Below are 57671 nucleotides of genomic sequence, written 5' to 3'. Positions count from 1 at the left end.
GAGGCGTTACGCCAGAGCCAGCAAAACCTGTTCTAGACGAATATCCGTTCAATCCCCTGCGGTGTTCGAGACGGCCCATAATTCCTTTGTACCAATGCGTTCGCTTTTGGTTGTCAGCATGAGTAGCAGGTGTGTCGCGTCCCTTTGCGGATGTGCCCGAAGCTACTGGCCGGCGACCCCCCCTGGAAACAGGGTACAAGCGAATTCGGCCCGATCGACTCTCGCGGGGGACTCCCCCTTCCGCCCATGATCCCCTCTGCTGCCGCTGACAAGGCGCGTTTGCGCCGCGAGATTCGCCTGGCGCGCAAAGCCGTTCCTTCCGCATACCGCCATCGCGCCGAAAAGGCGATCAGCCGTCATGCCCGCCGTTTTTTCCGCCACGGCCGCCGCATCGGCGCCTATGTCGCCACCGGCTCGGAGCTGGGGCTGGACGCGCTGATGGCGCGCGCACTGGCGCACGGCTGCCGCGTGGCGCTGCCGGCGCTGCCGCTGCGCGGGCGCAAGATGCTGTTTTCGGTGCTGGATGCGCGCGGGCGCTGGTATCACAACCGCTACGGCATTCCGGAATTCGACGGCGCCAACTGGCGCGCCCGTGATCTGGAGATCCTGTTCGTGCCGCTGCTGGCGGTGGACGAGCAGGGCTACCGCATGGGGCAGGGCGGCGGTTTTTACGACACCACGCTGGCCTACCTCAACGGCTTCCGCCGCTGGCGTCGGCCGTTGCTGGTCGGCGTCGCCTTCGACTGCCAGCGGGTGGCGGCGGTGCCGAAAGAGGCGTGGGACGTGCAGCTGGATTACCTGCTGACCGAGTCCGGCCTCATCCGTTACCGGCGCCTGGCGGCGCCGGCGTAGGCGGGCAGGCGCGGCTTAGTAGCAGTTGCCTTTCTTGGCCTGGCCCGGCGGGCAGAAGGAACCGCTGCTGCGATGGCCGTCGCCGATCTCGATTTCCAGCGGCTTGATCTCGATCGGCTTCACCGACACGCGCGGGCCGCTGATGGTACAGGCGCCAAGCAGCAGCGCCAGGCTGGCAAGCAGGACTGTTTTCATGACATTGTCTCTTGTGGAGGGTAGGAGGGAATGTCGCATTATATGGCATCGCGCCCGGTGGCGAGCACCGGCGCCGGAGGATGGACATGGCGTACTGGTTGATGAAGTCGGAGCCGGACGAGGTGGGCATCGACCACCTTGCGGCCAACCCTGACAAGCTGTTCGAGTGGACCGGGGTGCGCAATTACCAGGCGCGCAATTTCATGCGCGACCGGATGCAGCCGGGCGACCAGCTGCTGTTCTGGCATTCGTCCTGCCCCGAGCCGGGCATCGCCGGCATCGCCGAGGTGGCCAGCGCCGCGCACGCCGATTCCAGCCAGTTCGATCCCGCCAGCCCGTATTTCGATCCCAGGTCCGACCCGGCCAATCCGCGCTGGCAGTGCGTCGACGTGCGCTTCGTGCGCAAGACCGCGCTGCTGTCGCCGGCCGTCTTGCGCCAGCATCCGGCGCTGCTGGAGATGACGGTGTTGCAGCGCGGCAACCGGCTGTCGATCACGCCGGTCGCGCCGCAACAATGGGATTACCTGATGGAGAACCTGCTCTGATGCTGTCGTTGACGCTGATTGCGGTATTGCTCGCCTGCGGCGTGGTCGCCGGTTTTCTCGCCGGTCTGCTCGGGGTCGGTGGCGGGCTGGTGATCGTGCCGGTGGTGGTCGGCGTGCTGGAGGCGGCCGGCCTCGGCGGCCACTACGTGCAGCATCTGGCGGTAGGCACCTCGCTGGCGGTGATGGTGTTCACCAGCTTTGCCAGCGTGCGCGCGCACCACAAGAAGGGCGCAGTGAACTGGGCCATCGTGCGCGGCATGGCGCCGGCGATGATGCTCGGCACCTTCGCCGGCAGCCTGCTGGCCGGCTGGATTCCCGGCAACGCACTGCGCTGGTTCTTCGTGATCTACGCCTACGTGATCGGCGCGCAGATGTTCTTCGGCGCGGCGCCGGCCGCCAGCCGCGACATGCCGGGCTTCGCCGGGCAGAGCGCCGCCGGCGGCGTGATCGGCATGGTGTCGAGCTGGGTCGGCATCGGCGGCGGCTCGATGAGCGTGCCGTTCATGGGCTGGTGCAATGTGCCGATGCACAGCGCCATCGCCACCAGCGCCGCGCTGGGCTGGCCGATCGCGGTGTCCGGCGCGCTGGGCTACCTGACCGCCGGCTGGCAGACGCCGGGGCTGCCGTGGGGCGCGTTCGGCTTCATCTACCTGCCGGCGATGCTGACGCTGATGCTGATGACGGTGCTGTGCGCGCCGCTGGGCGCCCGCGCCGCCCACGCGTTGCCGGTGGCGAAGCTGAAAAAGGGCTTTGCGCTGCTGATGGCGGTGATGGCCAGCGAGATGCTGCTCGGCCTGCTGCGCCAGGGTTAACAGGTCCTGGGCCGCGTTGCGGCCAACCTTTTCCGCGCAGCGCTTCGCGGCGATGGCAACTCGCCGCTATAATGTTGCGATTGAATTTTCACGCTTTTTTGCGCCTAGAGATCCCCATGCAAGAACAATACAGCCCGCGCGAGCTTGAAGCCGCCGCCCAGCAGAAGTGGCAGGCGACCGCCGCCTTCAAAGCCGTCGAAGACACCACCCGCCCGAAATACTACGCCTTGTCGATGTTCCCCTATCCGTCCGGCAAGCTGCACATGGGCCACGTGCGCAACTACACCATCACCGACGTGCTGGCCCGCTTCAAGCGCGCGCAGGGTTTCAACGTGCTGCAACCGATGGGCTGGGACGCCTTCGGCCTGCCGGCCGAAAACGCGGCGATGAAGAACGGCGGCGCGCCGGCGGCGTGGACCTACGCCAACATCGAGTACATGAAGAAGCAGCTGGACAGCCTCGGCTTCGCGCTGGACTGGGACCGCGAGCTGGCCACCTGCAAGCCCGACTACTACCGCTGGGAGCAGTGGCTGTTCACCCGCCTGTTCGAGAAGGGCATCATCTACAAGAAGAACGGCGTGGTGAACTGGGACCCGGTGGACCAGACCGTGCTGGCCAACGAGCAGGTGGTCGACGGCCGCGGCTGGCGCTCCGGCGCGCTGGTGGAAAAGCGTGAAATCCCGATGTACTACTTCGCCATCACCCAGTACGCGGACGAGCTGCTGAACGACCTGGACAAGCTGGACGGCTGGCCGGAGCAGGTGAAGACCATGCAGCGCAACTGGATCGGCAAGAGCTTCGGCTCCGACGTGTCCTTTGCCTACGACACGGACAGCATCGGCCATGACGGCGTGATGAAGGTGTACACCACCCGTCCGGACACGCTGATGGGCGCCACCTACGTCGCCGTCGCCGCCGAGCACCCGCTGGCCACCCAGGCCGCTGCGGCCAAGCCTGAATTGCAGGCCTTCATCGCCGAGTGCAAGGCCGGCTCGGTGGCCGAGGCCGACGTGGCCAAGATGGAGAAGAAGGGCGTCGATACCGGCCTGTTCGTCATCCACCCGCTGACCGGCGCCAAGCTGCCGGTGTGGATCGCCAACTACGTGCTGTGGGGCTACGGCGAAGGCGCGGTGATGGCGGTGCCGGCGCACGACGAGCGCGACTTCGAGTTCGCCAACAAGTACCAGCTGACTATCACGCAGGTGTACGCCCCGGCCGCCGGCGAGGACAACTTCGACGCCAGCCAGTGGCAAGACTGGTACGGCGCCAAGGAAGGCCTGACCACCATCAACAGCGGCAAGTACGACGGCCTGGACTTCGCCGGTGCGTTTGACGCCATCGTCGCCGACCTGGAAGCCAAGTCCGCCGGTGCCAAGAAGACCCAGTACCGCCTGCGCGACTGGGGCATCAGCCGCCAGCGCTACTGGGGCTGCCCGATCCCGATCATCCACTGCCCGTGCTGCGGCGACGTGCCGGTACCGGCCGAGCAGCTGCCGGTGGTACTGCCGGAAAACGTGATTCCCGATGGCGCCGGTTCGCCGCTCGCCAAAATGCCGGAATTCTACGAGACCAGCTGCCCGAAATGCGGTGGCGCGGCCCGCCGCGAAACCGACACCATGGACACCTTCGTGGAGTCCAGCTGGTACTACGCGCGCTACGCCAGCCCGAAGTGCGACACCGCGATGCTGGACAAGCATGCGGCCAACTACTGGCTGCAGGTGGACCAGTACGTGGGCGGCATCGAACACGCGATCCTGCACCTGTTGTACGCGCGTTTCTTCCACAAGCTGATGCGTGACGAAGGCCTGGTGGACAGCGACGAGCCGTTCAAGAGCCTGCTGACGCAGGGCATGGTGATCTGCGAGACCTTCTACCGCGACCTGCCGAATGGTTCGAAAGACTGGATCGCGCCGCAGGACGTGGTGCTGGAGCGCGACGCCAAGGGCAAAATCACCGGTGCCACCCACCGCGTCGACGGCCTGCCGGTGATCGTGGGCGGCGTGGAGAAGATGTCCAAGTCCAAGAACAACGGCGTCGATCCGCAGGAGTTCATCGAGAACTACGGCGCCGACACCGCGCGCCTGTTCATGATGTTCGCCGCACCGCCGGAGCAGTCGCTGGAATGGTCGGACGCCGGCGTGGAAGGTGCGTTCCGCTTCCTGAAGCGCCTGTGGAAGCTCAGCCGCGAGCACGTGGCCGCCGGCATCACCACCGCTTATGCCGGTGGCGAGCTGAACGCCAGCCAGAAGGAGCTGCGCTTCAAGCTGCACAGCACCATCCAGAAAGTGGCCGACGACTACGGCCGCCGCCTGCAGTTCAACACCGCCATCGCCGCGGTGATGGAGCTGCTGAACACCTACGACAAGGCCGATACCGGCGGTGACGTTGGCCGCGCCGTGGCGCAGGAAGTGCTGGAGGCGGTCACCATCCTGCTGTCGCCGATTGTGCCGCACATCACCGAGGCGATCTGGAGCGCGCTGCGCCCGGGCAGCGAGCTGCTGGCGCAGGCCTGGCCGCAAGTGGACGAGAGCGCGCTGGTGAAGAGCGAGATCGAGCTGATGGTGCAGGTGTGCGGCAAGCTGCGCGGCAGCGTCACCGTCGCCGCCGACGCCGGCAAGGACGTGATCGAAGCCGCCGCGCTGGCGCACGACAACGTGATCAAGTTCATGGAAGGCAAGCCGGCCAAGAAGATCATCGTGGTGCCGGGCCGCCTGGTGAACATCGTCGTTTAATCCCGCTAGCCACGCGCCGCAAGGAAACAGGGCGGCTGACGGGCATCCCCGTCAGCCGCGTTTTCACAACGGCGCCCACCGGAGTGTCACATGAACCGACTGATCAAGAGCACGCTGCTGGCCGGCGCCCTGCTGGCGCTGAGCGCCTGCGGCTTTCACCTGCGCGGGCTGTCGGCACCGCTGACGCCGCTGCCGTTTGCCAGCATCGCCATCCAGCAGGCGGGCAACCTGGCCGAGCCGCTGCAAAGCGCGCTGCAGCGCGACGGCCGCGTGCAGCTGCAAAGCCGCGCCGCCGACGCCGAGGTGGTACTGACCATCGACAGCACCGCCAACGCCAAGGACATCCTGACCATCAACCGCGGCGGCAAGGTCAACGAGTACCTGCTCACCTACCGCGTCGAGGCCAGCGTGCAGCGCAAGGGCGACGAGCAGCCGCTGCCGCTGACGGTGGTGGTGCGCCGCGAGCTGACGTACAGCGACAGCGCGGTGCTGGGCAAGGAGCGCGAGGAAGCGCTGCTGCTGGAAGACATGCGCCGCGATGCCGCCGAGCAGCTGATGCACCGTCTCGCCTACCTGCCGAAGCCGGGCCATGCCAGCACTAAGCCCTGACGCCTTTGTCACGCAGCTGGCGCGCGGTCTGGCGCCGCTGTACGTGATCCACGGCGAGGAGGCGCTGCTGGCGCTGGAGGCGGCCGACGCGCTGCGCAGCCGCGCCCGGCAGGCCGGCTATGCCGAGCGCGAGGTGCTGACGGTGGAGGGCGCGCACTTCGACTGGTCGCAGCTGAACGACGCGATGAGCAGCGTGTCGCTGTTTGCCAGCCTCAAGCTGCTGGAAATCCGCATTCCCGGCGGCAAGCCGGGGCTGGAGGGCGGCGAGGCGCTGCAAAGGTTGGCCGCAAGCCCGCCGCCGGATACCATCACCCTGCTGCAACTGCCCAAGCTGGACCGCAGCCAGCAGAAGAGCAAGTGGTTTGCCGCGCTGGAAAAGAGCGCGGTGATCACCGAGGCGAAACCGGTGGCGCGCGGCGAGCTGCCGGCGTGGATCGCGCGGCGGCTGCAGCGCCAGGGCCAGAGCCTGAACCACGACGCGGCCAGCTTCTTTGCCGACCGCGTCGAGGGCAACCTGCTGGCGGCGAAACAGGAGATCGACAAGCTGGCGCTGCTGTACCCGCAGGGCGAGCTGAGCCTGGCCGACATCCGCGACGCGGTGGCCAACGTGGCGCGCTTCGACGTCTTTCATTTGTCCGAGAGCTGGCTGGCCGGCGACGTGGCGCGCGCCGCGCGCATGCTGGACGGGCTGGAGGCGGAAGGCGAGGCACCGGTGCTGGTGTTGTGGTCGTTCACCGAGGACGTGCGCATGCTGATCAAGCTCGGCCGCGGCCTGAAGGACGGCCGCAGCGTGCGCGACATGGCGGGCGAGTTGCGGCTGTGGGGCGACAAGCAGCGGCTGGCGGAGCCGGCGCTGAAGCGCATCGGCGGCGCGCGGCTGATGCAGGCGCTGACCGAGTGCGCGCACATCGACCGCCAGATCAAGGGCGTGGCGCAGGGTGACGCCTGGCACAGCCTGAAACGGCTGGCCGCCAGCCTCGCCGCACGCTGAGTCGCGGCATGCCCGGCAAACAAAAGCCCCTGTCCGCGGACAGGGGCTTTTGCATGGGTCGGTCACCTTACAGCGGGTAGCGCGGTGGCGGCAGGATCAGCTGGAAGCGCGGCTGGCGCGAGGGCACCAGCGGCTGGCCGGCGCGCGACTCGTAGGACGCCAGCACCTTGGCCACGTAGTCGCGGGTCTCGCGATACGGCGGGACGGTGTTGCGGTACTTGCCGACCGCGCCCTCGCCGGCGTTGTAGGCGGCGATCACCAGCGTCATGTCCTGCTTGAAGTAGCCCTGCAGGAAGCGCAGGTAGCGCGCGCCGCCGCGCAGGCTCTGCAGCGGATCGGCCCGGTTGCGCACGCCGAAGCGGGCGGCGGTATCCGGCATCAGCTGCATCAGGCCCTGCGCGCCCTTGGGCGAGGTGGCCCCCGGGTTGTAGCCGGATTCGACGGTGACGATGGCGTGCAGCAGCTGCGGGTCCAGCTGGTGTTCACGCGCGACCTGGTGGATCAGCTTGTTGAACAGCGCCGCCTGCTGCCGGTTGTAGCCCGGCGCCTTGACGTCCGGCACCGTGTCGCCGCGCGACTCGGGCGCCGGCGGTGGTTCCGGCAGGGTATCGAAGCTGAGGGTGGCGCCGAGACCGGGGCGCACCGCGTCGGCGAGGAAATCATCGGCGGGGAGGGGACCGAGTGCCAAAGCCGGGCTTGTGGCCAGCAGCAGCACGATGGTCGGTAGCAGGCGGTTGATCATGATGTAAAGAACTCGGGCTCAGGTTAAAGGAGCGATAACTTCATGTTAATGATCGGAGTGGCCGTTTTCCAGTCAAGAGTTGGCTGGCGGAATGGTCTTTTTTATGCAATTGGCGTATGTCGAGCAGGGGCAAGGCACTGAGCGGAATCGGCGCCTCTTCGATTTGTTGTAAAAGTGTTTAAATTGAATGCGACAAATGCTGCGACAGTGCAGCAGCACTGTCGCTGTTGTCACGTGGTGGGGTGTGTGCGGCGTCGCCGCGACTGACACGGTGTCGGCGTCGCCCGGCACTTGACGGCGGTGGTGACGTTGCAAAAAATAACGGCCAACTTTTTTGCCATGCCGGTCTCGCAGCCTGTTACACCATGTCGGTCTCTCATTCTGCCTGTCAAGATTGCGGCGCCTGCTGCGCCAGTTTCCGGGTGTCGTTCTACTGGGCGGAGGCCGATGACGGCGGCGGTACGGTGCCGGTCGCGCTCACCGAACGGCGCGATGCCTTCCATCGCTGCATGCGCGGCACCTGGTCGGCCACGCCGCGCTGTATCGCGCTGCAGGGCGAGGTCGGGCGCCAGGTCGGCTGCAGCATCTACCCGCTGCGCAGCAGTGCCTGCCGCGATCTGCACGAGGGCAGCCCCCAGTGCCACCGCGCCCGCCAGTGCTGGGCATTACCGCCACTGGCGATGGCCGCCGGCTCGCAGGCAGCGTGAGCCTGCGGCCAGGGTTGGCCGCAACGGCGGGGCCTATTCGCGGTGGTAGGGGTGGTTGTTGAGGATGGAGTAGGCGCGGTACAGCTGCTCGGCCAGGAGTACGCGCACCATGCCGTGCGGCAGCGTCATCGCCGACAGCTGCAACATGATGTCGGCGCGTGCCTTCAGTTCCTGTGACAGGCCGTCGGCGCCGCCGATGACGATGCAGATGTCGTCGCCGCCGGCCATCCACTCCTTCATCGCGCCGGCCAGCTGAACCGAGGTCCAGTTGCGGCCGCGCTCGTCGAGGATGAGCAGCTTGCTGCGCGGCGGGATGGCGGCCACGATGCGCTCGTGCTCGGCGGCGATGCCCTTCTCGGCGGTGACGCCGCCGCCGCGTTTCTCCGGCTTGATCTCTTTCAGCTCGAAGCTGATATCGCGGCCGAAGCGCTTGGCGTAGTCGTTGAACGCTTCGTCCACCCAGCGCGGCATCTTGGTGCCGACGGCCAGCAGGGTAATTTTCATGGCAGGGCTACAGGGGCAAAAGGTTGGCCGCAAAGCACAACGCACCGCCTGGGCGGTGCGCTTGCGGTCACGGCAGGGCGGGGCTTACTCCGCGGTGGCGTCCCACGGACGGCCGCCGACCGGCACGAACGACGGCTTCTGGCCGCCCCACAGTGCCTCGATGTCGTAGTAGTCGCGCACCGCCGGCAGCATCACGTGGATGACCACGTCGCCGGCGTCGACCAGTACCCACTCGCCGCTTTCGTGGCCTTCGGTGCCGACGATGTCGACGCCGGCGGCCTTCAGGTCCACCGCCACGTTATTGGCCAGTGCCTTCACCTGACGGTTGGAGTCGCCGGTGGCGACGATCAGGTGCGAGAACAGCGAGGTCAGCTTGCTGGTGTCCAGCGACACGATGTTTTTGCCTTTAACGTCTTCCAGCGCGTTGATGGCCAGTTTGACGATTTCTTGAACTTCCATGTGCATCCTTGATATTCGGTGTCAGGGGACGTGGCGACGCGTCAGCGCCCGGCGTGGCCAGAGGTTCCGCAAAAGAGCAAACGGCCGGCAACCGCCGGCCAGTGCAAATCCTGCTTGCCGCCGCGTGTTGCGCGGCGTTAGCGGTACAGCCGGTGCTGGCGGATATAGGCCAGCACCGCCGCAGGCAGCAGCGCGCTGCAGTCCTGCCCCGTCGCCAGTTGCTGGCGGATGGCGGTGGCAGAGAGGGTGATGGGCGGCAAGTCCAAGGCGCGGATTGTACCGGAAGGCGTTCGATTTGAAAAATCAGATACTTGCCGCGCCTGCCACAGGGCGGCGACGGCCGGATCGAGGTCGGCCGCGACAAAGCCGGGGCGGATGGCGACCGCCAGGTTGGCCAGCCGCAGCAGCTGCGGCCAACGTTGCCAGGTGTGCAGCTGTTGCAGCGAATCGCCGCCGATCAGGAACCACAGCTCGGCCTCTGCGCCCAGCTCGTCGCGCAGCTCCTGCAGCGTGTCGACGGTGTAGGCGGGACGCGCGCGGCGCACCTCGCGGTCGTCGCTGACCAGGCCGGGCGCCTCGGTCGCCAGCGCCGCGTCCAGCATCGCCAGCCGCTGTGCGGCGCTGGCGTGCGGGGCGTGCTCGCGGTGGTAGGGCTGGCCGGCCGGGATCAGCCTGACCTCGTCCAGCGCCAGCTGGTCGCGGAAGGCGCGCGCCAGGCGCAGGTGGGCGGCGTGCAGCGGGTCGAAGGTGCCGCCGAACACGCCGACGCGCGGCGGGCGCTCAGCCGGGCTGGTTGCCATCGATGACCACATCCAGCTTGCCGGTGGCCGGGTGGATGACCAGGCCGTGCACCGGGATGTCTTTCGGCATCAGCGGATGGCTGCGGATGGTGGCCACGGTGTGGCGCACGCTGTCCTGCACGTTGTCGAAGCCCTTCAGCCAGCTGTCCAGGTCGATGCCGGCGCCGCGCAGGGTGGCGATGGTTTCCGCCGACACGCCGCGTTCCTGCGCATGGTCCAGGATGCGGCTCGGGTCGATGGCGCGCATGCCGCAGTCGTGGTGGGCGACGATGCAGATTTCCTCGGCGCGCAGCTCGTACACCGCCACCAGCAGCGAGCGCATCACCGAGCCCCACTGGTGGGTGACCAGCGCGCCGGCGTTCTTGATCAGCTTGAAGTCGCCGTTCTTCAGCCCCATCGCCTTGGGCAGCAGCTCCACCAGCCGCGCGTCCATGCAGGACAGCACGACCAGGTTCTTGTCCGGGAATTTGTCGGTACTGAATTGCTCGTATTCGCGCGCTGCGACGAAGGCGCGGTTGTGTTCCAGCAAGCTGTTAAGCAGGCCCATGGTGTTCTCCTGTCTTGAAGTGTGCCCGCGGGTAGCGGGCAGGGTCACGGGATTGGTGTGTTTGCTCTATCGGGGTCGGGCGCCATGCTACCACGGGTTCTGGCGACGGTCTCGTGCCGCGCGGGGGCCGGCCCGACCGCGTCACGGCCGGGGTTTGGCGCGGCGGGCGGCCGTGCCGTTGCGGGCGGCGCGCTCATCCCGGCGCGCCCTGGCGGCGGTCGGCCAGCCACTGTTCCAGATAGTGGATGCTGGTGCGGCCGGCGATGAAGCCGGGGTCGCTGAACAGCAGCTGGTGCAGCGCGATATTGGTGTCGATGCCGCTGATCGACAGCTCGCGCAGCGCCCCGCGCATGCGCGCCATCGCCTGCTCGCGGTCGTCGCCGTAGGCGATCAGCTTGCCGATCATCGAATCATAGTGCGGCGGCACCTGGTAGCCCTGGTAGATGTGCGAATCGATGCGGATGCCGGGGCCGCCGGCGGGGTGGTAGTGCGCGATGCGCCCCGGCGACGGGATGAAGCTGAACGCGTCCTCGGCGTTGAGACGGCACTCCATCGCGTGGCCGCGCAGCACCACCTGTTCCTGCGTGTAGCGCAGCGGCAGGCCGGCGGCGACGCGGATCTGCTCCTGCACGATGTCGATGCCGCTGATCATCTCGGTCACCGGGTGCTCCACCTGCACGCGGGTGTTCATCTCGATGAAGTAGAACTCGCCGTCCTGGTACAGGAACTCGAAGGTGCCGGCGCCGCGGTAGCCGATGCGGCGGCAGGCGTCGGCACAGGCCGCGCCGATTTTCTTGCGCTGGGCGGCGCTGATGCCGGGCGCCGGCGCCTCCTCGATCACCTTCTGGTGGCGGCGCTGCATCGAGCCGTCGCGCTCGCCCAGGTGGATGGCGTTGCCGTGCTCGTCGGCCAGGACCTGGAACTCGATATGGCGCGGCGCCGTCAGGTACTGCTCCAGGTACACGCTGGCGTTGCCGAAGGCGGCGTCGGCCTCGCGCTGCGTGATCCGGATCGCGTCCAGCAGCTCGCCGGCCTGCCGCACCACGCGCATGCCGCGGCCGCCACCGCCGGCGGCGGCCTTGATCAGCAGCGGGTAGCCGATCTTGCCCGCGATCCTCAGCACCGCCTTGTCGTTGTCCGGCAGCGCGCCGTCGGAGCCGGGCACGCAGGGCACGCCGGCGGCCTGCATCGCCTGCCTGGCCGACACCTTGTCGCCCATCAGGCGGATGGTGTCGGCGCGCGGGCCGATGAACACGAAGCCGGACTCCTCCACGCACTGCGAGAAGCCGGCGTTTTCCGACAGGAAGCCGTAGCCGGGGTGGATGGCCTGCGCGCGGGTGACCTCGGCGGCGGCGATGATGGCCGGGATGTGCAGGTAGCTGTGCGCCGGCGGCGGCGGGCCGATGCACACCGACTCGTCGGACAGCTTCACGTACTTGGTGTCGCGGTCGGCCTCGGAGTGCGCCACCACCGTCTTGATGCCCAGCTCGTGGCAGGCGCGCAGCACGCGCAGCGCGATTTCACCACGGTTGGCGATCAGGATCTTGTCGAACATGGTTGGCCGCACTCCAGGCAAGGCACCGCGGCGGGACGCCCGCGGCCGGCAGCCGGTGGACGGCCGCTCCCTGCATCATGAGACAGGCGGCGGCGGACAGCGTTCGGCTTGCGGCCAACGTTGGCCGCAATTACCAGCGCGAGTGGTGGTCTTCGGTGACGCCGAGCAGCTGCGACACCTCGTGCGCGACGCCGGTGTGCGGGTGGAGGATGCGGCCGCTGAAGCGGCCGATCGGCTGCAGGTAGCGGCTGGCGGCGATCAGCAGTTCCTGCTCCTGCCGGCGCACGCCCTCCGGGGTGAAGGTCAGCGCCACCGCGCCGTCGTCGGTGCGGATCTGCCACGGCGCCAGCGGCTGCGCGGCGTCGAAGTCGAAGCGGGCGGCGCCGACACGGTGCGGCACGCCGTCCAGCCACACCGCGTTTTCCGCGTCGCCCATATAGCCCTGCTGCAGGTTGAAGCCGATGTGGTGGTCGTGGGCGCTGGCCCAGCGCCACGCAGTGTCGCGCGCCAGCAGGCCGTTGGAGGCGTCGAGGCTGGCGATGGCGTCGTCCAGCGCCAGGCGCCGGCCGCCGCAGTCGGCAAAGCCGCTGATCGGCAACGCGCTGCTCTTGTGGGTGGCGTGCGCCAGCCAGTTGCCGGGGGCGATGGCGGCGAGCACGCTGTGCGGCGCCGGCAGCGCGATGTGCGCCGCCAGCCGCAGCGCCGGGGTGTTGACGGTCAGCTCCAGGCGGCCGTCGGCGCGACGGAAGGCGATGCAGTCCTTGCCCTGACGGAAGGTGGCGTCGCCGAAGCTGCGGTTTTCGATGCGGGTGGAGATCAGCGGCAGGCCGTTGCTGCTGAAGCTGGCGACCAGCTCGCGGCGGCGGCGGTCGAACAGGTAGGCAAAGGCGCTGCCGCACCAGCCGGTATCGACCACCGCCACGCCGATGAAGAAGTCGGCGTGGCCGATGGCGGCGTATTGCCAGCGCTTGTGGTGCAGCTGGCGCGTCAGTTGCTTGGCCAGCGGCGCCTTCAGCGCGCGCCAGGACAGTTGTTCGACGGTGCCGCGGTACATGCCGAAGGCCGGCACGCCGCGCTCGTGCACCAGTCGCGCCGGCGCCGGGGGCAGGGGATGGGGGTCCATTAGGGTACGGGTCGCCGCGCGCCCGATGTCGTCACGATGGCTGCAGTTTACAGCAGGTTCAGCGGGATTTTTAAGTAGGCGGTGCCATTGTCCTCGGCCGGCGGCAGCTGGCCGGCGCGGATATTGACCTGGATCGCCGGCAGGATCAGCACCGGCATCGCCAGCGTCGCGTCGCGTGCCTCGCGCAGCCGTACGAAGTCGGCCTCGCTGATGCCGTCGTGGACGTGGATGTTGTGCGCGCGCTGCTCGGCCACCGTGCACTGCCACTGCGGTGCGCGCCCCTCCGGCGGGTAGTCGTGGCACATGAACAGCCGGGTGTGGTCGGGATACGACAGCAGCCGGCGGATGGAGCGGTACAGGGTCGCCGCGTCGCCGCCGGGGAAGTCGCAGCGCGCGGTGCCGACGTCGGGCAGGAACAGGGTGTCGCCGACAAAGATCGCGTCGCCGATGTGGTAGGCCATGTCGGCCGGGGTGTGGCCGGGCACCGCGATGGCCTGTGCCTGCAGCTGGCCGATGGCAAAGGTGTCGCCGTCGGCAAAAAGGTGGTCAAATTGCCGGCCGTCGGTGGCGAAGCCGGGTTCGAGATTGAAAATGCCCTTGAACACGCGCTGCACGCCGTCGATCCGGTCGCCGATGGCGATGCGGCCGCCCAGCTGCCGTTGCAGGTAGGCGGCGGCGGACAGGTGGTCGGCGTGGGCGTGGGTCTCGATGATCCAGTCCAGCGTCAGCCGCTGCTCGCGCACGAAGGCCAGCAGCCGGTCGGCGGCGGCGGTGGCGGTGCGCCCGGACTTGGGGTCGTAGTCCAGCACCGGGTCGATGATCGCCGCGTGGCCGCCCGGCTGGTCGTACACCACATAGCTGATGGTCCAGGTGACGGGGTCGAAACTGGCGTGGACTTGGGGATTCATCGTGACTCCTCGGTATGGAACGGTAGTGCTATCAATATATTGCGTTACATTATATTTGTAAATATAATAAAGACGTGCTGCGACATTCAAAAAGAACAAGACAGACAGGAGGAAGTAATGACCATGGATCTGAGCATCCTGCATGACAACGCGTCCCGTGCCACCAGCCTGCTGAAAAGCCTGGCCAACGAAGACCGGCTGCTGCTGCTGTGCCAGCTGGTGGACGGCGAGAAGAGCGTGTCCGAGCTGGAACGGCTGACCGGCATCCGGCAGCCGACGCTGTCGCAGCAGCTGGGCGTGCTGCGCAACGAGGCGCTGGTCAACACCCGGCGCGAGGGCAAGTGGATCTACTACAGTGTAGCCAGCCAGGAGGCGATGGCCATCCTCGGCACCTTGCATAGCCTGTTTTGTGGCGACGAGGCGGGACCGCAACCGCCGTCGCCCTGACCAAGGAGACACATCATGACCATCATCTGGGATCCGGCGGCGCTGTTGGCCGCACTGGCCGGCGGCGTGCTGATCGGGCTGGCCGCGGCGTGGATGGCGCTGGGGCTGGGACGCATCGCCGGCATCAGCGGCCTGCTGGGCGGCCTGGTAGACGGCGCGCCGGACCGCGACGTGCGCGCCGCCTTTATCGGCGGCCTGCTGCTGGCGCCGGCGCTGTACCTGCTGCTGCGCGGCGAGCTGCCGGCGGTCAGGATGATGGCCGATACCCCGCAGCTGCTGCTGGCCGGGCTGCTGGTCGGCGTCGGCACCCGCTTTGCCTCCGGCTGCACCAGCGGGCACGGCGTCTGCGGCCTGTCGCGGCTGTCGCCGCGCTCGCTGGTGGCGACGCTGTCGTTCATGGGCGCCGGCTTTGCCGCGGTCTACCTGCTGCGCCACCTGCTGGCGTGAGGAGAACAAGATGAAACATCGTGCACAAGCGGGACAGGCGTTCGCCATCGGCCTGCTGTTCGGCATCGGCCTGCTGCTGTCGGGAATGAGCAATCCGCAGAAGGTGATCGGTTTTCTCGATCTGGCCGGGGCCTGGGATCCGTCGCTGGCGCTGGTGATGGGCGGCGCCATCGCCGTCGGCCTGCCGCTGTTCCGCCTCGCCGAGTCGCGCAGCCAGCGCCAGCTGCCGGCGTGGTCGGGCGCGCCCATCCACCTGCCGGGCAAGACCGGCATCACGCCGCGGCTGGTGCTGGGCAGCGTGCTGTTCGGCATCGGCTGGGGCATCGCCGGCATCTGTCCCGGCCCGGGCTTGGTGCTGCTGGGCAGCCTGCAATGGCCGGGGCTGGTGTTCGTGCTGGCGATGGTGGCGGGCATGTTGCTGTTCCGGCCGCTGGACAAAGCGCTGTCGCGATGAGCTGGTTGCCGCGCTGGCTGCGCCACTACCGCCGTGCCGACCTGCCCGGCGACGTCAGCGCCGGGGTGATCGTCACCCTGCTGCTGGTGCCGCAGGGGCTGGCCTATGCGCTGGTGGCCGGCCTGCCGCCGGAAGCCGGCCTCTACGCCAGCCTGCTGCCGCTGCTGCTGTACGCGTTCAGCGGAGGCAGCCACGCGCAGTCGGTGGGACCGATGGCGGTGACCTCGCTGCTGGTGGCGGCGACGCTGTCAAGGTTGGCCGCAGCCGGCAGCGACGACTACCTGCTGGCGGCCATCTGGCTGGCGCTGCTGTCCGGCGCCATGCTGTTCCTGTTCGGCCTGCTGCGCCTCGGCTTCCTCGCCGACGCGCTGTCGCAGCCGGTGCTGGCCGGTTTCACCGCCGCCTCGGCGCTGTTGATCGTGCTGTCGCAGCTGGCACCGCTGGCCGGCTTCCGCGCCGGCGGCGCCAGCCTGCCGGACATCGCGCAGGCCTTCTTCGCCCATGTCGCGGCCTTCAATCCGCTGGCGCTGTTGCTGGGGCTGGTCGCGTTGCTGGGGCTGGTGCTGGCGCGGCGCTATCTGGCCGGCCTGCTGCACGCGCTGGGGCTGGCATCCGGCGTGGCGCGCCCGCTGTCGCGCACCGCGCCGATGCTGGTGGTGCTGGGCGGCCTGCTGGCGGTGACGCTGGCCGGCTGGCAGTCGCGGCTGCCGGTGGTCGGCGTGGTGCCCGGCGGGCTGCCGTCGCTGCGGCTGGCGGCGCTGCCGTCGCTGGGCCTCGCGCCGCTGGTGATGCCGGCCTTCTTCATCGCGCTGATCAACTACGTGCAGAGCCTGTCGGTGGCGCAGATGCTGGCCGCGCCGCGGCGCGAAACCATCGACCCCGACCGCGAGCTGCTGGCGCTGGGCTTGTGCAATCTCGGCGCCGGTCTCTGCGGCGGCTTTCCGGTCACCGGCGGCCTGACCCGCTCGGTGGTCAATGCCGACGCTGGCGCCAATACCCAGCTCGCGTCGCTGATCACCGCCGCGCTGATGGTGTTGCTGCTGAGCACCGCCACCGCGCTGCTGGCCAATCTGCCGCTGGCGGTGCTGGCCGCCACCATCATCGCCTCGGTGGCGGTGATGATCGATTTTTCCGCGCTGCGCGCCGCGTGGCGCACCGAACGCGCCGACGCGGTGGCGTTTGCCGTCACCTTCCTGCTGGTGCTGGCGCTGGGCGTCGACGCCGGCATCGTCGCCGGGGTGGTGATCTCGCTGTCGGTGTGGCTGATGCGCAGCAGCCGGCCGCACATCGCGGTGCTGGGGCGGGTGCCGGGCACCGAGCACTTCCGCAACGTGCTGCGCTACCACACCGAGCCGCTGCCCGGCGTGCTGCTGCTGCGCGTCGACGAGAGCCTGTTCTTCGGCAATGCCCGCCACGTCGGCAACGCCATCCAGCAGCTGGCCGCCGCCAGTCCGGACAGCCACAGCCTGCTGCTGGTGATGAGCGCGGTCAACCGCCTCGACATGACCGCGCTTTCGATGCTGGAGCGGCTGGACGACGGCCTCGCCGAGCGCGGCATCCGCCTGCACCTGGCCGAGGTCAAGGGCCCGGTGCTGGACGTGTGCAAGCGCGCCGGGCTGGCCGCGCGCTTCGACGGCCGCCTGCACCTGTCCACCCACATCGCCATCCAGCAGCTGTGCCCCGGCAGCGACTACCAGATCTGAAAAGTACGCACCGCGTGCAACTTCCTGCCGCCGCTCGTTATCATACCGGCATGAAACGACACTCCCGCCGTGCCCTGTTCGTCGCCAGCCTGCTCGCCACCCTGGCCGCGCCGCCGCTGTTCGCCGCCAACGACCTGCCCAGCCTGGGCACGGTGGCCGAGTCCGCCCTGCCGCAGGCGGAGGAAAACCGCATCGGCCGCGACATCCTGCGTTCGCTGCGCGGCGACGGCGACGTGATCGACGACGCCGAGGTCAACGCCTACCTCGCCGACCTCGGCGGGCGGCTGGCCGCCGGTGCACAGCTGCCGGGGATGCGCTTTGCTTTCTTCGTCGTCAACGACCGCAGCATCAACGCCTTCGCGCTGCCCGGCGGCGTGATCGGCGTGCACAGCGGCCTGCTGCTGGCGACGCAGAGCGAGGGCGAACTGGCCTCGGTGCTGGCGCACGAGATCGCCCACGTCAGCCAGCGCCATCTGGCGCGGATGCAGGAGGGCGAGGGCAACCGCCACCTGCTGATGCTGGCGGCGATCCTGGCCGGGGTGCTGGCGTCCAACGCGTCCAACGGCGAAGTCAGCGCCGGCATGGTCAACGCCGGCGTCGGCCTCGCCGCCAGCCGCCAGCTGGCCTACTCGCGCGATTTCGAACGCGAGGCCGACCGCATCGGCATGCAGTACCTGACCGCCGCCGGCTTCGACGCGCGCAGCATGGCCGGCTTTTTCGACCGCCTGCAGCAGACCCACCGCCACAACGACAACAACGCCTTCGGCTTCCTGCGCACCCACCCGCTGACCGGCGAGCGCGTCAGCGAGGCGCAGAACCGCGCGCAGGGCTACCCGCTGCGCATGCGCGCCGACAGCCAGGATTTCCTGCTGATGCGCGAGAAGCTGCGTCTGGCCACCCTCAGCGCCGCCGAGGCCGAGCGCCACTACCGCACCGCGCTGGCCGCCGGCCGCTTCCTGCAGCCGGGGGCGACGTATTACGGCCTCGCGCGCGCGCTGTTGCAGCTGGGCCGCCACGACGAGGCGCAGCAGGCGCTGGCCAGCGCGCAGCGGCAACTGCCGCCGCATCCGGCGCTGCTGCTGCTGGGCGGCGACATCCAGCGCGCTGCGGCCAACCTTGACGGCGCGCTGGCACGCTACCAGCAGGCGCTGCAGCAATTCCCGTCCAACGACGCGCTGTGGCTGGCGCGCATCGACACCCTGCTGCAGGCGCGGCGCAGCGCCGAGGCGCGGCAGCAGATCGAGCTGGCGCTCAAGCGCGCGCCCGACAACGCCGCGCTGTGGCGGCTGGCGGCGCGCAGCTACGGCGAGGCCGACGCGCTGCGCTACCACGCCGCGCTGGGCCACGCGTTCTATATCGAACAGGAGTTTGAATCGGCGCGCATCCAGTACCAGCTCGCCAGCCGCGCCGGCGGCGACGACTTCTACCTGCGCTCCACCGTCGAGGCGCGTTTGCGCGAAATCGACAAGCAGCGTCCGGCCAAGCCGCGCTGACGCCTGCCCCGTCCGGCCGCGGTCCGCACCGCGCGCCGGCGCTTTCTGCCCCGCCCGCCGCCGTTTCGCCAATAATCGCAAAAAAACAACATATTGCAGTGCAATATCGCTGCCGAAAAAGCCGATTTTAAGTGATATCCCCAATTGCCCACTTCGCGTGGAAATCGGCACGATTTACACTCTGCGCTATGTAAGAAACTTTTCACTTCCGCAAATTTTTTTTGCGAAATTGTTCGATTATAATCCGACGCAGTTCTGTAACGCCTTTACCAAGGCACCCAATGTCATGACAGCAGACGCTGCCCACGCGGGTGGTGAACTGAAAATAAAAGTGAGGATGTGAGATGGCAGCAATCTACCCTGACGATATCGATCCGGTTGAAACGCACGAATGGACCGATGCGCTGGAGTCTGTACTGGACAGTGACGGCGCCGAGCGTGCCCACTTCCTGCTGGAGAAAATGGTCGAGCGCACCCGCCGTCGCGGCGCGCACCTGCCGTTCGAGGCCACGACCGCCTATCAGAACACCATCCCGGTGGGCAAAGAGCAGAAGTCCCCCGGCAATCACGAGATGGAGCACCGCATCCGCTCCATCAACCGCTGGAACGCGATGGCCCTGGTGCTGCGCGCCGGCAAGAAAGACCTGGAGCTGGGTGGCCACATCGCCTCCTTCCAGTCCTCCGCCACCCTGTACGACGTGGGCTTCAACCACTTCTGGCGCGCCCACAACGACGAGCAGGAAGGCGATCTGGTTTACTTCCAGGGCCACATCTCCCCTGGCGTGTACGCGCGTGCCTACCTCGAAGGCCGCCTGAACGAAGAGCAGCTGGACAGCTTCCGCCAGGAAGTGGACGGCGGCGGTCTGTCCTCCTATCCGCACCCGTGGCTGATGGAAGACTTCTGGCAGTTCCCGACCGTGTCCATGGGCCTGGGCCCGCTGATGGCCATCTACCAGGCACGCTTCCTCAAGTACCTGGAAAGCCGTGGCCTGGCCAAGACCCCGGGTCGCAAGGTGTGGTGCTTCTGCGGCGACGGCGAGATGGACGAGCCGGAATCCCTGGGCGCGATCGCGCTGGCGGCGCGCGAAGGCCTCGACAACCTGGTGTTCGTGATCAACTGCAACCTGCAGCGTCTGGACGGCCCGGTACGCGGTAACGGCAAGATCATCCAGGAACTGGAAGGCGACTTCCGCGGTTCCGGCTGGAACGTGCTGAAAGTGATCTGGGGCTCGCGCTGGGACCCGCTGCTGGCCATGGACACCAAGGGCCTGCTGAAGAAGCGCATGGACGAGTGCGTGGACGGCGACTACCAGACCTTCAAGTCCAAGGACGGCGCCTACGTGCGCGAGCACTTCTTCGGCAAGTACCCGGAGCTGCGCGAGATGGTGGCCAACATGTCCGACGACGAGATCTGGGCGCTGAACCGCGGCGGCCACGATCCGCACAAGGTGTACGCCGCCTACCACGAGGCCACCACCAACGCCAACGGCCGTCCGACCGTGATCCTGGCCAAGACCATCAAGGGTTACGGCATGGGTTCTTCCGGCGAGGCGCAGAACGTGGCGCACCAGGCCAAGAAGATGGCGCTGGAAAACCTGCGCAAGTTCCGCGACCGCTTCGGCATCCCGGTGTCCGACGCCGATCTGGAAAAGGTACCGTACTACAAGCCGGCGGAAGACAGCCCGGAAATGCAGTACATGCGCGAGCGCCGTGCCGCGCTGGGCGGCTACCTGCCGGCCCGCAAACCGGTGAAAACCCCGCTGGCGGTGCCGGGCCTGCATGTGTTCGACAGCCAGTTCAATGATTCCGGCGAGCGCGAGTTCTCCACCACCATGGCCTTCGTGCGCCAGCTGGGCATCCTGCTGAAGGACAAGAACATCGGCAAGCAGATCGTGCCCATCGTGCCGGACGAGTCCCGCACCTTCGGCATGGAAGGCATGTTCCGCCAGTACGGCATCTGGTCCACCCAGGGTCAGAACTACGTGCCGCAGGACGCCGATCAGCTGATGTTCTACAAGGAATCCAAGGACGGCCAGATGCTGCAGGAAGGCATCAACGAGCCGGGCGCGATGTCCTCGTGGATTGCGGCAGCGACCAGCTACGCCAACCACGGCATCCCGATGATTCCGTTCTACATCTACTACTCGATGTTCGGCTTCCAGCGTATCGGCGACCTGGCTTGGGCCGCAGGCGACATGCGCGCCCGCGGCTTCATGCTCGGTGGCACCGCCGGTCGCACCACGCTGAACGGTGAAGGCCTGCAGCACGAAGACGGCCACAGCCACATCCAGGCCGGCCTGATCCCGAACTGCATCAGCTACGACCCGACCTTCGCCTACGAACTGGCGGTGATCCTGCAGGACGGTCTGCGCCGCATGTATGTCGAGCAGCAGGACGTGTTCTACTACATCACCCTGATGAACGAGAACTACACCCACCCGGCGATGCCGCAGGGCGCCGAAGACGGCATCCTGAAGGGCATGTACCTGTTCAAGGACGGTGGCGACGCCGCGGTGAAGGTGCAGCTGATGGGCTCCGGCACCATCCTGCGCGAAGTGATTGCCGCCGCCGACCTGCTGCGCAACGACTTCGGCATCGCCTCCGACATCTGGAGCGTGACCTCCTTCAACGAGCTGCGCCGCGACGGCATGGAAGCGTCCCGCCACAACCTGCTGCACCCGGTGGGCGAGCAACGCCTGTCCTACGTCGAGCAGCAGCTGGCCGGCCGTTCCGGCCCGGTGATCGCCGCCACCGACTACATCCGCAACTACGCCGACCAGATCCGTGAATACGTGCCTGGCCGTTACGTGGTGCTGGGGACCGACGGTTACGGCCGCTCCGACAGCCGCGCCAAGCTGCGCGAGTTCTTCGAAGTGGATCGCCGCTACGTCGCCGTGGCCGCGCTGTCGGCACTGGCACGCGAAGGCAAGATCGACGCCGCCCGCGTCCAGGAAGCCATCACCAAGTACGGTATCAACGTCGCCAAGCTGCCTAGCTGGAAGGTCTAAGGCGCGGCCGTTGCGGCCAACCCTGATACCGGCGGAAGTCACCCGCGTGGCTTTCGCCGCTCCTGCAGCAGCGCGATCCGGCCACCGCCAGACGGCAGCCGGGATACCAAGCCGAATGTTGGCGGAGCCCGCCGCAGGCAAGGCGCCACGCCTTGCCCGTCACGTGGGCCGCCGCCCTACGATGTGGATAGAGCCATGAGCAATCTGATCGAACTGAAAGTGCCCGATATCGGTGGGCACAACAACGTAGACGTCATCGAAGTCTTCATCCAGCCGGGCCAGACCGTCGCCATCGACGACAGCCTAATCACGCTGGAAACCGACAAAGCCACCATGGAAGTACCGGCCGAAGCCGCCGGTGTGGTGAAAGAAGTGCGCGCCGTACTCGGCGGCAAGATTTCCGAAGGCGACGTGATCGCCATCATCGAAGTGGGCGCCAGCGCCGCCGCACCGGCTCCGGCTGCTGCAGCCCCGGCGCCGGCGCCTGCCGCTGCTGCACCTGCAGCCGCCCCGGCCCCTGTTGCGGCTGCGGCACCGGCCGCTGCGGCCAACGTTGGCCGCAGCGAGATCCGCATCCCGGACATCGGCGGCCACAGCGGCGTCGACGTGATCGAGGTATCGGTCAAGGTCGGCGACGAGATCAAGGTCGACGACAGCCTGATCACGCTGGAAACCGACAAGGCGACCATGGAAGTGCCGGCCACCGCCGCCGGTAAAGTGGTGGAAGTGAAAGTCAAAGTCGGCGACAAGGCCAGCGAAGGCGACCTGATCGTGGTGGTCGAGGGTGCCGGCGCGGCCGCCGCACCAGCCGCCGCGGCGGCACCGGCTCCTGCCGCTGCCGCGCCAGTTGCTGCCGCTCCGGCTGCCGCCGCTGCACCGGTAGCAACACCGGTTGCCGCCGCCGTCGCTGCCGCCTTCAACGAAGCCGGCTTCGCCAAGTCGCACGCCGGCCCGTCGGTACGCAAGCTGGCGCGCGAACTGGGCGTGGACCTGTCCAAGGTCAAGGGTACCGGCCGCAAGGGCCGCATCGTCGAGGACGACGTGAAGGGCTTCGTGAAAGCCGTGCTGCAGAACCCGGCGGCACTGGCCCCGGCTGCGGCACCGGCTGCTTCCGGCACCGGTCTCGACCTGCTGCCGTGGCCGAAGGTGGACTTCGCCAAGTTCGGCCCGATCGAAACCAAGCCGCTGACCCGCATCCAGAAGCTGTCCGGCGCCAACCTGTCGCGCAACTGGGTGATGATCCCGCACGTCACGTTCAACGACGACTGCGACATCACCGAGCTGGAAGACTTCCGCAAGACCATCGGCAAGGAGTGGGAAAAGTCCGGCCTGAAGATCAGCCCGCTGGCCTTCATCATCAAGGCCGCCGCCGAGGCGTTGAAAGCCTTCCCGAACTTCAACAGCTCGCTGGACGGCGACAACCTGGTGCTGAAGCAGTACTACCACATCGGCTTCGCCGCCGACACGCCGAACGGCCTGGTAGTACCGGTGATCAAGAACGTGGACCAGAAAGGCATCAAGCAGATCGCCAAGGAGCTGACCGAGCTGTCCGCGCTGGCGCGTGACGGCAAGCTCAAGCCGACCGACATGCAGGGCGCGACCTTCACCATCTCCAGCCTGGGTGGCATCGGCGGTACCGGCTTCACGCCTATCGTCAACGCGCCGGAAGTGGCCATCCTCGGCGTGTGCAAGTCGCAGATCAAGCCGGTCTGGAACGGCAAGGAATTCGCGCCGCGCCTGATGTGCCCGCTGTCGCTGTCCTTCGACCACCGCGTGATCGACGGCGCCGCTGCCGCCCGCTTCACCGTGTACCTGGGCAAGCTGCTGTCCGACGTGCGCCGCCTGATCCTGTAATGGTCGCAGCCTGAAGGTTGGCCGCGGCCAACCTTCGGCTGCCAGCAAGCCATCGTGCCGAATACCGGCGGCGTGCCCTGCGCGCCGCCACCACATGGATGTAAACCATGAGCAATCTGATTGAACTGAAAGTGCCGGACATCGGCGGCCACAGCAATGTGGACGTGATCGAAGTGTTCGTGAAAGTCGGCGACACCGTTGCCAAGGACGACAGCCTGATCACGCTGGAAACCGACAAGGCCACCATGGAAGTGCCGGCGGAACAAGCCGGTGTGGTGAAGGAAGTGCGCACCGCCGTCGGCGGCAAGATCTCCGAAGGCGACGTGATCGTGGTGATCGAGGCCGCCGGCGCTGCCGCTGCGGCCAACCCTGCGCCTGCTGCGGCACCCGCTGCCGCCCCGGCTGCAGCTGCTCCGCAAGCGGCACCGGTCGCGGCCCCGGTTGCGGCCACGCACAGCGGCACCGCCGACATCGACTGCGACGTGCTGGTACTGGGCGCCGGCCCCGGCGGCTACTCCGCCGCCTTCCGCGCCGCCGACCTGGGCCTGAAAGTGGTGCTGGTTGAGCGCTACGCCACCCTGGGCGGCGTGTGCCTGAACGTGGGCTGCATCCCGTCGAAAGCCTTGCTGCATAACGCGGCGGTGATCGACGAGGTGAAGCACCTCGCCGCCAACGGCATCAAGTTTGCCGCGCCGGAAATCGACATCGACATGCTGCGTGGCTACAAGGAAAAGGTCATCGGCAAGCTGACCGGAGGCCTGGCCGGCATGGCCAAGGCGCGCAAGGTGCAAGTGGTGCGCGGTGTCGGCTCTTTCCTCGACCCCTACCACCTGCAGGTGGAGACCACCGAAGGCACGGGTCAGGACAAGACCGGCGCCAAGCAGACCATCAAGTTCAAGAACGCCATCATCGCCGCCGGTAGCCGCGTGGTGAACCTGCCGTTCATCCCGCAAGACCCGCGCATCGTGGACTCCACCGGCGCGCTGGAGCTGAAAACCGTCCCCGGCAAGATGCTGGTGATCGGCGGCGGCATCATCGGTCTGGAAATGGGTACCGTGTACTCCACACTGGGCGCGCGCCTGGACGTGGTGGAAATGATGGACGGCCTGATGCAGGGCCCGGACCGTGATCTGGTCAAGGTATGGGAAAAGTACAACGCCCATCGCTTCGACAACATCATGACCGGCACCAAGACCGTGGCCGTCGACGCCCGCGAAGACGGCATCTACGTCACCTTTGAAGGCGCCAAGGCCCCGGCCGAGCCGCAGCGTTACGACCTGGTACTGGTTGCAGCCGGCCGCGCGCCGAACGGCAAGCTGATCGGCGCGGAGAACGCCGGCATCGCCGTGACCGACCGCGGCTTCATCGAAGTGGACAAGCAGCAGCGCACCAACGTGCCGCACATCTACGCCATCGGCGACATCGTTGGCCAGCCGATGCTGGCGCACAAGGCGGTGCACGAGGCGCACGTGGCGGCAGAAAACTGCGCCGGCGGCAAATCCTACTTCGACGCGCGCGTGATTCCGGGCGTGGCCTACACCGATCCGGAAGTGGCGTGGGTCGGCGTGACCGAGGAATCGGCCAAGCGTGACGGCATCAAGATCGAAAAAGCGGTGTTCCCGTGGGCTGCCTCCGGCCGCGCCATCGCCAACGGTCGCGACGAAGGCTTCACCAAGCTGATTTTCGACGCCGAGACCCACCAGGTGATCGGCGGCGCCATCGTGGGTACCCACGCCGGCGACATGCTGGGCGAAATCTGCCTCGCCATCGAAATGGGCTGCGACGCCACCGACATCGGCAAGACCATCCATGCGCACCCGACCCTGGGTGAGAGCATCGGCATGGCCGCCGAAGTGGCGCACGGCAGCTGCACCGACCTGCCGCCGCAGCGCAAGAAGTAAGCGTGTTACTTGTGGCCAAGGTTGGCCGCAATGAAGACGAGAAAGGGCAAGCCTGATGGCTTGCCCTTTTTTCATGGCTGCTTGTGATGGTGCATCGTCCTTTGGGATATGTAACCTGCTCTCTGGCAAAGTAAAACTTTATCTAAACCATTGAAATACAAAACAAGAGCCATACATGCATATTGCTAGTCGGCTGAGTTGTCTAGTTTGAAGATTGATGCGTCACCCCCTCCTTACCGAGGGACGTGATGTACCAAAAGTATTTTGTAGTACCGCTGCTATCGCTGATTCTGGCGATGGCTAAAAATCCGATCACTTTTTATCACCTGTGGGGGGCCATTAGCGAGCAAGACTATCTACGTATCGCATACCACGGCTGCCGGTGTGCACGGTACTGGTGGCAGCAATCACAAACAGTCAAAAGCTGGATAGCAGAGAGGGAAAGTATGAAAAATACCGATAAAACCTGATCACCCGATGAAGATATCAACTATTCAACAAGAACCAAGCCATATCAGATGACAAAATCATTCGCTATTAAAGCCTGATCAATCTTCAAATTGGGGTGCGCACAAGGCGCAACCCGCAACCGAACTAGCAGAAAGCCCGGACGTATCAGCTAAGACCGTCATGAGAGTGAAACCAAGAGCAAACATGGAACGATGACTGATCAACTATTTGCAAAAGAAACGCTGCCCATATGCCTAGAAGAAGAGATGCGTAGATATTATTTGGACTACGCCATGTCTGTCATCGCAGGCATAGCACCACCTGACACACACGTAGTGCATGCCAGCTTTGCAAAATTTGATCTTGGTCGGCTTTTGGCGAGAATCTCGTTGCTCATTAAGCGACTAGAGATGTGCAGTAACGGCGTAAGTGGGCGTCATTACTACGCTAGTTTTCATGACAAGTTGAAACACCGTCTGGCCATTACCCTCCCGCTGGGGATCAGAGCCCCGCCTGGTCAATACGGACCAGTAATGAATACGCCCCAATAGGGGCGTTTTGCTTTTTAGTACTCACCAATTCGCTCTAACCATGTTTTATCTAGGAGTGGCCGCAAGCTGTCACGGCTTTGCGGCCAACCTTGTTTTTGTCTGGTGTATCCGCTGCGCGGATGATGTTTATCTGCCGCTTTCCGCGCGGCGGCGGGGAAGGGGGATACCGCATCCCCCTTTCCGATCCCCGCTCTCCCGACGGCGCAGGAATTCCCGTAGCAGCAGCCGCCATCCCGGCGCCGCCCATACGCTGCGCTCAAAAGAGGCGGCTTGTTTCCGGGCTGGCGACCGCTGCTACGGCCTGCGCCAACGGGACGGGGCGCGTCGGTTCGAGGTTGGCTGTCGCACGCGAGTTCATGATCGGCAAGGTTGGCCGCAAGCCGTCACGGTGTTGCGGCCAACCTTTTTGCTGTTACCGCCCCGCCTTTTGCAAGCCGGCGGCAATCCAGCGCTGGATGCTGGCGGCGTCCATGGCGCCGGCCTGGCGGGCAATCTCGCGGCCGCCGACGAACAGGATCAGCGTGGGGATGCTGCGGATGGCGAAGCGTTGGCCGAGGGTGGTTTCGTTCTGGGTGTTGATCTTGGCGAAGCGCACCTGTGGCAGGGCGGCGGCGGCCTGGGCGAAGGCCGGGCCCATCATCAGGCACGGGCCGCACCACGGCGCCCAGAAATCGACCACCACCGGGATGTCGTTGCGCGAGATGTGGCGCTCAGCATGGTTCACGGTCAGCTCCAGCGGCTGGCCGGTGAGCAGCGGCTGGTGGCACTGGCCGCAGTTGGGGCCATCGGCGAGGCGGCTGGCGGGAACGCGGTTGAGCGCGTGGCAGTGCGGGCAGGCCAGGTGCAGGGCGGTGGGGGTGTTCATGGCAGGCTCCAGGAGGTGTCTGCTGGGCATATCGGTGCGTTGCCGCCGCTTTCAAGGCCGGGTGCCAGGTTGCGGCCGGGCACTGCGCCGGCCTGACGCGCTGACGTGAACCTTGGCACCGCACCGGCCACCGATCGGGTGCAAGGTTGGCCGCAGGCGGTAAGCGACTTGCGGCCAACCTTGCGGGGTTGCCGCCCGCCTAGCCGGCGCGCCGGCCCCACCACAGCCCGGTGCGGGTGGTGAAGCTGCCGTCGGCTTCCAGTTGCAGCGCGGCGGCGACTTCCTGTGGCGCCTCCTGTTGCAGCTGGCGCAGCAGGGCGACTTTTTCCGGCGGTGTGCGCATGCGGCTGACCCAGCTGCCGAATTCCAGCCGCAGCGGCCAGCGCTGTTGTTGCAGCAGGCTGATGCCGGCGTCGGCCAGCAGCCGGCGCCATTCCGCGTCGGAACGGTCGCGGATGTGGGAGCGGTCGCGAAGCAGCTCCCAGCACTGCAGGTGGGTGTCGACCAGCGCGTCGGCGTCGGTTTCCACGTCGATGATCAGCAGGTAGCCGCCGGGGCGCAGCACGCGGCACATTTCGCGCACGCCGGCGGCGAGGTCCAGCCAGTGGTGGGCGCTGTAGCGGCTGGCGACCAAGTCGAAGCTGGCGTCGGCAAACGGCAGCGCGGCGGCGTCGCCCTGCCGGGTGGCGATGTTGCCGTGGCCGTTGGTGGTGGCCGCCGCGGCGACGGTGGCCAGCATCGCCGGCGCCGGGTCCAGCGCCAGCACTTCGCCCAGCAGCGGCGCCAGCGCGAAGCTGAGGTGGCCGGCGCCACAGCCGACGTCCAGGCCGCGGCCGTCGCGCGGCAGGTGGGTGGCGACCAGCTGTTGCGCGGCGGCGAGGTCGGGGCCGGCGGCGTGCACCGTGCTGGTGAGGTAGGCTTGCGCCTGCGGGTCGAACTGTTGCCGGGTGGCCTGCTGATGGCTGCTCATGTCGGGTACTCCGCTACAGGAAAGACCGACCTTAACCGCTGCCGGATAGGGGTACAAGATAAGCGCTTATCCTGGTACCCGTGCTACCTGCCTGCGCGGCCGGCGGTGGCCGCTGCGTGCCGGCGCCGCAAAAAGCGGCTATGGTAGGCGGCAGCTGGCGGTGTCCGCCGGCGCTTGGGCACTGTTCCCGATCATCCCCATCTTGAGGAGCCGCCGTGACCGCACGCGCACAGACCCTGTGGCTGACCTGGCTGGCGATGCTGGCCTTTGCCGGCAATTCGCTGCTGTGCCGGCTGGCGCTGAGCAGCACCGGCATCGACGCCGCCAGTTTCACCGCAATCCGCCTGCTGTCCGGCGCGCTGATGCTGGCGGCGCTGGTGGCGTGGCAAACGCGGCGGTGGCCGGCGGCGGGCAGCTGGCGCGGGGCGGCGGCGCTGTTCGTCTACGCCGCCGCGTTCTCGTTTGCCTATCTCAGCCTGCCGGCGGCCAGCGGCGCCTTGTGCCTGTTCGGCGCGGTGCAGGCGACCATGATCGCCTGCGGCTGGTGGCAGGGCGAGCGCCTGGCCGCCCGCCAGTGGCTGGGCTTTGCCGCCGCGCTGGGCGGGCTGTTGCTGCTGCTGTTGCCGGGGGCGTCGGCGCCGCCGCTGGGCGGCATGGTGCTGATGCTGCTGGCCGGTGCGGCGTGGGGCGCATATTCGCTGCTCGGGCGCGGCGCCGGCGATGCCACGGCGGTGACCGCCGGCAATTTCCTGCGCGCGCTGCCGCTGGCACTGCTGCTGTGGCTGTGGCAGGCGCCGCCGCTGTCGCCGCCGGCGGCCGGGGTGGGGTACGCGGTGGCGTCCGGGGCGCTGGCGTCCGGTCTCGGCTACGCGATCTGGTATCGCGCACTGCGCGGGCTGAATGCCAGCAGCGCGGCCACGGTGCAGCTGAGCGTGCCGCTGCTGACGGCGCTGGCCGGCTGGCTGCTGCTGGCCGAGCAGCCGGGCTGGCGCCTGCTCATGGCGGCGCTGGCGATACTCGGCGGCATCGCGCTGGTGATCCGCGCGCGGCCGGCACGCGCCTAGGCGGCGGTCGGCGCCGGCAAGGTTGGCCGCAGCGGGAACGGTCCGCGCCGGCGATGGTCTGTTGCAGGACACTGGTCGTGTGAATGTCATTTTTCATCGCGCGGCAACTGCACTACCATGGGCGCTTGCCCACCCACCTTCCGATTGTCCGCCCATGTATCGCGTCCTGTTCCTGCTTGCCTGCCTGCCCCTGACTGCCCACGCGCTGGATTACCGCGTCGAGCTGGAGGCGCCGTCGGAGCTGGACGCGCTGTTGCGCGGCAACCTCGACCTGTACACGCTGCAGCAGGACGAAGGGCTGACGGCGCAGGACCTGGACAGCATCGTGGCCGGCACCCCGGCCGAGGCGCGCGCGCTGCTGGAGACCGAGGGCTATTTCGACAGCGAGGTGAAGGTCAGCCGCGACGGCGACACGGTGCGGGTGCGGGTGCAGCCCGGCGCGCCGGTGATCGTCAGCGCGGTCGATGTCACGCTGCAGGGGCCGGTGCGGCAGCAGGCGGACTACAGCCGTTTTCTTTCCAGGGTGATGGAAGACTGGGCGCTGCCGGAGGGCGCAGTGTTCCGCCAGGACGACTGGGACAACAGCAAGAAGGCGGCGCTGCGCCCCTTCCTGCTCGACCGCTTCCCGCAGGCCAGGCTCACCGCCGCGCAGGTGCGCATCGATCCGGCCAGCCGCCAGGCGCGGGTGACGCTGACGGTGGACAGCGGGCCGCTGATCCGCTTCGGCGACTTCCGCATCGACGGCCTGCAGCGCTATCCGGCGAGCATCGTCAGCGGCATGGCCGATTTCGCGCCCGGCGCGCCGTACTCGCAGCCGTCGCTGGTGGCGTTGCAGGCGGCGCTGGAGAGCGATCCGCACTTCACCGGCGTGGTGGTGGCGCCGCTGTGGGAGCAGCTGCACGACGACACCGTGCCGCTGGGCATCACCCTGAGCGAGCAGCAGCGGCAGAAGCTGGAGGTCGGCCTCAACTACAGCACCGGCGACGGCGCCGGCACCCGCCTCGGTTACGAACACTACAACCTGCTGCGCCGCGGCTATACCGGCTCGGTGGCCTACGACTGGAAGAAGTCGCGGCAGCAGCTGGATCTGGGCCTCGGCTTCTCGCGCGGCGGCGACGGCTACGCGCACAGCCTCAACCTGCAGCAGCGCCACGCCGAGCAGAACCTGACCGTCACCGACGCCACCGAGCTGGGCCTGTTCCGCATCCGCCAGCGCGACAATATCGAGGCCCGCTTCGGCGTGGAATACCTGATCGAACGCGAGCAGATTGAGGGCGAGGCCACCCGCGACAACAAGGCGCTGGTGCTGTCCTACGGCTGGGCGAAGCGTGCGGTGGACAACCCGCTGCGCCCCGCGGCCGGCTACCTGCTGGAGGGGCATGTTTCCGGTGCCGGGCTGGCGGCGGACACCCGCTTCCTGCGCGGCTACGGCCGCGGCGCGCTGTACTGGAGCCCGTCCTTCATGCGCGGCACCTGGCTCACGCGGCTGGAGCTGGGCCAGGTGTGGGCCGACGACGCGCTGCAGGTGCCGGCGTCGCGCCTGTTCAAGGCCGGCGGCGTCGGCAGCGTGCGCGGCTACGACTACCAGAGCCTGGGCATCGTCAATCCGGACAGCGGCGCGGTCACCGGCGGTCGCGTGCTGGCCACCGCGACGCTGGAATACCAGTACCCGCTGACGCCGGCGTGGCGGCTGGCGGCGTTCGTCGACGCCGGTGACGCCGCCGACAGCTGGCAGAGCTGGCGCCTGGCGCGCGCGCAGGGGGTCGGCGTGCGCTGGCTCAGCCCGCTGGCGCCGCTGGCGTTCGACATCGCCTACGGCGCGCGCGACCAGCGCTGGCGCTGGAACCTCAACCTGGGGCTGGCCTTCTGATGGCGCACACCGAAGACCTGCTGCCGTCCCCCTCCCTGCCATCCGACGCGGTACCGGATACGCCGACACCGCCGGCGCCGCGCCGCCGCCTGCGTTGGCTGCGCTGGCTGTTGCTGCTGATCCTGCTGTTCTTGCTCGGCCTCGGCGGCGCGCTGGCCTGGTTCACCGCCACCCCGGCCGGCTTCGCCAGCCTGTGGCCGCTCTTGGAGCGCGCCAGCGGCGGCCAGCTCAAGGTTGGCCGCAGCCACGGCACGCTGTGGCACGGCTTCGTGCTGGAAGACATCCGCTGGCAGACGCCGCAGCAGCGGCTGGCGCTGAGCCGGCTGCAGCTGGCGTGGTCGCCGCAGCGGCTGTGGCAGCGCCAGCTGCAGGTCGGGCAGCTGCACCTGGGCGTGCTGCGCTATCACAGCAGCCAGCCGTCCGACGGCCGGCCGCCGCAAGTGCCGGCCCACCTGCGCCTGCCGCTGGACGTCGCCATCGACAGCCTGCGCCTGGACGCGCTGCAGCTGGGCGACGCGCCGCCGCTGCTGCGCGCGCTCGACGCCGCTTACTACTACCAGCAACAGCAGCACGCGCTGGTGTTGCGCCGGCTGGACAGCCCGTGGGGACGGATGTACGCCAGCGTGGCGCTGGGCAGCAGCGCGCCGTTCGCGCTCGGCGGGCGGCTGGAATACGACGGCGTGCTGGAGGGCGTCGCCAGCCGCGGCGCGCTGACGCTGCAGCAGACGCTGCTGGCGCCGCGCGTCAGCGGCAGCGTCAGCGCGCTGGGTCTGTCGGCCGAGCTGAACGCGCGGCTGCGGCCGTTCGCGCCGCAGGCCCTGCAGCGCCTGCAGCAGCTGGACGTGCGCGTCGGCGGCATCAACCCGCAGGCCTTGCAGCCGGGCTGGCCGCAGGCGCGGCTGGGCCTCGCGCTGCAGCTGGCGCCGGGCGCGGGCGGCGTGCTCGACGGCGGCGTGTCGCTGATCAACTACCAGCCCGGCGCGCTCAGCGCGCAGCGGCTGCCGCTGTCGCTGCTGTACGGCCCGTTCCGCATCCGCGACGACACCCTGCAGCTGGACAATCTGGTGGCGGAGCTGGCCGGGGGCCGCGTCACCGTGAACGGCAGCGCCAGCCCCGCCGCGCTGGCGCTGGCGCTGCGCCTGGACGGCATCCACAGCCAGGCGCTGCTGGCCAGCCTGCCGTCGCACCGCGTCGGCGGCGACATCCGCGTGAGCGGCAGCGCGCGCGCGCCGCAGCTGGCCCTGGCGCTGGCCAGCGGCAAGCTGTCCTTGCGCGGCGGCCTGGCGATGCCGGCGCCGCAGCAGTGGCAATTGCAGCAGCTGCAGCTGGGCACCGGCGCCGGCCGGCTGCTGCTGGACGGCACGCTGGCGCTGGGCGAGGTGCCGCGGCTGGACGCGCAGGGCAGGCTAGAGGCGCTGAACCCGGCGGCGATCTCGCCGCAGCTGCCGGTGGGCAATATCAACGGCAATTTCAGCGCCAGGGCCAGCCTCGCGCAGGCGCCGCAGGGCGAGCTGCGGCTGCAGCTGACGCCGGGCACGCTGTCCGGCGCGCCCTTGTCCGGCCAGCTGCAGGCCAGCTGGCAGGCGCAGCGGTTGCGCGCGTTGCAGGGCCGCTTGCAGCTGGGCGGCAACAGCCTGCGCCTTGCCGGCAGCTACGGCAAGCCGGGCGACCGGCTGCAGATGCTGCTCGACGCGCCGCAGCTGGGCCTGCTCGGCCCGGCGTTCGCCGGGCGGGTGCGCGGCGAGCTGGACCTGGCCGGCGTGCCGGCGCGGCCGCAGCTGCATGCCGACCTGCAGGCCAGCGAGCTGCGCCTGCCGGGGGCGCTGACGGTGGCCAGCCTCAGCCTGCAGGGCGAGAGCGGCATCGCCGACGACAGCCCGCTGCGCATCCGCCTCGACGGCCGCGCGCTGGCGCTGGGCGACAGGCAGCTGGCGCGACTGAGCCTGCAGGCCGACGGCAGCCGCCTCGCGCACCGCTTGCAGCTGAGCGCCGCCGGCCGCCTGCAACAGCATGAACAGCAGCTGGCACTGCAGCTGACCGGCGGTTTCGAGCGCGGCGGCAGCAACTGGCGCGGCACGCTGCAGCAGCTGGAGGCGACGGGCTGGCTGCCGCTGCGCCTGCAGCAGCCGGTGGCGTTGCGCGCGGGGGCGGCCAACGTGGCGCTGGCGGCCAGCCGCTGGCAGGCGCTGGGCGCGCAGTGGCAGCTGGGCGACAGCGGCTGGCAGCGCGGCGGCGGCTGGCGCAGCGCGGGGCGGGTGCAGGGGCTGGCGCTGTCGGCGCTGACACCGTGGTTCACGCCGCCCTTGCGGCAGACGCTGGTGTTCGACGCCGGCTGGCAGCTGCACGGCGCGCAAGGTTGGCCGCAAGGCAGCGTCGAGCTGCAGCGCACCCAGGGCGACGTGTGGCTGCCGGCGCCGGCCGGCGAGCAGGCGCTGGGGCTGAGCCGGGCGACGCTGAGCGTGGGCCTCGGCGAACGCGGGCCGCTGGCGCTGGCGCTGGACAGCCGCTTCGGCCGGCTCGCCGCCGACGGCAGCGTGCTGTGGGGCAACGGCGGCCATGTCGCCAACGCGGCGCTCGCCGGCAGCGTGCGGCTGCAGTTGCCGTCGCTGGCGCAGGCTCAGCCGTGGCTGAAGGCGGGCATGGAATTGTCCGGCAGCCTCGACGCCACGCTGCAGCTGGGCGGCACGCTGTCGTCGCCAACGCTGGACGGGCCGCTGCTGGGCCACGACTTGCGCTTTGTCGAGCGCCGCAACGGCATCCGCCTGGAGCAGGGCCAGCTGCAGGCGCGGCTGGCCGGCCAGCAGCTGCTGATCGACAGCCTGCGCTTCGGCAAGCAGGGCGAGCTGAGCGGCAGCGGTCGCATCGACCTGTTCCAGGCGACGCCGGACGTGTTGCTGCTGCTGGACTTCAAGCGCTTCGCCGCGCTGGAGCGGCCGGGGCGGCGCCTGCTGCTGTCCGGGCGCAGCCGCGTCGAGGTGCGGCAGCGGGTGGTGACGCTGAGCGGCAACCTCGGCGTCGACGAGGGCCGCATCGACATCCCGAAACTGGGCGGGCCGCGCCTGTCCGACGACGTGGTGGTGCTGGGGCGCGAGGTGGTCGACGACGCCGGCAACCGCTGGCCGCTGGCGCTGGACCTGCGCATCGCGCTGGGCGACAAGCTGCGCTTCGGCGGCAACGGGCTGGAGGCGTGGCTGGGCGGCGAGGTGCGGCTGCTGGCGGAGCAGGGCGGCACGCTGCAGGCGCGCGGCCAGATCCGCGTCGACAAGGGCCGCTTCAAGGCCTACGGTCAGGATCTGGACATCAGCCGCGGCCTGATCACCTTCAGCGGGCCGCTGGACAACCCGGCGCTGGACCTGCGCGCCACGCGCCGCTTCTCGCCGGTCGGCGCCGGGGTCGAGGTGCGCGGCGCGCTGCTGACGCCGACGGTGAAGCTGGTGGCGGACGAGGCGATGTCGGAGAAGGACAAGCTGTCGTGGCTGGTGCTGGGCCGCGCCGCCGCGGCCGGCGACGACACCGGTGGCGCCGGTGCCGCGGCCGGCGGCCTGCTCGCCGGCCTGATCAACGACCAGGTCGGGCTGTTCGACGACATCGGCGTGCAGTCGCGGGCGGAAAGCACCAGCAGCGCCGGCGTGGTCAGCCCGGCGGAGCAGGTGGTGACGCTGGGCAAGCAGCTGACGCGCGAGCTGTACGTCGGCTACGAGTACGGGCTGAAGAGCGCGGAGCAGGCGCTGAAGGTCAGCTACCAGCTGTCGCGCACGCTGTCACTGATCGGCCGCGCCGGTCGCGACGCGTCGACGGAAGTGCGCTACACCCGCCGCTTCGACTGAGGACTCAGGCCGCGCTGGCCGCGGCCTGCAGCCGGCACAGCGCCAGCGCGTCGTTGACCGCCAGCGGGCGGCCGGTGAGGTAGCCCTGCACCGTGTCGCAGCCCAGCGCCTGCAGCGCCGCCAGCTCGGCCTCGGTCTCCACGCCTTCGGCCAGCGACTCCATGTCCAGGTTGCGCGCCAGGGTGATGATGGCGGACACGATGGCGGCGTTGTCGCGGTTGTGCTGTAGCCCGCTGACGAAGGAGCGGTCGATCTTCACCGTGTCCGGCGCAAAGTTCTTCAGGTAGGCGAGGCTGGAGTAGCCGGTGCCGAAGTCGTCCACCGCCAGCCGCACCCCCAGCGCCTTGATGCCGGCCAGCTGCTGCCGCACCGGGCCGCTGTAGTCGATCAGTGTACCCTCGGTCACCTCCAGCTCCAGCAGCGCCGGCGGCAGGCCGCTGTCGCGCAGCACCCGCGCCACCTCGGCGCAGAAGTCGCCGTGGGTCAGCTGCCGCGCCGACACGTTGACGGCGATGGTCAGCTGCCGGCCGTGGCGCACCCACTCCGTCGCGGTGCGGCAGGCCTGTTCCAGCACCCACAGCCCCAGCTCGGTGATCACGCCGGAATCCTCGGCCACCGGGATGAAGCGCGCCGGCGACACCAGGCTGCCGTCCGGCTGGCGCCAGCGCAGCAGCGCCTCGAAGCCGTTGAGGCGGCGGCTGGCGATGTGGTACTTGGGCTGCAGCTCGAGATAGAACTGCTGCTGCGCCAGCGCCAGGCGCAGCTGGTTTTCCAGCAGCAGCCGCTCGCTGACCTCGGCGGTCATGCTGGGGCTGAAGAAGCGGAACGCGTTGCGGCCGCTGGCCTTGGCCTGGTACATCGCCATGTCGGCATTCTTGAGCAGCACTTCCGGGCTGTTGCCGTCGGCCGGCGCCACCGCGATGCCGATGCTGGCGCTGATCACCAGCGTGTGGCCCTGGATGGTGAACGGCGCCTCCAGTACCTGCAGCACGCGCTCGGCGACCATGCCGGCCTGCGCGCTGCCGGACAGTTCCGGCAGGATGATCACGAATTCGTCGCCGCCGGTGCGGCCGACGGTGTCCATCTCGCGCAGCATGTGCTGGGTGCGGCCGGCGACCTGGCGCAACAGCTCGTCGCCGGCGTCGTGGCCGAGGCTGTCGTTGACGTTCTTGAAGCGGTCGAGGTCCATGAACAGCACCGCCACCGCGTGCTGCTTGCGCTCGGCCAGGTGCAGCGACTGCTGCAGGCGGTCGTGCAGCAGCAGGCGGTTGGGCAGGTTGGTCAGGAAGTCGTACTCGGCCAGGTGCTGCACCCGCGCCTCGGTGGCCTTGCGCTCGCTGATATCGGAGAACAGCGCCACGTAGTGGCTGACGCCGCCGTCGCCGTTGCGTACCTGGTTGATGGTCAGCCACTCCGGGTAGATCTCGCCGCTCTGGCGCCGGTTCCAGATCTCGCCGCTCCAGTAGCCGCGCGCGTGCAGGTGGTTCCACATGTCGCGGTAGAAGGCGGCGTCGTGGCGGCCGGAGCCTAGCAGCGCCGGGGTGTTGCCCAGCGCCTGGGCCTCGCTGTAGCCGGTGATGTCGCTGAAGGCGCGGTTGACGGCGATGATGCGGCTGTCGGCGTCGGTGATCAGGATCGCCTCCGAGCTGGCCTCGAACACCGTTGCGGCCAACCTTTGCTGCCGTTCGTGGCTGACGCGGGCGCTGATGTCGCGCGCGGTGGCGCAGCGGTAGTGCTCGCCCTGGTAGCTGAGGCCGGTGAGGGTGATCTCCAGCGTCACCTCGCCGTCGCCGCCGGGCAGGCGGCGCAGGTAGTGCGGCTGGCCGCCGCTGTAGCGCGCCTCGAACAGCTCCGCCATGCGGTACTCGTTGCCGGCGCCGAAGCAGTGCCGGGCCGCCTCGTTGTGGTACACCACGCGGCCCTGCGCGTTGAGCAGCACGATGGCGTCGGCGGCGCTGTCGCTCATGTGGCGCGTCAGCTCGATCTCGCGCGCCTTGTCCTCCACCTGCCGCTGCGACGCCTGCAGCCGCTGCCGGTACTGCGCGATCAGCGCGCCCAGCCAGCGGCTGAAGTGCACCGAGAACAGCCACGCCAGGCACAGCGCCAGGGTCAGGATCAGCAGCGTGGTCAGCACCCGGTTGCGGGTCTTCTCGCCCAGCGCCTGCGCCTGCGCGGCGCCGGACAGCGTCAGCTCCTGCTCGGGGATGATGCTGACCACCCGCCACTGCCACGACGGCACCACGGCCACGTAGGCGCTGTAGCGGGTGGCAGCATGGTCGAAGTCGACGAAATAGCCCTGCGGCGTGGCCGCCAGCTGCTGCTGCAGCGCGGCGGGCAGCGCGAAGCCGCGCTGGCCCGGCAGCTGGCGCAGGCGGCCGTTGCTGTCGAAGACGGCGAAGAAGCCGCGCTCGCCGACCGGCATCTGCGCCAGCGTCTGCAGCGCCTGCTGCTGCAGGTCTTCTTCCACGTTCAGCACGTACTCGCCGCCGCCGATCAGCCAGCCGAAGGGCTCGAAGCGGCGCGAGTAGGCGATCTTTTCCGACATCAGCGTCTCGCCGGGACGGTACCAGCGGTAGCTGGCAAAGCCGTTGCCGGCGCGGTTGTCCACCGACAGCAGCAGCTTGCGCATGATGTAGGCGCCCTGGTCGTCCTGGTTGTCGAGCAGGTTGCGGCCCTCGCGCTGCGGGCTGGTCGGCAGCAGCACGCAGTCGCCGTCCAGGGTGTCGATGAAGTAGTAGCCGCGGCCGCCGAAGTAGCGCAGCGGGCGCAGGCTTTCCACGATCTCGCGCTGTGTCGCCGCGGTGCCGAGGCGGCGGTGATGGCGGCGGTACAGGCTGTCGGCCAGCGCGTAGGCCTGGTCGACCTGCTCGCGCAGGCGCTGGCGCAGGATGTCCTGCGTCTGCGAGTACAGCGTCTCCAGCGAGTTGCCGGCATGGTCGCCGTAGGCCTTGAGGAAGGTCTGGCCGCGCAGCCGCGCCTCGGCCGCCACCACCGTGCTGCCGTCGCGGTAGTCGCGCCACTGCTGGTAGAAAAAGTAGCTGGCCAGCAGCAGCACCACCATCAGCACCAGCCCCAGCATGCCGCTCAGTTGTAATCGTGCAAGTTTGTGGTGATCTGTCATGAAGCGGCTGCGGGGGGCGGTGGGGGGAGGAACAGTATAGGGAGCCGCGTGCGGAGGCGGATTGATAATTGTCAGTGCCGGGCGGCGCTTTGCGCTACAATCCGCGCCGGGAAGTCGGCCAGGCAGTCGCCGCGTGCTTGCACGGGGAGGAAAGTCCGGGCTCCAAAGGGCAGGATGCTGGCTAACGGCCAGGCGTCGTGAGGCGACGGAAAGTGGAACAGAGAGCTGAACCGCCGATGGCCGGATGTGTCACCCGCAAGGGTGCGCATCGTACTGTTCAGGGCAGAATACGCGCTGCGTGCAGCGTACGTTTTGCGTTAGTGCTGGTTCGCCAGCCCGCTGACAGCGGCACAGGCAAGGGTGAAAAGGTGCGGTAAGAGCGCACCGCGGACGTAGCGATACGGACGGCAGGCTAAACCCCATCCGGAGCAAGACCAAATAGGGGTACATTGGCGTGGCCCGCGCTGTACCCGGGTAGGTTGCTTGAGCCTGTCGGTAACGGCAGGACTAGAGGAATGACTGTCCAACGACAAAACCCGGCTTATCGACCGACTTCCCACCCCCCCATCCCCTCCGCAACACCCCCCCCGTTTTTCACTTGTCATGCCGCCGGCCGCGAGCGGCGGTGGCGGCGCGCCAGCCGGCGTTGTTTTAGCTTAAAAAATAAGCAAAAAGGTTTTTACCGGCCGCGCAAAAGGCAGTACAATGGCCGCCCTTTCGCCCTCCATGTCTTTCATTTGCAATGCAAATCGGCCCCTACACGCTCAAGAACCAGCTGATCGTCGCCCCGATGGCGGGCGTCACCGACCGGCCGTTCCGCATGCTGTGCAAGAGACTGGGCGCCGGCATGGCGGTGTCGGAGATGATCACCGCCAACAAGGCCTTGTGGACGACCAAGAAAACCCTGCTGCGCGCCGACCACAGCGGCGAAGTCGAGCCCATCGTGGTGCAGATCGCCGGCGGCGACGCGGCGATGCTGGCCGAGGCGGCGCAGCTGAACGTGGCGCGCGGTGCGCAGATCATCGACATCAACATGGGCTGCCCGGCGAAGAAGGTGTGCAACGTCGCCGCCGGCTCCGCGCTGCTGCGCGACCTGGACAACGTTGGCCGCATCCTCGACGCGGTGGTGCGCGCGGTGGACGTGCCGGTGACGCTGAAGACCCGCACCGGCTGGAGCCGCGAGGTGAAGACCGCGCTGCAGGTGGCGAAGATGGCCGAGGAGGCCGGCATCGCGGCGCTGGCGCTGCACGGCCGCACCCGCGAGGACATGTACCGCGGCGCCGCCGAGTACGACACCATCGCCGAAGTGAAGCGGGCGGTGGCTATCCCGGTGATCGCCAACGGCGACATCGACAGCCCGGAGAAGGCGAAACGGGTGCTGGACGCCACCGGCGCCGACGCGATCATGATCGGCCGTGCCGCGCAGGGGCGGCCGTGGATCTTCCGCGAGATCCAGCACTACCTGGATACCGGCGAGACGCTGCTGCCGCCGCGCATCAGCGAGATCGACGACATCATGCAGGGCCACCTCGACGAGCTGTACCGTTTTTACGGCGAATATTCCGGCTGCCGCATCGCGCGCAAGCACATCGCCTGGTACACCCGCGGCCTGCGTGGCAGCAACGAATTCCGTCAGGCGATGTACGCGCTGGAATCGACCAGCGCGCAGCGCCAGGCAGTGACACAGTATTTCGCGACGCTGGCGGCCAGTTCCGAGCGGCTGGAGTACGTGTCCACCGGACCGCACGAGGACGAGGACGCGACAGCGTGTGCGGACGATTAAGCAACAATACGAAGCGGCAAACCATGAACAACAATAACGACGATATTTCCCATTGCGTCAGGCTGGCGATGGAGCAGTACTTCCGCGACCTGGACGGCGAGATGCCGGCCGCCATCTATGACATGGTGCTGGCGCGGGTGGAAAAACCGCTGCTGGAGGTGGTGCTCAACCACACCCAGGGCAACCAGACGCGCGCGGCCGAGCTGCTCGGCCTCAACCGCAACACGCTGCGCAAGAAGATGAAGTCGTACGACCTGATTTGAAACCGGAGCCATCCGCCGTCGCGGATGGCTTTTGTTTTGCCTGTTACGAACGTCGCACTCCCCTGCAGCGCAGGGGCGGGGGATGGGATCACTTGATTAAGGGCAGTAGGCCACGAGCCTTGTTGCCATTGTTTTTATCTAGACTAGCGGTAGAGAACCATGACCAAAATCGAACGCGCGCTGATCAGCGTCTCCGACAAAACCGGCGTACTGGCATTCGCCCAGGCACTGGCCGGCTTTGGCGTTGAAATCCTTTCCACCGGCGGCACGTCCAAGCTGCTGCGCGACGCCGGCGTGCCGGTGATCGACGTATCGGACTACACCGGCTTCCCGGAAATGCTGGACGGCCGGGTGAAGACCCTGCACCCGAAAGTGCACGGCGGCATCCTCGGCCGTCGCGACCTGCCGGAACACGTCGCCACCATGAAGGAACACGGCATCGGCAACATCGACCTGGTCTGCGTGAACCTCTACCCGTTCGAAGCCACCATCGCCAACCCGGACTGCACGCTGGAAGACGCGATCGAGAACATCGACATCGGCGGCCCGACCATGGTGCGCTCCGCCGCCAAGAACTGGCAGCACGTGGCCATCGTCACCGATGCCGCTGACTACGAAACGTTGGCCGCAGAAATGGGCGCCAATGGCGGCAAGCTGTCCAAGCTGACCCGCCTGAACCTGTCGAAGAAGGCGTTCACCCACACCGCCGCCTACGATGGCGCCATCTCCAACTACCTGACCAGCCTGGTCGAAGGCGTGGACAGCGGCGTGCCGGAACGCGTGGCGTTCCCGAACCGCCTGAACGCGCAGTTCGTCAAGGTGCAGGACATGCGCTACGGCGAGAACCCGCACCAGGCCGCCGCCTTCTACCGCGACCTCGACCCGGCCGCCGGCACCATCGCCGGCTACCGCCAGCTGCAGGGCAAGGAGCTGTCCTACAACAACATCGCCGACGCCGATGCGGCGTGGGAAGCGGTGAAGACCTTCGACGCGCCGGCCTGCGTGATCGTCAAGCACGCCAACCCGTGCGGCGTGGCCATCGCCGCCGACACCCTGACCGCCTACAAGCTGGCGTTCGCCACCGACACCACCAGCGCCTTCGGCGGCATCATCGCCTTCAACCGTCCGGTGGATGCCGAGACCGTGGAAGCCGTGACCGGCCAGTTCCTGGAAGTGCTGATGGCGCCGGCGTTCACCGACGAGGCCAAGGCCATCATCGCCGCCAAGAAAAACGTGCGCGTGCTGGAGATCCCGCTGGAAGCCGGTGCCAACCGCTTCGAGCTGAAGCGCGTCGGCGGCGGCGTGCTGGTGCAGACCCCGGACATCCGCAACGTCGGCCTGGACGAGCTGCGCGTGGTGACCAAGCGTGCGCCGACCGAACAGGAAATGGCCGACCTGCTGTTCGCCTGGCGCGTGGCCAAGTACGTGAAGTCCAACGCCATCGTATTCTGCAAGAACGGCCAGACCGCCGGTATCGGCGCCGGCCAGATGAGCCGCGTGGACTCCACCCGCATCGCCGCGCGCAAGGCGCAGGATGCCGGCCTGACGCTGCAGGGTGCGGTCGCTTCCAGCGATGCCTTCTTCCCGTTCCGCGACGGCATCGACGTAATCGCCGAGCAGGGCATCAAGGCTATCATCCAGCCGGGCGGCTCGATGCGTGACGACGAAGTGTTCGCCGCCGCCGACGAGCACGGCATCGCCATGGTGCTGACCGACGTGCGCCACTTCCGCCACTAATCTTCAATCGTTGCAAAGGTTGGCCGCAGCCTGCGGCCAACCGTGGCAGACCCGACCTCAAGGAAGCTGAGTCATGAAAGTACTCGTTATCGGTTCCGGCGGCCGCGAACACGCGCTGGCCTGGCGCGTGGCGCAATCGCCGCGCGTGTCCAAGGTATTCGTGGCGCCGGGTAACGCCGGTACCGCGCTCGATCCGCACCTGAGCAATGTCGCGATCAGCGCCATTCCCGAGCTGATCGAGTTTGTAAGGAACGAGCAGATCGAACTGACCGTGGTCGGCCCGGAAGCGCCGCTGGCCGCCGGCGTGGTCGACGCCTTCCGCGCCGCCGGGCTGAAGATCTTCGGTCCGACGCAGTACTGCGCGCAGCTGGAAAGCTCCAAGGACTTCGCCAAGGCGTTCATGAAGCGCCACGGCATCCCGACCGCCGGCTACGAAACCTTCAGCGACGCCGCTGCCGCCCACGACTACGTTGCCCGCAAGGGTGCGCCGATCGTGATCAAGGCCGACGGCCTGGCCGCCGGCAAGGGCGTGGTGGTGGCGATGACGCTGGACGAGGCGCACGCCGCCATCGACGACATGCTGCTGGGCAACAAGATGGGTGACGCCGGCTCGCGCGTGGTGATCGAGGACTTCCTCGAAGGCGAGGAAGCCAGCTTCATCGTGATGGTCGACGGCGACAACGTGCTGGCGATGGCCACCAGCCAGGACCACAAGCGCCTGCTCGACGGCGACAAGGGCCCCAACACCGGCGGCATGGGCGCCTACAGCCCGGCACCGGTGGTGACGCCGGAAGTGCACCATCGCGCGATGCGCGACATCATCCTGCCGACGGTGCGCGGCATGAAGGCCGACGGCCACAGCTACACCGGCTTCCTGTACGCCGGGCTGATGATCGACAAGCAGGGCAACCCGTACACCATCGAGTTCAACTGCCGCTTCGGCGACCCGGAAACGCAGCCCATCATGGCGCGCCTGAAGTCCGACTTCACCGTGCTGCTGGAGGCCGGCATCAACGGCACCCTCGACAAGGTGGAAGCGGAGTGGGACCGCCGTGTGGCAATGGGCGTGGTGCTGGCCGCCGCCGGCTACCCGGACGCGCCGCGCAAGGGTGACGTGATCAGCGCCATCCCGGCCGCCACCGACGACACCATCACCTTCCACGCCGGCAGCAGCCTCGACGACGCCGGCCAGCTGGTCACCAGCGGCGGCCGCGTGCTGTGCGTGGTCGGCCTCGGCGACAGCGTGCGCGTGGCACAGCAGAAGGCGTACGCGGTCGCCGACCAGATCCAGTTCGCCGGCAAGCAGCTGCGCCGCGACATCGGCAACCGCGCGCTGAACCGCGCCAAGTAAGGCGGACGGCAGGCAGGCAACGGCACCTTCGGGTGCCGTTTTTCATGGCCGCCGCCACGCCAAAGCGGGCGGCGGCACGCCGCGCGCGCGGTCTACACTGCAGTAAGCGTTGGCAAGAAAGGGCGTGCCATGAATTTCCTGCGTCGTGTCGGCCTGCTGTGCTGCCTGGCGCTGCCCGTGCACGCCGCCGAACCGCTGCAGCTGCGGCTGCTGACCGAGGACTACCCGCCGTTCAACATGCAGCTGGCGGACGGCCGGATCGGCGGCCTGTCCAGCGACATCGTGCGCGAGATCCTGCGCCGCGCCGGCATCGGCTACCGCATCGAGCTGCTGCCGTGGGTGCGCGCCTACAACAGCGCGGTGCTGGAGCCGAACACCTGCGTGTACTCCACCACCCGCAGCGAGCAGCGCGAGCACCAGCTGAAGTGGATCGGCCCGGTGGTGGAAAACCCGTGGGTGCTGTACGGCCGCGACGACGGGCCGCAGGAGCTGAGCAATCTGGAGGCGGCGCGGCGCTACCGGCTGGGCGGCTATTCCGGCGACGCGGTGGCGCAGTACCTGATCAGCCGCGGCTTCGAGGTCGACCTGGCGTCCAACGACGTGCAGAACCTGCGCAAGCTGCTCGCCGGCCGCATCGACCTGTGGGCGACCGGCAAGTACCTCGGCGCCGCGCTGGTGGCGCGCGAGAAGGCCGCCAGGCTGCGCCCGCTGCTGACCTTCAACACCACCTTTCTCTACCTCGCCTGCAACCAGATGATGGCGGACGGCACGGTGCGCCTGCTCAACGAGCACCTGCGAGGGATGCACAAAGACGGCACAGTGGCTAGAATCAACGCCCGTTACCTGAACGACTGAACGGAACCCGCGCTGCCGCGCGCGGTCTGTCCGGTCATGACCTTGCGACCTGCCACTACGTGAACCGTCCATTTCCCCGTCTGCCCCGCCACGGGCAACAGCGTGCCGCGCGCGGCCACCTGCAACAGGGTGGCGTGATCGCCTACGCCACCGAGTCCTGCTTCGGGCTGGGCTGCGATCCGTTCGACGTGCGCGCCATCCGCCGCCTGCTGGCGATCAAGGCACGCCCCAACCACAAGGGCCTGATCGTGATTGCGGCCAACCTTGAGCAGCTGCGGCCGCTGATCCGGCCGCTGACGCCGGCGCAGCTGGCCGTCGTCAACCGCTACTGGCCGGGGCCGTACACCTTTCTGCTGCCGGCCGCGCCGCGGGTGCCGGCGCTGCTGCGCGGCCGCCACGACAAGATCGCGGTGCGCGTCACCGCCCACGGCGAGGCGGCGGCGCTGTGCCTGGCGCTGGGCCACGCCATCGTGTCCACCTCGGCCAACCGCGCCGGCCAGCGCTCGCTGAAGACGGCGCGCGGCTGCCGCCAGGCCTTCGGCGCGCGCGTGCTGACGCTGCAGGGCCGCATCGGCAAGCGGCGCAAGCCCTCCACCATCATCGATCTCGATACCGGTCGCGTGCTGCGCTGACCGCCAACCCAGGAGCCATCGTGCAAGAACTTTCGGTCATTGGTCTTATCCTCCACGCCAGCCTGCCGGTGCAGCTGGTGATGGCGGGACTGGTGGTGCTGTCCCTGCTGTCGTGGGGCATCATCTTCAACAAGCTGGCGGTACTGCGCCGCGCCCGCCTCGCCACCCAGGACTTCGAGCAGCAGTTCTGGAGCGGCATCGACCTCAACCGCCTGTACGAGGACACCCGCCAGCATCACCGCTCCGCCGGGGTGGAGAAGCTGTTCCAGGCCGGTTTTGCCGAGTTCATCAAGCTGCGGCGCCAGGGCGGCGTCGACAATTCCGAGCAGCTGGACGGTGCCCGCCGCGCGATGCGCGCCGCCGCGCAGCGCGAGCTGGACGCGCTGGACCACCACAACAGCTTCCTCGCCACCGTCGGCTCGGTCAGCCCCTACATCGGCCTGTTCGGCACGGTGTGGGGCATCATGCACGCCTTCATCGGCCTGGGTAACGCCGGCCAGGCCACGCTGGCCACGGTGGCGCCGGGCATCGCCGAGGCGCTGATCGCCACCGCCATCGGCCTGTTCGCGGCGATCCCGGCGGTAGTGGCCTACAACCGCTTCGCCGCCGACGTCGACCGCCTCGCCGGCCGTTTCGACTCCTTCATGGAAGAGTTCTCCAACATCCTGCAACGGCTGGCCGCGCGCTGAGCCTTGCGCCACCCTGTACCGAAGCCGACGCCCCGCGTCGGCTTTTTTCATGGCCGCAGCGCGGCGGCGCACAGGGTCTACAGTGAAGCAAGCGGCAGGCGGTCGCAGGTCATGGGCAGGAGAACGACGATGGACGCAATGCGGATGGAACGGGACAGCATGGGCGAGCTGGCGGTGCCGGCCGACGCCCTCTACGGCGCGCAGACCCAGCGCGCGGTGCAGAATTTTCCGGTAAGCGGCCAGCGCCTGCCGGAGGACTTCATCCGCGCGCTGCTGCTGGCCAAGCTGGCGGCGGCGCGCGCCAATGTCGCGCTGGGGCAGCTGACGGCGGAACAGGGCGACGCCATCGCCGCCGCCTGCCGCCAGCTGCTGGACGACGCGGCGCTGATGACGCACTTTCCGCTGGACGTGTACCAGACCGGCTCCGGCACCAGCAGCAACATGAACGCCAACGAGGTGATCGCCACCCTCGCCAGCCGCGCGCTGGGGACGGCGGTGAGCGCCAACGACCACGTCAACTGCGCGCAGAGCAGCAACGACACCATCCCCAGCGCCATCCACATCGCGGCGGCGCTGGCGCTGCGCGAGCAGCTGCTGCCGGCCTTGCAGCACCTGCAGCAGACCACGCAGGCCAAGGCGCTGCAGGTCGACCACCACGTGAAGACCGGCCGCACCCACCTGATGGACGCGATGCCGGTGCGCCTAGGCCAGAGCCTGAACGGCTGGGCGCAGCAGGTTGCGGCCAACGTTGACCGCCTGCAGCAGCTGCGCCCCGGCCTGCTGCAGCTGGCGCAGGGCGGCACCGCGGTCGGCACCGGCATCAACGCCGACCCGCGCTTCGCCGCGCGTTTCTGCGCCGAACTGCAGGCGCTGACCGGGCTGGCGTTCGTGCCGGCGCCGGACTATTTCGCGGCGATGGGGGCGCAGGATACCGCGGTGGCGCTGTCCGGCCAGCTGCGCACCACCGCGGTGTCGCTGATGAAGATCGCCAACGACCTGCGCTGGATGAATTCCGGGCCGCTGGCTGGGCTGGGCGAGATCGAGCTGGAGGCGCTGCAGCCGGGCTCGTCCATCATGCCGGGCAAGGTCAATCCGGTGATCCCGGAGGCGGTGTGCATGGTGGCGGCGCAGGTGATCGGGCTGGACGCGGCGGTGGCGGTGGCGGGGCAGTCCGGCAATTTCGAGCTCAACGTGATGCTGCCGCTGATCGCCAGCAACCTGCTGACCAGCATCGCGCTGCTGGCCAACGCGTCGCGGCTGCTGGCGGACCGGGCCATCGCCGGTTTCAGCGTCAACGAGGCGCGGCTGCAGCAGGCGCTGGCGCGCAACCCCATCCTGGTCACCGCGTTGAATCCGGTGATCGGCTACGCCCGCGCCGCCGAGATCGCCAAGCAGGCCTACCGCGAGGGCCGCGCCATCATCGATGTCGCCGCCGAGCAGACCGGCATCGACCGCGACGAGCTGGCGCGGCTGCTGGACCCGGCCAAGCTCACCCACGGCGGGCTGTGACGCTGCGGCCAACGTTGGCCGCAGCCATTCAACGCTTGCCGGCCGGCGGGTTGTCGGTGGCGGGGCTGTCGGCGAGGCGGTCGAACAGCGCCAGCAGCGCGTCGCTGTGCCGTTCCAGTTCGCGCATGTCGGCGACGATGCGCGCCTCTTCCAGCGCGCCGCCGCTGGCCGCGGCACCGGTGGCGCTGGCGCCGTGGCGGCGGATCTGCTCCGCCAGCCGCTGCAGCTCGGCCTGCTGCGTGCCGCTGTCCAGCGCCGCGAGGTCGAGGCCGTCGTGGTGCTCGCCTAGCGCCTTGCCTTCTTCCAGCGCGTTGTAGGCCTGCTGCTTGTACATCACGTGGCCGATCTTCTGCAGCGACAGGTGCGACTTGTTGCGCACGCAAAGCACCTGCGCCAGCACCTGGTCGGACTGGCCGGCGAGGCTGGCGAAGCGCTGGCGGAACGACTCCACCGATTCCTTGACGTGGCCGGCGACGCTGCCGGCCTCGCCGGCGCGCGCCTGCATGTGGCCGATGCGGCTGGAGAGGGTGGCGAGGATGTGCTGCACGCGGTTGGCGGTGTCCTTGCTGCGCTCGGCCAGCTTGCGCACCTCGTCGGCGACCACGGCGAAGCCGCGGCCGGATTCGCCGGCGCGCGCGGCCTCGATCGCCGCGTTCAGCGCCAGCAGGTTGGTCTGGTCGGCGATGTCGGAGATGGCCGCCAGCGAGCTTTCGATGCCCTGCCATTCGCCGGCCAGCGCGCTGCTGGCCTCGTTCATGCTGCCGACGCTGCCGACGATGGTGTCCAGCTGGGTGGACAGCTGCTCGGCGCTGTGCAGGCTGTCGCGCGCGCCGCTGGCGGTGTCGCGGGTGATGCGGCCAACGTCGGCCATCGCCGCGCTGATGGCGCCGAGGTCCTGCTGGCTGCTGGCGAGGTTGCTGCGCAGGTGCGGGTTGCTCAGCGCCGCCAGCTGCGACGACAGCCGGTTGCGGCGCACGAAGCTGTCGTTGTCCTGCATCGCCTGGATGGCGGTGTCCATCGCCTGCAGCGAGCTGGACAGCACCCCGGGCAGGCCCTTGCTCAGCGGGCGGCGGCTGTAGTCGCCGGCGCTGACGCGGGCGAAGCAGGTGTTGACCTCCTTGAAGTAGGTCTCGATCTGGTCGAGGAAGTCGTTCAGCTCCCACGCCACCAGCCCGACCTCGCCGAGGTTGCGGGTGTCGGTGGCGCGGTGGTGCAGTTCGCCCTTGCAGGCGAGGCCCAGCTGCAGGTGCAGGGTGTCCAGCAGGCGGAAGATGCGGCCGCTGGCAACCCACAGGTACAGCGCCAGCGCGCTGCCGCCGACGACCAGCAGCGCGCCCAGCGCCAGGCGCAGCGTATCGTCGAGGAAGAAGCTGGCGGCCACGTAGGCCAGGGTCAGCAGGTTGGAGGCGATCAGCCAGTAGCCCATCTGCGCGCGCAGCAGCGGCGGCCATTTGCGACGTGGTTTCATGCCGTGGCCCCCGCTTGTTCCAGCGTCAGCACGAACTGCTGGTAGCTCAGCTGTTTTTCGGCCAGTTGCGCCAGCAGCCACTGCATCGACGCGTCCGGTGCCGCCGCCTTGCCGGCCTGCGCCTCGATCGCGCACATCTGCTGGTACAGCGGGGTGACCGCGGCGATGCCGGCGCGGGTCGGCTGGCGCCGCACCGAGTAGTAGCCGGCCAGCTTGCGCTGCGCGGTGTAGTCGGGGGTGATGTTGGCGAACACCCAGTAGTAGTCGCCCTGCGCGGTGTAGTTTTTCACCAGGCCGAAGAATTCCTGTCCCGCCTGCAGCGTCTGCCACAGCAGGCGGTACACGCCGCGCGGCATGTCGGGGTGGCGGATCAGGTTGTGCGGCTTGCCCAGCAGCTCGTGCTCGGCGTAGCCGGCGATGCGCATGAAGGTGCGGTTGGCGTAGCTGATGTGGCCGGAAGGATCGGTCTTGGTGATGATCAGGTCGTCGGGGGCCAGCTGGATTTCCCGCCCCCCGGATTGCCGTTGGGATGAGTTCATTGTGTGTCTTTTGCCAAATGGATCGGCGCCACTATACGGCGGTGCCGGCCCTGGCAAGCGGCGGGCGGACGGGCGCTTGTCCTGCGTCAACTTTGCCGCAGCCTTGCTTGGCATAGTTGCAACAGTTTGTTCCGAATTATGACAATAGTGTTGAGAATCAAGGCCGTGCCGCGGGCGAGAACAGGCTTTTCGGCATTTGCCTCTTGTGCTGCCGCGATGCGAAAGGCATCGTTGGCGGCCCAACCGGTAGACCGCCATGAACCTGACTTCGCACCAGCTGAAACTGCTCGCCGCCTTCCTCGCCCTGTACCTGATCTGGGGCTCCACCTACTTCGCCATCCGCATCGGGGTGGACTCGTGGCCGCCGTTCCTGATGGCCGGGGTGCGCTTCGTGCTGGCCGGCACGCTGATGTACGGCTTCCTGCGCTGGCGCGGTGCGGCCAACCCCACGCTGGCGGAGCTCAAGGGCGCCGCCATCCTGGGCATCCTGATGCCGGCGATCGGCAACGGCTTCGTGACGCTGGCGCAAAAGGAGGTGTCGTCCGGGGTGGCGGCGCTGGTGGTGGCCACCGTGCCGCTGTTCGCCATCCTGTTCGCGCGCCTGTTCGGCCACGTCCCGCGCAAGATGGAGCTGGCCGGCGTGCTGCTGGGCATCGCCGGCATCGTGGTGCTGAACCTGGGTGCCAACCTGCGGGCGTCGCCGGCCGGCGCCGCCGCGCTGCTGTTCGCCTCCGCCGGCTGGGCGCTGGGCTCGGCGTGGAGCAAGCACCTGACCCAGCCCAAGGGCCTGATGTCCAGCGCGATGATGATGCTCAGCGGCGGCGTCGCGCTGCTCTTGGGCAGCCTTGCCAGCGGCGAACAGCTGGTCGCGATGCCGCCGCTGTCCGGCTGGCTGGCCATGCTGTACCTGGCGGTCTTCGGCTCGCTGATCGCCTACACCGCCTACATGTTCCTGCTGCAGCACGTCAGCGCCGCCGCCGCCACCAGCTACGCCTACGTGAACCCGGTGATCGCGGTGCTGCTGGGGGTGTGGCTGCTGAACGAGCACATCGGCGCGGCCGAGATGCTGTCGATGACCATCATCCTGGCCGGGGTGGGGCTGATCGGCTGGAAGAAGGCGCCGCGCTAGCGCGCGTTCCCTGCCGATCGAACCGCCCGGATGGGCGGTTTTTTCTTGTGGGCGTGCGGCCAACCTTGGCCGCAAGTCCTTCCCTCGCGCCCCCGGTGTTGCATTTTTGATACCTGATTAATACCAGTTGCCTCGCTCCCCCAATGCCCCGCAGCGCCAGCACTGGCGCGGCCCGGCATTTTTCTGTGCTTTTCCACGTCCTGAATGCTGCGTTGCAACCTTGCCAATCATTGCAACTGGTCTACAACTGGTATTGACGTGGTTAGGCAGTGGTATTAATTTTGCGGCAACACAGCGGTTGGGACGGCAAGCAGCCAGCACGTAAACTGATGCCTTTCCAAGACCACTTGAGGATTTCGCCATGGATGAACGCTGGCAGGCACTGAAACCGGACGAGGCGCAGAGCACGCCGTTGTACCTGCAGTTCGCCCGCAAGCTGGCCGACGCCATCAACGCCGGCTGGTGGCTGGCCGACGAGGCGCTGCCGTCAGAACGCACTTTTTCCGACGAGCTGGGCATCTCGCGCGTTACCGCCCGCAAGGCGCTGGACGTGCTGCTGGAGCAGGGGCTGATTCGCCGCCGCCATGGTTCCGGCACCTTCATCACCCCGCGGCTGGAGCAACCGCTGTCGCGGCTGACCAGCTTCACCGAGATGCTGAAGCAGAAGGGGTTTGAACCGTCGTCGGTATGGCTGGAGCGCAGCATCGCCACGCCCACGCACGACGAGGTGATCAAGCTGGGGCTGTCGCCCACCGCGCAGGTGGTGCGGCTCAAGCGCCAGCGGCTGGCGGACGGCGTGGTGATGGCCATCGAGCAGAGCACGCTGCCGCTGGCCTACCTGCCGGACCCGCAGGCGGTGGGCAGCTCGCTGTATGCCTTTCTGGATGCCGCCGGCCACCCGGTGGTGCGCGCGCTGCAGCACATTCGCGCGGTGAACGCCGGACCGGACATTGCCGCCAGCGCCGGCATCAAGCAGGGCGAGGCGATGTTGTTGATGACGCGTATCGGCTACACCGCCGACAACGTGGCGATAGAACTGACCGACACCTGGTGTCGCAACGATTACTACGACTTTGTGGCAGAGCTGAGACGATGAACACACGGGTACTGCAGGGACGCATGCTGACCACCGCCGGCTGGCTGGATGGCGAGCTGCATCTGGACGACAACGGCCGCATCGCCGCCATTGACGGCCGCCTGGCCGGCGCGGGCGAGCCGGCACGCTACCTGCTGCCCGGTTTCATCGACCTGCACGTACACGGCGGTGGCGGGGTGGACATCATGGAAGCGGGCCTTGCGGCCAACCATGTAGCCCGCACCCACGCCTGCTTCGGCACCACTTCGCTGCTGGCCACCACCATGACCGCGCCGCGCGCCGAACTCTCCCGCGTGCTGATGGCGCTGGGCCAGCTGGCGGGCGAGCGCGCCAGCGGCTGCGCCCGCATCCTCGGCGTGCATCTGGAAGGCCCCTACATCAACCCCGGCAAGCTCGGCGCCCAGCCGGACGACGCCGTGGCGGCGGTGATGGACGAGATCGACTACTACCGCAGCCTGGCGCCGCTGAAGGTGCTGACGCTGGCGCCGGAGATCGCCGGCCACCACGAGGTGATCCGCCGCCTGAGCGAAGACGGCATCCGCGTGCAGCTGGGCCACACCTTGGGCAGTTACGAAGAAGGCGTGGCTGCGCTGCAGGAAGGCGCCAGCGGCTTCACCCACCTGTTCAACGCCATGACCGCGCTGCACCACCGCGAGCCGGGCATGGTGGGCGCCGCGCTGGCGCACGCCGAATACGCCGAGCTGATCCCCGACCTGCTGCACGTGCACCCGGGGGCGATGCACGCCGCGCTGCGCGCCATTCCGCGCCTCTACTGCGTAACCGATTCCACCGCCGCCGCCGGCATGCCGGACGGCGAATACAAGCTCGGCTCCCACACCGTGACCAAATGCATGGGTGGCGTACGCCTGGCCGACGGCACCCTGGCCGGCAGCACCCTGACCATGGATCAGGCGCTGCGCAACCTGGTGCAGATCGGCCTGCCGCTGGCGCAGGCCAGCAACCGCTTGTCGCTGTACCCGGCCGATTACCTGGGCGTGGCCGACCGTGGCCGTCTGGAAACCGGTGCCTGGGCTGACATCGTGGTGATGGATTCCGACCTGTTTGTGCAACACGTGTACGTAGAAGGAGAGTGCCTTGAGCCTGATGCTTGATGAAGCCCTGTTTGCCGCCGAAGCGGTAGCCGCCCAACACATGTACGCCGACGAAGGGCTGGCGCTGCTGGGGCGCGAACTGGCCAAGGCACAGCCGCAGCTGGCGCTGACCGTGGCCCGTGGCAGCTCGGACCATGCGGCCAACTATTTCGCCTACCTGGCGATGCAGCGCACCGGCACCCCGGTGGTATCGCTGCCGATGTCGCTGATCACCCTGCACCACGCGCCGCTGGCGGTGCGTGGCCAGCTGGCGGTGGCGCTGTCTCAGTCCGGCCGCAGCCCGGACCTGGTGGACACCATGGCGGCGCTGTCCAAAGCCGGCGCCCGTACCGTAGCGCTGGTGAACCAGCCGGATTCGCCGCTGGCCGCCGCCTGCGAGTGGTCGCTGCCGCTGTGCGCCGGCGCCGAGAAGAGCGTGGCCGCCACCAAGAGCTATATCGCCTCGCTGTCCGCCGTCGCCCGCCTGGTGGCGCACTGGCAGCGCGACGCCGGCCTGCTGGCGGCGCTGGAAACTCTGCCGCAGGCACTGCTGGAAGCCACCCGCCAGGACTGGTCGCCGGCCATCGACGTGCTGAAGAACGCCGAACGCATCATGGTGGTGGGCCGTGGCCTGGGCTTCGCCGTGGCGCTGGAGGCGGCACTGAAATTCAAGGAGACCTGCGCCATCCAGGCGGAGGCCTTCTCCGGCGCCGAGATCAAGCATGGCCCGATGGCGCTGATCGACGACGGCTACCCGCTGCTGATCTTCGCGCCGCGCGGCCCGGAACAGGCCGGCCTGATCGCCCTGGCCGAGGAGATGCGCGGCCGTGGCGCCCGTGTGCTGCTGGCGGCGCCGGCGGACGTGGCCAGCCGCGACCTGAGCCTGGCCGTGGCCGGTGACGAAGCGCTGGACCCGCTACTGGCGATCCAGAGCTTCTACCTGATGGCGGCGCGCCTGTCCGAGGCGCGCGGGCTGAACCCGGATGAACCGCGCCACCTGAACAAGGTGACCTGCACGCTGTAAGGCGTCGCTGCCGGCGGCAGCACCACGCCGCAACAACACTCACAAGAACAACACACACAAGCACGACTGCGCGTACGGCTGGGGAAAGCCGCACCCGCAACACACAGAGAACGGAGGCATCCCATGTCCGCAACCATCACGCTGGCCGCGCCGTTGAGCGGCCTTGCGCTCCCCCTGTCTGCCGTGCCGGACCCGGTGTTTGCCGGCGGCATGATGGGCGCCGGCCTCGCCATCGAGCCGCTGTCGTCCACGCTGCTGGCGCCGTGCGCCGGCGAGGTGATCCAGCTGTCCGCCACCGGCCACGCGCTGACCCTGCGCGCGGCCAACGGCGCCGAGGTGCTGCTGCACATCGGCATCGACACCGTGAAGCTGTGTGGCGCCGGCTTCACGCCGCTGGTGGCCACGGGCGCGCAGGTGGCTTGCGGCCAACCCTTGATCGAGTTCGACATCGACGCCATCGCCCGCCGCGCGCCGTCGCTGCTGACCGTGATCGTGGTCAGCAACGGCGACGCGATGACGCTGTCCGACAGCGCCAGCGGCCCGGTGCAGGCCGGCGCCGCCGGCCTGCTGACCATCCGCGCGAACTGCGCAGGTGAAGCGCCGGCGCCGACCGCCAGCACCGCGCCGGCCTGCAGCGACAGCGCGCGGGTGGCGCACGAGGGCGGCCTGCACGCGCGCCCCAGCGCCTTGCTGCAGGGCATCGCGCGCCGTTTCGACGCGCAGCTGGACATCGAATTCAACGGCCAGCGCGCCAACGCCCGCAGCGTCACCGCGCTGATGGCGCTGGGCGTCGGCGAGGACGACCGCGTCACCGTGCACGCCGGCGGCGCGCAGGCGGCGGAGGCGCTGGCGGCGATGCTGGCCGCGCTTCAGACCGCCACCGCGGCCGGTCACGCGCCGGTAGCTGCAGTGGTGACCGCACCGGCGGCCCGCAGCGACGGCAAGCTCGGCGGCGTCTGCGCCGCACCGGGGATGGCGGTCGGCACCGTGGTGCTGCTGGCGCAGCAGGAGCGGGTGCTCGACGAGCGCGGCCACGGCGTCGAGGCGGAGCTGGCGGCGCTGGCGCGGGCGCTGGCCCAGGTGCAGCAGGCGGTGGCACAGGAGGTGGCGCAGGCCGCGGCGCGCGGCGCGCACGCCGAGAGCGAGATCTTCGGCGCCCATCTGGCCCTGCTGGACGACCCAGAGCTGCAGCAGGCGGCGGAGCATTTCGTGCACGACGGTTGCAGCGCGGCGTTGGCCTACCGCCGCGCCATCCGGCAGCAGGGCGAGGTGTTGCTGGCGCTGGACAATGCGCTGCTGGCCGAGCGCGTCGCCGACCTGAAGGATCTCGAGCGTCGCGTCATAGACGCGCTGCTGGGCGCGGCGCCGGAGCTGGCCGAGCTGCCGCCGCAGGCGGTGGTGGTCGCCGACGACCTGACGCCGTCGCAGCTGACGCAGCTGCCGCGCGAACGCCTCGCCGCGCTGGTGCTGGCCCGTGGCGGCGCCAGCAACCACGTCGCCATCCTGTGCCGCGCGCTGGCGATCCCGTCGCTGGTCGCCGCCGGCGACGCGGTGCTGGCGCTGGCCGCCGGCAGCACGGTGTGCCTGGACGCCAGCGAGGGCTGGCTCGATCCGGCGCCGACTGCGGCCAACCTTGCCGCCGCGCGGCAGCAGATCGCCGGGCGCGAGGCGCGGCGCGACAGCCTGCGCCGGCACGCGGCCGCCCCGGCGCACACGCTGGACGGTGTCGCCATCGAGGTCGCCGCCAACATCGTCAACGCGGCCGAGGCCGCCGAGGCGGTGCGCCACGGTGCCGACGGCGTCGGCCTGCTGCGCACCGAATTCCTGTTTGCCCACCGCAGCGACGCCCCGGACGAAGCCGAGCAGCGCGCCGCCTGCCAGGCGGTGCTGGACGCGCTGGATGGCCGCACGGCCATCATCCGCACCCTCGACGCCGGCGGCGACAAGGAGGTGCCCTACCTGCCGCTGCCACCGGAGGACAACCCGGCGCTGGGCCTGCGCGGCATCCGCACCGGGCTGGCGATGCCGGCGGTGCTGGACAGCCAGCTGCGCGCGCTGCTGTCGCTCACGCCGCTGTCGCGGCTGCGCATCCTGCTGCCGATGATCACCGACCTGTCCGAGCTGCAGCAGGTGCGCGCGCGCATCGACGAGCTGGCGCGCGAGATGGGGCTGAGCGAGCGGCCGCAGCTGGGGGTGATGATCGAGGTGCCGTCCGCCGCGCTGCTGGCCGAGCAGCTGGCTGCCCACGCCGACTTCCTGTCCATCGGCACCAACGACCTGACGCAGTACACGCTGGCGATGGACCGCTGCAGCCCGGCGCTGGCGGCGCGGCTGGACCCGCTGCACCCGGCGGTGCTGCGCCTGATTGAGCTCACCGTACGCGGCGCCCGCCAGCACGGGCGCTGGGTCGGCGTCTGCGGCGCGATGGCGTCGGATCTGGCGGCGGTGCCGGTACTGCTGGGCCTCGGCGTCACCGAGCTGTCGGTGAGCCCGGCGCTGGTGCCGGAGGTGAAGGCCTGCGTCCGCCAGCTGCAGCTGGCGCAGTGCCGCGAACAGGCGCAGGCGCTGCTGCAGCAAAGCTCGCCGCAGGCGGTGCGCGCGCTGCTGCAGCTGGCGGATACCGGCCAGCGCTGAACACGACACAGCGTGGCGGGCCTCGCCGCCACGACTGATCCATAAACGAGGCAGAGGAGAACACAGTGAATACTACGAGCAAATTTGCCGGTATCCAGCAGCTGGGTCGCGCGCTGATGCTGCCGATCGCGGTGCTGCCGGTGGCCGGCCTGCTGTTGCGGCTGGGGCAGCCCGACCTGCTGGACATCGCGGTGATGGCGCAGGCCGGCGACGCCATCTTCGGCAACCTGGCGCTGCTGTTCGCCATCGGCGTGGCGGTCGGTTTCGCGCGGGACAACAACGGCACCGCGGGCCTCGCCGGTGCCATCGGCTACCTGGTGCTGACCGCGGTGCTGAAGGTGATCGACGCCAAGATCAATATGGGCGTGCTGGCCGGCATCACCGCCGGCATCAGCGCCGGCCTCTTGTACAACCGCTACAAGGACATCGCGCTGCCGTCCTATCTCGCCTTCTTCGGCGGCAAGCGCTTCGTGCCGATCGCCACCGGCTTTGCCATGCTGCTGGCCGGCGTGGTGCTGGGCCAGGTGTGGCCGCCGGTGCAGCACGGCATCGACAGCGTCGGCCACTGGCTGATCAACGCCGGCGAGATCGGGCTGTTCATCTACGGCGTGCTCAACCGCCTGCTGATCGTCACCGGCCTGCACCACATCCTCAATTCGCTGGTGTGGTTCGTGTTCGGCAGCTTCCCCGACCCGACGATTGCCGGCAAGGTGGCCACCGGCGACCTCAACCGCTTCTTCGCCGGCGATCCGGGCGCCGGGCAATTCATGGCCGGTTTCTTCCCGGTGATGATGTTCGGCCTGCCGGCGGCCTGCCTGGCGATGTACCGCGCCGCGCGGCCGGAAAACAAGGCTGCGGTCGGCGGCATCCTGCTGTCGATGGCGCTGACCGCCATGCTCACCGGCGTTACCGAGCCGGTGGAGTTCGCCTTCATGTTCCTGGCGCCGCTGCTGTACGCGATCCACGCGCTGCTGACCGGGCTGTCGATGGCGCTGATGCACGCGCTGGACATCCGCCTCGGCTTCACCTTCTCCGCCGGCCTGTTCGACTACGCGCTGTCGGCGGGCAAGGGGCAGAACCCGCTGCTGATGCTGCCGGTGGGCGTGGCCTACTTCGCCGTCTACTACGGTGTGTTCAGCTTCTTCATCCGCAAGTACAACCTGATGACGCTGGGGCGCGAGGCGGCCGGCAGCACCCCAATTGCGGCCAACGTTGGCCGCAAGGGCAGCGCGCGCGCCGCGGGCTTCATCGCCGCGCTGGGTGGCGCCGGCAACCTGAAGTCGGTGGATGCCTGCACCACGCGCCTGCGCCTGCAGGTGGGCCGCAACGAGCGGGTGGACGAGGCGGCGCTGAAGGCGCTGGGCTCGCGCGGGCTGATCCGCCCGGCCGCCGGCAGCGTGCAGGTGGTGCTGGGGCCGGAGGCGGAAATCGTCGCCGACGAGATCCGCAGCGCGCTGGCGAGCGGTGTGCCAGCGGCTGACGACATCGACCGCGCGCAGTGGCTGGCGGCGCTGGGCGGTGCGGCCAACGTCAAGGCGGTGGCGCTGGTGGCCGGCAGCCGGCTGCGGGTGGAGCTGGCCGACGCCAGCCGCATCGACAGCGCGCAGCTGAGCGCGCTGGGCGCCGCCGGGGTGATGCCGCTGCCGGGCAACCTGCTGCACCTGGTGCTGGGCGCGGAGGCGCCGCGCTACGCGGCCGCGCTGCAGGTGTAGCCGCCCGCCGCTCGCGTCGGGCAACAAAAAAAGCCGCCAGACCGTACGGTCTG

General features: G+C 68.6%; 47 protein-coding genes and 2 other RNA genes (1 of these 49 running past the window's edge). 35 read left to right on the top strand and 14 right to left on the bottom strand.

Features of this window, described 5'->3' with window-relative positions; genetic code table 11:
• From IE100_RS14920 to IE100_RS14915, 3 genes are all read left to right on the top strand, one after another.
• Window positions 1-36, top strand: the final stretch of a protein-coding gene (locus IE100_RS14920) for a cell division protein ZapA (protein WP_189375257.1). 279 nt of this gene lie to the left of the window's left edge; the window shows 36 of its 315 coding nt (coding positions 280-315); its start codon lies beyond the left edge, outside the window; it ends in the stop codon at window positions 34-36.
• A gap of 14 nt (window positions 37-50) precedes the next feature.
• Window positions 51-234, top strand: a non-coding RNA gene (ssrS, locus tag IE100_RS16645) — 6S RNA.
• 12 nt (window positions 235-246) lie between these two features.
• Window positions 247-852 (top strand): 5-formyltetrahydrofolate cyclo-ligase, encoded by a 606-nt coding sequence (locus tag IE100_RS14915; protein WP_189375255.1) that lies wholly within the window; start codon window positions 247-249, stop codon window positions 850-852.
• 15 nt (window positions 853-867) lie between these two features.
• On the opposite strand, the gene IE100_RS14910 is transcribed toward IE100_RS14915, so the two are convergent.
• Window positions 868-1047 carry a hypothetical protein gene (locus tag IE100_RS14910; protein ID WP_189375252.1) on the bottom strand — a complete coding sequence of 60 codons (180 nt, stop codon included), beginning with the start codon at window positions 1045-1047 and terminating at the stop codon, window positions 868-870.
• Between the two features lie 86 nt (window positions 1048-1133).
• On the opposite strand from IE100_RS14910, the gene IE100_RS14905 reads away from it, so the two are divergent.
• The 5 genes from IE100_RS14905 to holA all read left to right on the top strand — a co-directional run bounded on the left by IE100_RS14905 (window position 1134) and on the right by holA (window position 6736).
• Complete coding sequence (locus tag IE100_RS14905; RefSeq protein ID WP_189375251.1) at window positions 1134-1592, top strand: EVE domain-containing protein; 459 nt, start codon at window positions 1134-1136, stop codon at window positions 1590-1592.
• Window positions 1592-2404, top strand: coding sequence for a sulfite exporter TauE/SafE family protein (locus IE100_RS14900; RefSeq protein ID WP_189375243.1), 813 nt, complete (start codon window positions 1592-1594; stop codon window positions 2402-2404). The genes IE100_RS14905 and IE100_RS14900 overlap by 1 nt, the downstream gene beginning before the upstream one ends.
• Before the next feature lie 116 nt (window positions 2405-2520).
• Window positions 2521-5136, top strand: coding sequence for a leucine--tRNA ligase (gene leuS, locus IE100_RS14895; RefSeq protein ID WP_189375242.1), 2616 nt, complete (start codon window positions 2521-2523; stop codon window positions 5134-5136).
• A gap of 90 nt (window positions 5137-5226) precedes the next feature.
• Window positions 5227-5745 (top strand): LPS-assembly lipoprotein LptE, encoded by a 519-nt coding sequence (locus IE100_RS14890; RefSeq protein ID WP_189375232.1) that lies wholly within the window; start codon window positions 5227-5229, stop codon window positions 5743-5745.
• On the top strand, window positions 5726-6736 hold the full coding sequence (gene holA / locus IE100_RS14885; protein ID WP_189375230.1) for a DNA polymerase III subunit delta: 1011 nt from the start codon (window positions 5726-5728) through the stop codon (window positions 6734-6736). Before IE100_RS14890 ends, holA begins: the two co-directional genes overlap by 20 nt.
• Window positions 6737-6803: 67 nt before the next feature.
• Here the strand turns inward: holA and IE100_RS14880 are convergent, their stop codons facing one another.
• On the bottom strand, window positions 6804-7478 hold the full coding sequence (locus tag IE100_RS14880) for a lytic transglycosylase domain-containing protein (protein ID WP_189375228.1): 675 nt from the start codon (window positions 7476-7478) through the stop codon (window positions 6804-6806).
• 422 nt (window positions 7479-7900) lie between these two features.
• Here IE100_RS14880 and IE100_RS14875 point away from each other — a divergent pair, with 422 nt between their 5' ends.
• On the top strand, window positions 7901-8185 hold the full coding sequence (locus IE100_RS14875; RefSeq protein ID WP_229800405.1) for a YkgJ family cysteine cluster protein: 285 nt from the start codon (window positions 7901-7903) through the stop codon (window positions 8183-8185).
• A gap of 33 nt (window positions 8186-8218) precedes the next feature.
• Here IE100_RS14875 and rlmH read toward each other — a convergent pair whose 3' ends face one another.
• The 7 genes from rlmH to IE100_RS14840 all read right to left on the bottom strand — a co-directional run bounded on the left by rlmH (window position 8219) and on the right by IE100_RS14840 (window position 14081).
• Entirely contained in the window at window positions 8219-8689 is a 471-nt protein-coding gene (rlmH, locus tag IE100_RS14870; RefSeq protein ID WP_189375223.1) for a 23S rRNA (pseudouridine(1915)-N(3))-methyltransferase RlmH, read from the bottom strand.
• 84 nt (window positions 8690-8773) lie between these two features.
• Window positions 8774-9148, bottom strand: coding sequence for a ribosome silencing factor (gene rsfS / locus IE100_RS14865; RefSeq protein ID WP_189375221.1), 375 nt, complete (start codon window positions 9146-9148; stop codon window positions 8774-8776).
• A gap of 137 nt (window positions 9149-9285) precedes the next feature.
• Complete coding sequence (gene nadD, locus IE100_RS14860; protein WP_189375214.1) at window positions 9286-9948, bottom strand: nicotinate-nucleotide adenylyltransferase; 663 nt, start codon at window positions 9946-9948, stop codon at window positions 9286-9288.
• Window positions 9929-10495: a beta-class carbonic anhydrase gene (locus IE100_RS14855; protein WP_189375212.1), complete on the bottom strand. Its 567-nt coding sequence runs from the start codon at window positions 10493-10495 to the stop codon at window positions 9929-9931. The genes nadD and IE100_RS14855 overlap by 20 nt, the downstream gene beginning before the upstream one ends.
• Before the next feature lie 193 nt (window positions 10496-10688).
• A complete protein-coding gene (gene accC, locus IE100_RS14850; RefSeq protein ID WP_189375210.1) occupies window positions 10689-12050 on the bottom strand; it encodes an acetyl-CoA carboxylase biotin carboxylase subunit in 1362 nt (453 codons plus the stop codon).
• A 130-nt stretch (window positions 12051-12180) separates the two neighbouring features.
• Window positions 12181-13173, bottom strand: coding sequence for a DUF2804 domain-containing protein (locus IE100_RS14845; protein WP_189375208.1), 993 nt, complete (start codon window positions 13171-13173; stop codon window positions 12181-12183).
• A 47-nt stretch (window positions 13174-13220) separates the two neighbouring features.
• Window positions 13221-14081, bottom strand: a complete 861-nt coding sequence (locus IE100_RS14840) for an MBL fold metallo-hydrolase (RefSeq protein ID WP_189375206.1) — start codon at window positions 14079-14081, stop codon at window positions 13221-13223.
• 123 nt (window positions 14082-14204) lie between these two features.
• Between IE100_RS14840 and IE100_RS14835 the strand changes: the two genes are divergently transcribed.
• The 8 genes from IE100_RS14835 (at window position 14205) to lpdA (ending at window position 25388) form a co-directional block, all read left to right on the top strand.
• Window positions 14205-14528 (top strand): ArsR/SmtB family transcription factor, encoded by a 324-nt coding sequence (locus tag IE100_RS14835; RefSeq protein ID WP_189375300.1) that lies wholly within the window; start codon window positions 14205-14207, stop codon window positions 14526-14528.
• Window positions 14529-14543: 15 nt separating this feature from the next.
• Window positions 14544-14975 (top strand): YeeE/YedE family protein, encoded by a 432-nt coding sequence (locus IE100_RS14830; protein ID WP_189375204.1) that lies wholly within the window; start codon window positions 14544-14546, stop codon window positions 14973-14975.
• A gap of 10 nt (window positions 14976-14985) precedes the next feature.
• Window positions 14986-15429, top strand: a complete 444-nt coding sequence (locus tag IE100_RS14825) for a DUF6691 family protein (RefSeq protein ID WP_189375202.1) — start codon at window positions 14986-14988, stop codon at window positions 15427-15429.
• Window positions 15426-17132, top strand: coding sequence for a SulP family inorganic anion transporter (locus tag IE100_RS14820; protein ID WP_189375200.1), 1707 nt, complete (start codon window positions 15426-15428; stop codon window positions 17130-17132). Before IE100_RS14825 ends, IE100_RS14820 begins: the two co-directional genes overlap by 4 nt.
• Before the next feature lie 50 nt (window positions 17133-17182).
• On the top strand, window positions 17183-18625 hold the full coding sequence (locus tag IE100_RS14815; protein WP_189375198.1) for a M48 family metalloprotease: 1443 nt from the start codon (window positions 17183-17185) through the stop codon (window positions 18623-18625).
• A 344-nt stretch (window positions 18626-18969) separates the two neighbouring features.
• Window positions 18970-21633: a pyruvate dehydrogenase (acetyl-transferring), homodimeric type gene (gene aceE / locus IE100_RS14810; RefSeq protein WP_189375196.1), complete on the top strand. Its 2664-nt coding sequence runs from the start codon at window positions 18970-18972 to the stop codon at window positions 21631-21633.
• Between the two features lie 195 nt (window positions 21634-21828).
• Entirely contained in the window at window positions 21829-23487 is a 1659-nt protein-coding gene (gene aceF / locus IE100_RS14805; RefSeq protein WP_189375194.1) for a dihydrolipoyllysine-residue acetyltransferase, read from the top strand.
• 107 nt (window positions 23488-23594) lie between these two features.
• Window positions 23595-25388, top strand: a complete 1794-nt coding sequence (gene lpdA / locus IE100_RS14800; protein WP_189375193.1) for a dihydrolipoyl dehydrogenase — start codon at window positions 23595-23597, stop codon at window positions 25386-25388.
• Between the two features lie 1413 nt (window positions 25389-26801).
• On the opposite strand, the gene trxC is transcribed toward lpdA, so the two are convergent.
• Window positions 26802-27254, bottom strand: a complete 453-nt coding sequence (trxC, locus tag IE100_RS14795; RefSeq protein WP_189375191.1) for a thioredoxin TrxC — start codon at window positions 27252-27254, stop codon at window positions 26802-26804.
• A gap of 199 nt (window positions 27255-27453) precedes the next feature.
• On the bottom strand, window positions 27454-28224 hold the full coding sequence (locus IE100_RS14790) for a class I SAM-dependent methyltransferase (RefSeq protein ID WP_189375189.1): 771 nt from the start codon (window positions 28222-28224) through the stop codon (window positions 27454-27456).
• A gap of 215 nt (window positions 28225-28439) precedes the next feature.
• On the opposite strand from IE100_RS14790, the gene IE100_RS14785 reads away from it, so the two are divergent.
• The 3 genes from IE100_RS14785 (at window position 28440) to IE100_RS14775 (ending at window position 34985) form a co-directional block, all read left to right on the top strand.
• Window positions 28440-29288 carry a DMT family transporter gene (locus IE100_RS14785; protein WP_229800404.1) on the top strand — a complete coding sequence of 283 codons (849 nt, stop codon included), beginning with the start codon at window positions 28440-28442 and terminating at the stop codon, window positions 29286-29288.
• Between the two features lie 154 nt (window positions 29289-29442).
• Window positions 29443-31158: an autotransporter assembly complex protein TamA gene (locus tag IE100_RS14780; RefSeq protein WP_189375187.1), complete on the top strand. Its 1716-nt coding sequence runs from the start codon at window positions 29443-29445 to the stop codon at window positions 31156-31158.
• Window positions 31158-34985: a translocation/assembly module TamB domain-containing protein gene (locus tag IE100_RS14775; RefSeq protein ID WP_189375185.1), complete on the top strand. Its 3828-nt coding sequence runs from the start codon at window positions 31158-31160 to the stop codon at window positions 34983-34985. Before IE100_RS14780 ends, IE100_RS14775 begins: the two co-directional genes overlap by 1 nt.
• Before the next feature lie 4 nt (window positions 34986-34989).
• On the opposite strand, the gene IE100_RS14770 is transcribed toward IE100_RS14775, so the two are convergent.
• Entirely contained in the window at window positions 34990-38106 is a 3117-nt protein-coding gene (locus IE100_RS14770; RefSeq protein ID WP_189375179.1) for a bifunctional diguanylate cyclase/phosphodiesterase, read from the bottom strand.
• Window positions 38107-38216: 110 nt separating this feature from the next.
• Between IE100_RS14770 and rnpB the strand changes: the two genes are divergently transcribed.
• From rnpB to IE100_RS14725, 9 genes are all read left to right on the top strand, one after another.
• Window positions 38217-38666, top strand: an RNA gene (rnpB, locus tag IE100_RS14765) — RNase P RNA component class A.
• Window positions 38667-38848: 182 nt separating this feature from the next.
• A complete protein-coding gene (gene dusB, locus IE100_RS14760; RefSeq protein ID WP_189375177.1) occupies window positions 38849-39889 on the top strand; it encodes a tRNA dihydrouridine synthase DusB in 1041 nt (346 codons plus the stop codon).
• Window positions 39890-39912: 23 nt separating this feature from the next.
• On the top strand, window positions 39913-40152 hold the full coding sequence (fis, locus tag IE100_RS14755) for a DNA-binding transcriptional regulator Fis (protein WP_047968348.1): 240 nt from the start codon (window positions 39913-39915) through the stop codon (window positions 40150-40152).
• A 159-nt stretch (window positions 40153-40311) separates the two neighbouring features.
• On the top strand, window positions 40312-41889 hold the full coding sequence (gene purH, locus IE100_RS14750) for a bifunctional phosphoribosylaminoimidazolecarboxamide formyltransferase/IMP cyclohydrolase (RefSeq protein ID WP_189375175.1): 1578 nt from the start codon (window positions 40312-40314) through the stop codon (window positions 41887-41889).
• Between the two features lie 73 nt (window positions 41890-41962).
• Window positions 41963-43240 (top strand): phosphoribosylamine--glycine ligase, encoded by a 1278-nt coding sequence (gene purD / locus IE100_RS14745; RefSeq protein ID WP_189375173.1) that lies wholly within the window; start codon window positions 41963-41965, stop codon window positions 43238-43240.
• A gap of 129 nt (window positions 43241-43369) precedes the next feature.
• Window positions 43370-44095, top strand: a complete 726-nt coding sequence (locus IE100_RS14740) for a substrate-binding periplasmic protein (RefSeq protein ID WP_189375171.1) — start codon at window positions 43370-43372, stop codon at window positions 44093-44095.
• A gap of 59 nt (window positions 44096-44154) precedes the next feature.
• Window positions 44155-44727: an L-threonylcarbamoyladenylate synthase type 1 TsaC gene (gene tsaC, locus IE100_RS14735; RefSeq protein ID WP_189375169.1), complete on the top strand. Its 573-nt coding sequence runs from the start codon at window positions 44155-44157 to the stop codon at window positions 44725-44727.
• Window positions 44728-44747: 20 nt separating this feature from the next.
• Window positions 44748-45416, top strand: coding sequence for a protein TolQ (gene tolQ / locus IE100_RS14730; RefSeq protein WP_189375167.1), 669 nt, complete (start codon window positions 44748-44750; stop codon window positions 45414-45416).
• 129 nt (window positions 45417-45545) lie between these two features.
• The gene (locus tag IE100_RS14725) at window positions 45546-46925 is read left to right on the top strand and encodes a class II fumarate hydratase (RefSeq protein WP_189375165.1); all 1380 of its coding nucleotides are present in this window, start codon (window positions 45546-45548) and stop codon (window positions 46923-46925) included.
• Between the two features lie 28 nt (window positions 46926-46953).
• On the opposite strand, the gene IE100_RS16565 is transcribed toward IE100_RS14725, so the two are convergent.
• Entirely contained in the window at window positions 46954-48393 is a 1440-nt protein-coding gene (locus tag IE100_RS16565) for a methyl-accepting chemotaxis protein (protein ID WP_189375163.1), read from the bottom strand.
• Complete coding sequence (locus IE100_RS14715) at window positions 48390-48932, bottom strand: PAS domain-containing protein (protein WP_189375161.1); 543 nt, start codon at window positions 48930-48932, stop codon at window positions 48390-48392. The genes IE100_RS16565 and IE100_RS14715 overlap by 4 nt, the downstream gene beginning before the upstream one ends.
• A gap of 256 nt (window positions 48933-49188) precedes the next feature.
• Here IE100_RS14715 and yedA point away from each other — a divergent pair, with 256 nt between their 5' ends.
• The 6 genes from yedA (at window position 49189) to nagE (ending at window position 57618) form a co-directional block, all read left to right on the top strand.
• A complete protein-coding gene (yedA, locus tag IE100_RS14710; protein WP_189375159.1) occupies window positions 49189-50061 on the top strand; it encodes a drug/metabolite exporter YedA in 873 nt (290 codons plus the stop codon).
• Between the two features lie 361 nt (window positions 50062-50422).
• On the top strand, window positions 50423-51157 hold the full coding sequence (locus tag IE100_RS14705; protein ID WP_189375157.1) for a GntR family transcriptional regulator: 735 nt from the start codon (window positions 50423-50425) through the stop codon (window positions 51155-51157).
• Window positions 51154-52269: an N-acetylglucosamine-6-phosphate deacetylase gene (nagA, locus tag IE100_RS14700; protein ID WP_189375156.1), complete on the top strand. Its 1116-nt coding sequence runs from the start codon at window positions 51154-51156 to the stop codon at window positions 52267-52269. Before IE100_RS14705 ends, nagA begins: the two co-directional genes overlap by 4 nt.
• Window positions 52262-53272 carry an SIS domain-containing protein gene (locus IE100_RS14695; protein ID WP_189375296.1) on the top strand — a complete coding sequence of 337 codons (1011 nt, stop codon included), beginning with the start codon at window positions 52262-52264 and terminating at the stop codon, window positions 53270-53272. The genes nagA and IE100_RS14695 overlap by 8 nt, the downstream gene beginning before the upstream one ends.
• A gap of 123 nt (window positions 53273-53395) precedes the next feature.
• Window positions 53396-55906, top strand: coding sequence for a phosphoenolpyruvate--protein phosphotransferase (gene ptsP / locus IE100_RS14690; RefSeq protein ID WP_189375154.1), 2511 nt, complete (start codon window positions 53396-53398; stop codon window positions 55904-55906).
• Window positions 55907-55971: 65 nt separating this feature from the next.
• Window positions 55972-57618, top strand: coding sequence for an N-acetylglucosamine-specific PTS transporter subunit IIBC (nagE, locus tag IE100_RS14685; RefSeq protein WP_189375152.1), 1647 nt, complete (start codon window positions 55972-55974; stop codon window positions 57616-57618).
• The last annotated feature ends 53 nt before the right edge of the window (window positions 57619-57671 follow it).

This window comes from Vogesella alkaliphila, from assembly GCF_014652475.1.
GTDB lineage: Bacteria > Pseudomonadota > Gammaproteobacteria > Burkholderiales > Chromobacteriaceae > Vogesella > Vogesella alkaliphila.
The sequence above is the reverse complement of the archived record's forward strand: the minus strand, read 5'-3'. Positions and strand labels throughout refer to the sequence as shown.

Excerpts from the sequence above, each read along its gene's own strand:
- IE100_RS14830 (WP_189375204.1), top strand. The coding sequence starts at position 14,544 with ATGACCATCATCTGGGATCCGGCGGCGCTGTTGGCCGCACTGGCCGGC.
- IE100_RS14840 (WP_189375206.1), bottom strand. The coding sequence starts at position 14,081 with ATGAATCCCCAAGTCCACGCCAGTTTCGACCCCGTCACCTGGACCATC.
- aceE (WP_189375196.1), top strand. The coding sequence starts at position 18,970 with ATGGCAGCAATCTACCCTGACGATATCGATCCGGTTGAAACGCACGAA.
- IE100_RS14880 (WP_189375228.1), bottom strand. The coding sequence starts at position 7,478 with ATGATCAACCGCCTGCTACCGACCATCGTGCTGCTGCTGGCCACAAGC.
- fis (WP_047968348.1), top strand. The coding sequence starts at position 39,913 with ATGAACAACAATAACGACGATATTTCCCATTGCGTCAGGCTGGCGATG.
- IE100_RS16565 (WP_189375163.1), bottom strand. The coding sequence starts at position 48,393 with ATGAAACCACGTCGCAAATGGCCGCCGCTGCTGCGCGCGCAGATGGGC.
- IE100_RS14725 (WP_189375165.1), top strand. The coding sequence starts at position 45,546 with ATGGACGCAATGCGGATGGAACGGGACAGCATGGGCGAGCTGGCGGTG.
- IE100_RS14825 (WP_189375202.1), top strand. The coding sequence starts at position 14,986 with ATGAAACATCGTGCACAAGCGGGACAGGCGTTCGCCATCGGCCTGCTG.
- IE100_RS14890 (WP_189375232.1), top strand. The coding sequence starts at position 5,227 with ATGAACCGACTGATCAAGAGCACGCTGCTGGCCGGCGCCCTGCTGGCG.
- nagA (WP_189375156.1), top strand. The coding sequence starts at position 51,154 with ATGAACACACGGGTACTGCAGGGACGCATGCTGACCACCGCCGGCTGG.
- purH (WP_189375175.1), top strand. The coding sequence starts at position 40,312 with ATGACCAAAATCGAACGCGCGCTGATCAGCGTCTCCGACAAAACCGGC.
- ptsP (WP_189375154.1), top strand. The coding sequence starts at position 53,396 with ATGTCCGCAACCATCACGCTGGCCGCGCCGTTGAGCGGCCTTGCGCTC.
- trxC (WP_189375191.1), bottom strand. The coding sequence starts at position 27,254 with ATGAACACCCCCACCGCCCTGCACCTGGCCTGCCCGCACTGCCACGCG.
- IE100_RS14855 (WP_189375212.1), bottom strand. The coding sequence starts at position 10,495 with ATGGGCCTGCTTAACAGCTTGCTGGAACACAACCGCGCCTTCGTCGCA.
- IE100_RS14695 (WP_189375296.1), top strand. The coding sequence starts at position 52,262 with ATGCTTGATGAAGCCCTGTTTGCCGCCGAAGCGGTAGCCGCCCAACAC.
- IE100_RS14775 (WP_189375185.1), top strand. The coding sequence starts at position 31,158 with ATGGCGCACACCGAAGACCTGCTGCCGTCCCCCTCCCTGCCATCCGAC.
- lpdA (WP_189375193.1), top strand. The coding sequence starts at position 23,595 with ATGAGCAATCTGATTGAACTGAAAGTGCCGGACATCGGCGGCCACAGC.
- purD (WP_189375173.1), top strand. The coding sequence starts at position 41,963 with ATGAAAGTACTCGTTATCGGTTCCGGCGGCCGCGAACACGCGCTGGCC.
- IE100_RS14740 (WP_189375171.1), top strand. The coding sequence starts at position 43,370 with ATGAATTTCCTGCGTCGTGTCGGCCTGCTGTGCTGCCTGGCGCTGCCC.
- IE100_RS14845 (WP_189375208.1), bottom strand. The coding sequence starts at position 13,173 with ATGGACCCCCATCCCCTGCCCCCGGCGCCGGCGCGACTGGTGCACGAG.
- IE100_RS14820 (WP_189375200.1), top strand. The coding sequence starts at position 15,426 with ATGAGCTGGTTGCCGCGCTGGCTGCGCCACTACCGCCGTGCCGACCTG.
- aceF (WP_189375194.1), top strand. The coding sequence starts at position 21,829 with ATGAGCAATCTGATCGAACTGAAAGTGCCCGATATCGGTGGGCACAAC.
- dusB (WP_189375177.1), top strand. The coding sequence starts at position 38,849 with ATGCAAATCGGCCCCTACACGCTCAAGAACCAGCTGATCGTCGCCCCG.
- IE100_RS14915 (WP_189375255.1), top strand. The coding sequence starts at position 247 with ATGATCCCCTCTGCTGCCGCTGACAAGGCGCGTTTGCGCCGCGAGATT.
- holA (WP_189375230.1), top strand. The coding sequence starts at position 5,726 with ATGCCAGCACTAAGCCCTGACGCCTTTGTCACGCAGCTGGCGCGCGGT.
- rlmH (WP_189375223.1), bottom strand. The coding sequence starts at position 8,689 with ATGAAAATTACCCTGCTGGCCGTCGGCACCAAGATGCCGCGCTGGGTG.
- IE100_RS14715 (WP_189375161.1), bottom strand. The coding sequence starts at position 48,932 with ATGAACTCATCCCAACGGCAATCCGGGGGGCGGGAAATCCAGCTGGCC.
- IE100_RS14900 (WP_189375243.1), top strand. The coding sequence starts at position 1,592 with ATGCTGTCGTTGACGCTGATTGCGGTATTGCTCGCCTGCGGCGTGGTC.
- IE100_RS14780 (WP_189375187.1), top strand. The coding sequence starts at position 29,443 with ATGTATCGCGTCCTGTTCCTGCTTGCCTGCCTGCCCCTGACTGCCCAC.
- nadD (WP_189375214.1), bottom strand. The coding sequence starts at position 9,948 with ATGGCAACCAGCCCGGCTGAGCGCCCGCCGCGCGTCGGCGTGTTCGGC.
- IE100_RS14705 (WP_189375157.1), top strand. The coding sequence starts at position 50,423 with ATGGATGAACGCTGGCAGGCACTGAAACCGGACGAGGCGCAGAGCACG.
- leuS (WP_189375242.1), top strand. The coding sequence starts at position 2,521 with ATGCAAGAACAATACAGCCCGCGCGAGCTTGAAGCCGCCGCCCAGCAG.
- IE100_RS14905 (WP_189375251.1), top strand. The coding sequence starts at position 1,134 with ATGGCGTACTGGTTGATGAAGTCGGAGCCGGACGAGGTGGGCATCGAC.
- IE100_RS14910 (WP_189375252.1), bottom strand. The coding sequence starts at position 1,047 with ATGAAAACAGTCCTGCTTGCCAGCCTGGCGCTGCTGCTTGGCGCCTGT.
- accC (WP_189375210.1), bottom strand. The coding sequence starts at position 12,050 with ATGTTCGACAAGATCCTGATCGCCAACCGTGGTGAAATCGCGCTGCGC.
- IE100_RS14790 (WP_189375189.1), bottom strand. The coding sequence starts at position 28,224 with ATGAGCAGCCATCAGCAGGCCACCCGGCAACAGTTCGACCCGCAGGCG.
- IE100_RS14770 (WP_189375179.1), bottom strand. The coding sequence starts at position 38,106 with ATGACAGATCACCACAAACTTGCACGATTACAACTGAGCGGCATGCTG.
- yedA (WP_189375159.1), top strand. The coding sequence starts at position 49,189 with ATGAACCTGACTTCGCACCAGCTGAAACTGCTCGCCGCCTTCCTCGCC.
- rsfS (WP_189375221.1), bottom strand. The coding sequence starts at position 9,148 with ATGGAAGTTCAAGAAATCGTCAAACTGGCCATCAACGCGCTGGAAGAC.
- IE100_RS14815 (WP_189375198.1), top strand. The coding sequence starts at position 17,183 with ATGAAACGACACTCCCGCCGTGCCCTGTTCGTCGCCAGCCTGCTCGCC.
- IE100_RS14835 (WP_189375300.1), top strand. The coding sequence starts at position 14,205 with ATGGATCTGAGCATCCTGCATGACAACGCGTCCCGTGCCACCAGCCTG.